The organism is Streptomyces sp. NPDC056527 (assembly GCF_042794475.1).
In the GTDB taxonomy this organism is placed as follows: Bacteria; Actinomycetota; Actinomycetes; order Streptomycetales; family Streptomycetaceae; genus Streptomyces.
Genome location: NZ_JBHTTQ010000006.1, coordinates 1 through 53,461, shown reverse-complemented (window position 1 = coordinate 53,461; position 53,461 = coordinate 1). Strand labels below are relative to the sequence as shown.

The following is a 53,461-nucleotide window of genomic DNA, read 5'->3' as shown; positions in this document are numbered from 1 at the left end:
GCTGCCGGTGGTGCGGCGGGCGTCGGTCCGGAGAATCGGCCCGGTGCTTCGGCCGTCCCGGGCGCGTCGTCCGGTGCTTCGGTGGCCTCGTCGGTCGCGTCGGCGGCGGCGGGTGGGTCGGAGGCGCGCTCTGGTGTGTCGGCTGCTCCCGGTGGCGCGGCAACGGTCGGTCCCGCCGCCTCGGCGACCCCGTCGGTCGCGTCGGCGGCGGCCGGTGGCCGGGACGCGCGCTCCGGCGTGGCGGGTGTCGCCGGTGGTGCGGCAACGGTCGGTTCGGGCGTGCGGTCCGGTTCTCCCGTCGGCTCGGATGGGCTCGGTGGGTCGGGGGCCGGGCCTGACGTGCCTGCCGATTGGCCTGGTTCGCCGTGGGCTTCGGCGGGTTCGGTGACTCCGTCGGGCGGTCCGCAGGCGCCCTCCGGTGCTGTCGGGACCGGTCAGGATGCCCGGGCCGGATCGCCCGGCGCACCCGCCGTGGCAGGTGGATCGGACGGGCGGCCCGCCGCCCCGGCACTCCCCGGTGCAACGGCCGGGTCCGGCCAGGACAAGCGGGCCGGTTCGCCCGGCGCGTCGCCGACCGCGGCCGGTGGCTCGGGCCCGCGCCCCGGCGTGTCGGCGGGCAACGGGCCCGGTTTCCCCGCCGCTTCGGGTTCGGTGAACCCGTCCGGTACGCCGGTCGCGGCGAAGGGCCCGGGCGCCCGGCCTGCCGAGGCGGCGGCCCGCTCGGACAACCGGCCCGGTTCGTCCACCGCGCCCGGCAAGCACCCCGGCGCAGCCGGGCACGTGGACGAGATGCGGCGGATCATCGGGGCGGCCGAAGTCGGTGTGATCGCCGTGCCCGTCGCCGCCGAGGCGCCCGCCGCGGTCGCGGCCGCGGCGCCCCGGATCGGCGGGCGGCGCAAGACCGTGATCGGGGCCGAGACCACCGGGTCGATCCCCGTGCACCTGCTCTTCCGGGACGAGCCCGAGCCGGACGACGACGGCGGGCCCGCCACCATCGCCATGGCACCTCCCGTCGTGGCCAAGGCCGTCATCCCCGCCCCCGCCCGCCCCGAGCCCGCCCGCCCCGCCCCCACCGCCGACCCCAAGCTCGTCGAGCGCGACGGCGCCGTCCTTCCCGGGTGGCTGGGGGTCGTCGGCGGCCTCCTCGCACTCGCCGGGTGCGCGGCCGTCCTGTGGTGGGCCGGGGCCGTGCCCGGGGAGCTGGCCCGGATGCTCCGGGTGACCCCGCGTCCGTACCACGGCATCCACCTCGGACAGTGGGCCCTGCTCGCCCTCGGCGTGCTGGCCGTCCTCTTCACCCTCGGCGGTCTCGGCCGCGGCCGCGTCGGCTACGCCTGGGTCCTCACCCTCTTCGGCGACTACCGCGGCAGCGTCCGCCGTACCGGTCTCGTCTGGGTCAGCCCTCTGCTCCTCCGCCGCCGCGTCGACGTCCGCCTCCGCCACTGGCGCAGCGAGCCGCTCTCCGCGGTGGACGCCAAGGGCACGGCGCTCCGCGTCGTCGTCCTCGTCGTCTGGCGCATCCGCGACACCGTCCGCGCCGCCCTCGGGGTCGACGGCCACGAGGAGTACCTGCGCGAGCAGGTCGAGGCCGCGATGGCACGGGTCCTGTCCCAGCTCCCGGCGGACGCCTTCCACGAGGACGCCCCGACCCTGCGCGACGCGGAGGCCGTCGGCGAGGCCCTGACCCGGATGCTCTCCGCGGAGTGCGCCCCGGTGGGCATCGACGTGTTCTCGGCGCAGCCGACCCGCATCGAGTACGCCCCCGAGGTCGCCGCCGCGATGCAGCGCCGGCGGATCGCCGCGATCGACGCCAAGCACCGGGACAGCGTGCTGACCTCCGTCGTGGACGCGGTGGACGACGTGGTCCACCGGCTGACCACGCGTGGTCTGGTCGAGCTGGACGACTACGAGCGCAAGGCGCTGGTCAAGGACCTGACGGTGGCGTTCTACACCGGCCGTACCGGTCCGGTGGAAGGCGCGTGATTGGTATGGACATGTTCAAGTTCCGTCAATACCTTGGTACTTGGTCTAGACCGGAATAGGTTCTACCGCACGCGTGCACCACGGGTCACCGAACTCCCCCACGTTCACCTGGAGTGACACATGCGCAAAAAGATAGGCGTGGCGGCGGTGGCGCTCGGCGTCGCCGGCGCCTCCCTCTTCGCCACGAGCAGCGCCAGCAGCCACGGCTACACCGACTCCCCGATCAGCCGCCAGAAGCTCTGCGCCAACGGCACCGTGACGAACTGCGGAAACATCCAGTGGGAGCCGCAGTCCGTCGAGGGCCCCAAGGGCTTCCCCGCCGCCGGTCCCGCCGACGGAAAGATCTGTTCCGCCGGTCTCACGCAGTTCGCCCAGCTCGACGACCCGCGTGGTGGCGCCTGGCCCACCACGAGGGTCACGGCGGGTCAGAGCTACAGCTTCCGCTGGCAGTTCACCGCCCGTCACAGCACCACCGACTTCAAGTACTACATCACCAAGAACGGCTGGAACGGCACCCAGAGGCTCACGCGGGCCGCGCTCGACCCGCAGCCCTTCCTCACCGTCCCGTACAACAACCAGCAGCCGCCGGCCACGCTCTCGCACTCCGGGACCATCCCGGCGGGCAAGACCGGCAGGCATGTGATCCTGGCGGTGTGGACGATCGCGGACACCGCGAACGCCTTCTACGCCTGCTCGGATGTTCAGTTCTGACGGTTAGTCAGTTATCGTCCGGCGTATGACCGTGGCGGAGCTCGTACAGCGTCAATGGGGCGATCACAGGGTCGGACTGAGGAGCCACGAGACGGTCCTCACCCATCACCAGGTCGCCGCCGGCGCCGCCGCACGGGCCGCACTGCTCGTCGATCTGCTGCCCCGAGGTGCTGAGCCGCACCTCGGGGTGCTCCTCGACAACACGCCGGAATTCCCGCTCTGGCTGAGCGCGGCGGCCCTCGCCGGGGCCGCCGTCGCCGGCATCAACCCCACCCGCCGGGGGGCCGAACTGGCCCGCGACATCGCCCACACCGACTGCCGTGTCCTGGTCACCCAGCGCGCGTACCTTCCCCTGCTCGACGGGCTCCCCCTGCCGGGCGTACGGGTGCTGGTGACCGACACCGACGCGTACCGCGCACTCCTCACGCCCTTCGAGGGCGCGAAGCCGGGCGAGGCCGTGGCCCGCCCGGTGCGCCCCGACAGCCGGCTGCTCCTCTACTTCACCTCCGGCTCGACCGGCGCTCCCAAGGCGGCGATCTGCAGCCAGGGCCGCCTCGCCGCCGCGGGTGCCTCGCTCGTCTCCCAGTTCCGGCTTCGGCCCGAGGACGTGCACTACATCTGCATGCCGATGTTCCACGGCAACGCGGTCATCGCGGACTGGGCCCCGGCGCTCGCCACCGGCGCGGGCGTGGCACTGCGCGACCGGTTCTCGGCCTCCCGCTTCCTGCCGGACGTCCAGGAGTTCGGCGCGACGTACTTCACCTATGTGGGACGGGCGGTGCAGTACCTGCTCGCCACACCGCCGCGCCCCGACGACCGCGAGCACCGGCTGCGCCTCGGCTTCGGTACGGAGGCGGGGGCGGTGGACGCGGCCCGCTTCCAGGAGCGGTTCGGGGTCGGACTCGTGGAGGGGTACGGCTCCTCCGAGGGCGGCGCGGCGATCCAGCGCACCCCGGACACCCCGACCGGGGCCATCGGCAGGGCGGCGCCGGGGGACGACCTGGTGGTGGTGGATCCGGCGACCGGTGAGGAGTGCGAGACCGCCGCCCTCTCGCCCGAAGGCCGGCTCCTCAACGCCTCCGCGGCCATCGGCGAACTGGTCAACCGCGGCCGGAACCCCTTCGAGGGCTACTGGCGCAACCCCGAGGCGGAGTCGGCGCGGCTGCGCGGAGGCTGGTACTGGACCGGCGACCTCTTCTACCGGGACACCGACGGCTTCCTCTACTTCGCGGGGCGGACCGACGACCGGCTGCGCGTCGACAGCGAGAACCTCGCCGCGGCCGTGATCGAGCGGATCCTCTCCCGCTGGGACCGCGCCGCCGGCGTCGCCGTCTACGCGATACCCGACCCGGTCGCGGGGGACCAGGTGATGACCGCGATCGCCCTGCGCGAGGACACCGCCTTCGACCCGGCCGCCTTCCAGGAGTTCCTCGCCGCCCAGCCGGACCTGGGCACCAAGATGCCGCCGCGGTTCGTACGCCTGGTCCCCGAGCTGCCCCTGACGGCCACGAACAAGATCCACCGCGTGGCGCTGCGCCGGGACGCCTTCCTCTGCGAGGACCCGGTCTGGTGGCGCCCGGAGGCGGGGAGCCCGTACGAGCCGCTGACGCCGGAGGCGGTCACCGCCCTCCACACCGCGTACGCCCGCCACGGCCGTTCACCCCGAGGCCCCGGCGTCCCGGGGTAGGGCCAGGCATACCCCCGTACACCCGCCAGACCGATGGTCCCGCGCGCCGACCGGCCCCTACCGTGGGGGCCATGGAGCCCCGAACCCCCTGGCAGGCCCTCACCCGGCCCCGATTCCCGCGCGGCGACTGGCCCTGGCGGTCCGCCGGCTACCTCGCCACCGGGGTGATCACCGGCGCGGCCGCCCTGCTGGTCCTGCTCGTCCTCGTCCTCTTCTCCTTCGTGCTCGTCGGGCTCCCGCTCCTCCTCCTGACCGGGGTCGCCCTCGGCGGCATCGAGCGCCGCCGGCTGCGGCTCGTCGACCTCGACCCGACCGTCGATCCGCACCGGGTCCCCGACAGCCCCGGCCTCGCCGCCTGGCTCCGCGTACGGGTCAGGGAACAGGCCACCTGGCGGGAGCTCGCGTACGCCGTCCTGCACGCCACCGTCCTGTGGCCGCTCGACCTGATCGTCCTCGCCGTCGCCCTCGGCCTGCCCGCCGCACTGATCAGCGCACCCCTCCAGTTCGCCGCCGACGGAGAGGAGGCCAAGGTCGTCAAGGCGTACCTGGTCACCTCCTATCCGCAGGCGTTCGCCGCCGCGCTCCTCGGAGCGGTACTCCTCGTCGCCCTCCTCTATCCGCTCGCCGCCCTCGCCGGAGCCCGTGCCGCCCTGAGCCGCGCCCTGCTCGCCCCCCGCGAGGCCGAGCTGAGGGACCGGATCGGCGAGGTCACCGCCTCCCGGGCCCGGCTCGTCGACGCCTTCGAGGCCGAGCGGCGCCGGATCGAGCGCGATCTCCACGACGGCGCGCAGCAACGCCTGGTCGCCCTCACGATGACGCTGGGCCTCGCCCGTCTCGACGCTCCGCCGGGACCGCTCGCCGACCAGCTCACCCAGGCCCACGCGGAGGCCGGCCGGGTCCTGACCGAGCTGCGCGAACTCATCCACGGCATCCACCCGCAGGTGCTCGCCGACTACGGCCTCGGCGCGGCCCTCACCGATGCCGCCGACCGCTCCGCCGTCCCCGTCGACACCGACGTCGACCTGCCCCGGCTGCCCACCGCCGTGGAGAGCGCCGGCTACTTCGCCGTCTGCGAGGCCCTCGCCAACATCGGCAAGCACAGCGGCGCCACCGCGGCCCGGATCACCGCGCGCCACGCCTCCCGGCACCTCCGGATCGACATCGAGGACGACGGACGGGGAGGCGCGGACCCGGATCGGGGAAGCGGCCTCACCGGTCTCGCCGACCGGCTCGCCGTCCTCGATGGCACACTGACGATCATCAGCCCGGCCGGCGGCCCGACCCTCCTGCGAGTGGAGATCCCTTGTCCCGCACAGCCCGATCGCTCCGCGTCGTCCTCGCCGAGGACAGCGTCCTCCTCCGCGAAGGGCTGATCGGGCTGCTCGCCCGCTTCGGCCACGAGGTCGTCGCCGCGGTCGGTGACGCCGACGGACTGCACGCGGCCGTCACCGAGCACGACCCGGACATCGTGGTCACGGACGTCCGGATGCCGCCCGGCTTCCAGGACGAGGGGCTGCGCGCCGCGGTCGCCCTGCGGGTCGACCGCCCCGGTCTGCCCGTCCTCGTCCTGAGCCAGTACGTGCAGCGGACCTACGCCGCCGACCTCCTGGACGCGGGCGACGGCACCGGTGTCGGCTACCTCCTCAAGGACAGGGTCGGCCAGGTCGAGGAGTTCCTGGACGCCCTCACCCGGGTCGCGGAGGGCGGCACGGTCGTGGACCCCGAGGTCGTACGGCAGCTGCTGCGCCGCCATCGCGATCCGCTGGCGGCGCTGACCCCGCGCGAGCGGGAGGTCCTGGCGCTGGTCGCCGAGGGGCACTCGAACGGGGAGATCGCCCGCCGGCTCGTCGTCACGGAGGCGGCCGTCGGCAAACACATCGGCAACATCCTGGGGAAGCTGGACCTGCCGCCCGCCGAGGACACCCACCGCCGGGTCCTCGCCGTCCTCACCTATCTGCGGGCCTGACCGGTCCCGGGCACACGAAGAAGCCCCCCGCTTGCGCGAGGGGCTTCTTCCGTCTGTGCGCCGCCAGGGACTCGAACCCCGGACCCGCTGATTAAGAGTCAGCTGCTCTAACCAACTGAGCTAGCGGCGCCTGCTGACAGAGAAAATACTACCTGGTCCTCAGGGGTGGTTCCGACCACCACCTCCGAGGACCGGGTCGCGTGTCTCAGATCGCCAGCGAGAGCACCACGGGAGCCGCCCTGCGGTTCAGGGTGTCCGCCGCCGAGCGCAGTCGGTGGGCGTGCTCGATGGGAAGGGAGAGCGCCAGGCAGCCCACGGCCGCACCGGCCGTCAGCGGAACCGCCGCGCAGACCGTGCCCACGGCGTACTCCTGGAGGTCGAGCACCGGGACCGTCGGCGGCTGGCTGTCCAGCTTGGAGAAGAGCACCTTCTCGTTGGTGATCGTCCGGGAGGTGAGCCGGGCGATCTTGTGGCGCGAGAGGTGGTCCCGGCGGCCGTTCTGGTCCAGCTGGGTCAGCAGGCACTTGCCGACCGCGCTGGCGTGGGCGGCCGAGCGGAAGTCCACCCACTCGTTGACCGCGGGCGTGCGCGGGCCGGCGGCGAACTGGGTGATCTTCACCTCGCCGTCGATGTACCGGCTGATGTAGACCGCGGCGCCGACGGAGTCGCGCAGCTCGGTCAGCGTCTCCTGGAGCTTGCCCTCCAGCGCCTCGCGGCGGGTGAGACCGGAGCCCAGGAGGACCAGCGAATCGCCGATCACATAGGCGCCGTCGGCGACCTGCTCGACATACCCCTCACGGCGGAGCATCAGCAGCAGGGAGGACAGATGGGCGACGGGCAGACCGGTCTCACGAGCGATCTGGACGTCCGTCACCCCGCCACCGTGCCGTGAGACCGTCTCAAGGACGCGCAGGGCGTATTGCACCGAGTGGAACGGCGCGGTGGGCTCGGGCTTCAGCGCCACGGTTTCCCCCTACCAGGTTGTGACCGCAAGCTTCCGTACCACGATAGCCGCCAAGGCCCCTTTTCGGGGCGGCTGTTGGCGAGAATAGTGCGGCGCCCCAGCGTCATACGCTGGGGCGCACCACCCTGGCATATGCCAGAGTCAAAGCTGTACCGCAGAGTCTGAGGTCAGAGCACCGCGCCGAGAAACTCGCGAGTACGCGGATGCTCGGGATCCGAGAAGATTTTTTCTGGCGAACCGGACTCGATCACCCTTCCCGCGTCGAACATCAGGACTTCGTCCGAGATGTCCCGGGCGAAGTTCATCTCGTGCGTCACACAGATCATGGTGATGTCCGTCGACTCGGCGATCTCCCGGAGCAGATCCAGCACTCCCGCCACGAGCTCCGGGTCGAGGGCCGAGGTCACCTCGTCCAGCAGCAGCACCTTCGGCTCCATCGCCAACGCCCGTGCGATGGCGACCCGCTGCTGCTGGCCACCGGACAGCTGCGCGGGCCTGGCCTCGCACTTGTCGGCCAGGCCGACCATGTCGAGCAGTTCGCGCCCGCGCGCCTCCGCCTCCTCGCGGCTCTTCCCGAGGACCCGGACGGGAGCCTCGGTGATGTTGCGCAGAACGTCCATGTGAGGGAAGAGGTTGAAGTGCTGGAAGACCATTCCGATCTTCTTCCGCGCCTCGCGCCGGTGCTTCTCGTCGGCCGGATGCAGCGTTCCGCCGTTGACCCGAATGGTGCCCTTGTCGGGTTTCTCCAGGGTCATCAGGAGCCGCAGGATCGTCGTCTTTCCGGAACCGGAGGGTCCGATCAGCGTGACGTGCTTGCCGGGGCGGACGGAGAAATCGAGTTCGTCGAGAACCGTCTGGTCGCCGAAGCGCTTGGTGACGTTCTCGAAGCGAATGAGGGCATTCTCGGAATCAGTGGACAAGGCGGCGCTCCAGAGTGCGGACGAGAAGAGAAGCGGGATACGCGATCAGGACAAAGGCCACACCGATCACCGTGAGCGGCTCGGTGTACTGGAAGGTGGCCGCCGATTCCAGCCGGGACTGCTGGAGCAGCTCCAGCACGCTGATACCGGCCAGCAGCGGGGTGTCCTTCAGCATCGCGATGACGTAGTTGCCGAGCGCGGGCGCGATCCGGCGCAGGGCCTGCGGAAGGATCACCGTCAGCCAGGTCCGGTGGCGCGGCAGGCTGAGCGCCTTCGCCGCCTCCCACTGCCCCACGGGCACGGCGTCGATACCGGCCCGGTAGACCTGCGCGGTGTACGTCGAGTAGTGCAGCCCGATCGCGAGCGTGCCGGTGGTCAGGGCGGAGAACTGGACGCCCCACTCCGGCAGTACGAAGAAGAGGAAGAAGAGCTGCACGAGCAGCGGTGTGGTGCGGACGAACTCGGTGACGGCGTGCACCGGCCAGCGCACGAGCCGGCTGCGGGCCCGGAAGCCAAGCGCCCACACCAGACCCAGCGAGAACGAGATCAGCGAGCCGAGCACCAGCACCTGGAGCGTGACGAGCAGGCCGTCCCAGAAACGCGGCATGAAGTCCGCCACCGCGGACCAGTCCCAGTTCACTTGGCCACCACCCCCAGGTTCGCCTTGCCGCGTCGCTCCAGCGCCTTCATGGAGCGGGTGATCACCAGCGCGATCACGAAGTAGACGACCAGCGTCACGGTGTAGATCCCACCGCTCTCCTGGGTCGCGAGCCGCACGAGGTACGCGGCGAAGGAGACGTCCCCGACACCGAGCAGCGAGACCAGGGCGGTGCCCTTGAGCAGCTCGACCAGCAGATTGCAGAAGGACGGGATCATCTCGGGCACGGCCTGCGGCAGGACCACGTGCCGCAGCCGCTGCCAGGGCGTGAAGCTGAGCGCGATACCCGCCTCGCGCTGCGTCTTCGGTACGGAGTTCAGGGCGCCGCGCACGATCTCGGCGCCGTAGGCACCGTAGGAGAGGCCCAGCGCGAGGATCGCCGCCCACATCGGGACGAGCTGCCAGCCGACCAGCGGCGGCAGCACGAAGAACAGCCAGAACATCAGGATCAGCGCGGAGGTGCCGCGGAAGACCTCGGTGTAGAACCCGGCCAGGAAGCGGACGGCGCGGGAGCGGTGGGTACGGGCGGTGCCGACGGTGAACGCGACCACGGCGGCGAGCGCGGTGGAGGCGAACAGCAGCTGGAGCGTGATCCAGATGCCGGGCAGGACCCAGGTCTGCCAGAGTCCGGCGGTCATCGGCACAGCTCCTCGGCGGTCATGGTGGTCATCTCGGCCTCGGTGAAGCCGAAGCGCCGCAGGATCCGGAAGAGCTCGCCGCTCTTCTTCATCCGGTGCAGCTCGGTGTTGAAGGCGTCGCGCAGCGCGGTGTCGGTGGGGCGGAAGGCGAAGCCGCCGCCGTCGATCTTCTTCTCGCCGTCGACGACGGCGGCGAAGGGCTCGGTGGCCTCGGCCTTGGAGGACTTGCGGACGACCGAGCGGGTGGTCAGCGCGGTGCCGGCGAAGACGTCGACTCGACCGGACTCGACCGCGTTCAACCCGGCGACCTGGTCCTGGAGGATCACGATGTCCTTCTCCGGGTAACCGGCGGCGACGGCGTACGCGATCTCGGCGTAGCCGCTGCCGGTCGCGAAGCGCGCCTTGGTGCGCACCACGTCCTCGTACGAGCGGAGGTTCTTCGGGTTGCCCTTGCGGACGATGAAGGAATCGAGCATCTGGTACTCGGGGTCGGCGAAGAGCACCTGCGCGCAGCGGTCCTTGTTGATGTACATCCCTGCCGAGACGACGTCGAACTGCTGGGAGTTGAGCCCGGGTATGAGCGAGGCGAAGTCGGTGGCCACCGGCTGGACGCGGGTGATGCCGAGCCTGCCGAAGATCACCCGGGCGAGCTCGGGCGCCTCGCCGGTGAAGGCGCCCTGTTCGTCGACGTAGCCGTACGGCACCTCGCCCGCGATGCCGAGGCGGACCGTGTCCTGGGATCTGAGCCGGCCGAGTGCGTCCCCGGAGGCGACGCGGGCGCAGCCGGCCGCGCCGGCCGCCGCGGCGGCCGCCGTTCCCCACAGCATCGTCCGCCGCCGTATCTGTTGCGTTGTTCGAGGCATGGGCGCGCGGCTACCCGAAGGTGAACAGGTCATTCCTGCCGGCCCGTGGAATAACCGGAGACACCCTCCTGTTCTCTCTCCCGTACGTACTACTGGCAGAAGGGTCGTCAACGGTGAGCGACGCGATTCGGGGCACGGCGCACGGGGACTCTCCCGTACCGCTGTCCGTACTGGACCTGGTGACCGTCGGCAGCGGCCGGACCGCGAGCCAGGCGCTGGCCACCAGCGTCGAGATCAGCAAGCTCGCCGAGCGGCGCGGCTACCACCGCCACTGGGTCGCCGAGCACCACTCCATGCCCGGCGTCGCCTCCTCCTCGCCGGCCGTGATCCTGGCCCATCTGGCCGCCCATACGCGCCGCATCCGGCTCGGTTCGGGCGGTGTCATGCTCCCCAACCACGCCCCGCTGGTGATCGCCGAGCAGTTCGGCACGCTGGAGGCGTTCGCCCCCGGCCGGGTCGACCTCGGGCTCGGCCGCGCGCCCGGCACGGACGGTGCCACGGCCGCGGCCCTGTGCCGGACCCGGACCCTGAACGAGGGCGCGGAAGATTTCCCCCAGCAGCTGGCGGAGTTGACGCGGTTCCTGGACGACGACTTCCCGGACGGTCATCCGTACGCCCGGATCCACGCCGTGCCCGGTCCGGTCCAGGGCCCCTCCGGGCGGCCGCCGATCTGGCTGCTCGGCTCCTCCGGCTTCAGCGCCCGCCTCGCCGGGATGCTCGGCCTGCCGTTCGCCTTCGCCCACCACTTCTCGGCCCAGAACACGATCCCCGCGCTCGATCTCTACCGGGACTCCTTCCGGCCCTCGGAGGTCCTCGACGCGCCGTACGCGGTCATCGGTGTCGCGGCCCTCGCCCACGAGGACCCGAAGGAGGCCCGTCGACAGGTCATGACGGGCGCGCTGTCGATGCTGCGGCTGCGCACCGGGCGGCCGGGTCTGATCCCGACCCCGGAGGAGGCAGAGGCGTACCCCTTCGGTCCGACGGAACGGGACTTCGTGGACAACTGGCTCGCGAACATCGTCTTCGGCACACCGGACGAGGTGCGGACAGGTCTGGACGATCTGCGGAAGCGGACCGGCGCCGACGAGCTGATGATCACGGCCAACGCGCACGGCGGCGATGTCAGGCTGCGGAGCTACGAGTTGATCGCCGACGCCTACGGGATGCCGGAACTCGGCTGAGAATCGCGGAGGTTGGTTCGGTCCGGAAGGACCGGCTCCGATACCCATAAGTGAACCTTAAACCGCTCGTCACCTGTGGTGGCGGGCGGTTCTTTTATGTGCTGCACCGCTCTGACAAGGCCTTTCTCCCGCCAATTGGTCTAGTCCTCAATCTGGTTCAGACCATTGACGTGCTGTTCACGCAGGGGCTATCACTTCACCAACTCCCGTCTCGCGTCACCCCTCGGAGGCCGAACGTGCACCCCCGTAAGCCATTGATCGCCGCGCTCGTGAGCACGGCCCTCGCCGCAGGCGCGCTCGCCGCGACCGTCGGCCTCGGCTCCGCCTCGGCAGCCGGCACCGCCACCACCGCGGCCGCCGACGGAAACGTCCGTATCGCGTACTACGACCAGTGGAGCGTGTACGGGAACGCCTTCTACCCCAAGCACCTCGACACCCGGGGCATCGCCAGCAAACTGGACATCATCAACTACTCGTTCGGCAACATCCACCCCACCGAACTCACCTGCTTCGAGGCCAACAAGGCCGCGGGTGACGACAACAACCCCAACGCGGGTGACGGTGCGGGCGACTCCTACGCCGACTACCAGAAGTCCTTCGGCGCGGCCGACAGCGTCGACGGCGTGGCCGACACCTGGAACCAGCCGATCGTGGGCGTCTTCAACCAGTTCAAGGAGCTGAAGGCGAAGTATCCCCACCTGAAGATCAACATCTCGCTCGGCGGCTGGACCTACTCCAAGTTCTTCCACGACGCGGCGAAGACCGACGCGAGCCGCAAGAAGCTGGTCTCGTCCTGCATCGACCAGTACCTCAAGGGCAACCTCCCGGTCGAGGGCGGATTCGGCGGCCCCGGCACCGCCGCCGGCATCTTCGACGGCATCGACATCGACTGGGAGTACCCCGGCTCCTCCGGCGGCCACCTCGGCAACCACTACGGCCCCGAGGACAAGCAGAACTTCACCCTGCTCCTCGCCGAGTTCCGCAAGCAGCTCGACGCGTACGGCACGGCCAACGGCGGCAAGAAGTACCTGCTGACCGCGGCCCTCCCGGCCGGCCAGGACAAGATCAAGTACATCGAGACGGACAAGATCGGCGCGTACCTCGACTACGCGAACATCATGACGTACGACATGCACGGCGCCTGGGACGGCGACGGGCCGACGTACCACCAGTCCCCGCTGTACTCCGGCTCGAACGACCCGACCGACCCCATCGCGCCGGGCACCGAGAAGTACTCGATCGACAACGCGATCGACTCCTGGATCGACGGCAAGCCGGCCTACGGCATCGCCGGCGGCTTCCCGGCCAACAAGCTGACGCTCGGCTACGAGTTCTACTACCGCGGCTGGAAGGGCGTCCCGGCGGGCTCCGCCGGCGGCCTCGCCCAGTCCGCGACCGGCGGCTCGAACGCCCGCCCGCTCAGCCAGCAGGCCGGCATCGCCCACTACAAGGAGCTCGGCGGCATCGTCGACAACACGGCGACCACCTTCTGGGACGACCAGGCCAAGTCCTCGTACTTCTGCAAGGACGGCGAGTTCTTCACCGGCCTGAACCAGAAGTCCATCCAGGCCCGGGTGGACTACGGCAAGCAGCGCGGCCTGGCCGGGGCGATGATGTACTCGCTCCTCGGTCTGGACAACAACATCACCCTGCTGAACCAGATCAGCGACGCGCTCGGCGGCACCACCACCCCGCCGACCACCCCGCCCACGACCCCGCCGACGACGCCTCCGACCACGCCCCCCACCACCCCGCCGACGACGCCTCCGACCGGCTGCGGCTCCGTCCCGGCGTACGTGGCAGGCACCGTCTACACCGGCGGCAGCGTGGTCTCCCACAACGGCCGCAAGTGGCTGGCCCAGTGGTGGACCCAGAACGAGACGCCGGGCACGACCGGCGAGTGGGGCGTCTGGAAGGACCAGGGCGCCTGCTAGCTCCCCGCTGAGCATCACATGACCACTGCCCCCGCCCGGAATGTCCCTCCGGCCGGGGGCAGTTCCATGCCCGTGCCCGGACGGCCCGGACCGGCGGCCGGCGGTTCACGCCGGCGGCGGTCCGCTCAGACCGACAGTGCCGTGGACCCGATCAGCTCCGCGATACGGTCCGGGGCCACCGCGCGCGAATAGAGCCAGCCCTGCCCCGTGTCACAGCCGATGCGCCGCAGCCGGGTCGCCTGCCCCGAGGTCTCCACGCACTCGGCGGTGACCGTGAGCCCCAGCCGGTGGGCGAGTTGCACCAGAGCCTCCACGATCAGCTCGTCCGCCGGATTGGCATGCGCCTCGTCCTGGAAGCCGCGGACGAACGAGCCGTCCAGCTTGAGCACCGAGACGGGCAGCCGGCTCAGATACGCCAGGTTCGAATAGCCGGTGCCGAAGTCGTCGATCGCGATCCGCACCCCCATGTCGCTCAGCGCCTGCAGCGCCTGGAGCGGCCGGCCCGCCGAACCCATCACCGCGGACTCGGTCAGCTCCAGCTGGAGCAGATGCGGGGCGAGCCCGGTCTCCGCCAGGATCCCCGCCACGTCCGCCACCAGGTCCGAGTCCCAGACCTGCCGTACGGCCACGTTGACGCTCACGAACAGCGGCCGCTCGCGCGGATGGTCCTTCTGCCACTGCCGGGCCTGCGTGCATGCCGTGCGCAGCACCCACCGCCCCAGCTCCACGATCGAGCCGTCCTCCTCGGCGATCCCGACGAACCGATTCGGCGGAAGCGTGCCGAACTGCGGGTGGTTCCAGCGCACCAGCGCCTCCACCCCGTGCACCGCGCCGTCGGCCAGACCCACCAGCGGCTGGTACTCCAGCGCGAACTCCCCGCGCTCCACGGCCGGTCGGAGCGTGGAGGAGAGCGCCTGCCGTGTCATCCGGTGCGCGTTGCGCTCGGGGTCGAAGAGGGTCCAGCGGGCCTTGCCGTCGGCCTTCGCCCAGTACAGCGTGGTGTCCGCGGCCTGCATCAGCCCCGTCGCGGTCGTCCCGCGGGCGCCCCGCTCCACCACCCCGATCGAGGCCGAGACCGAGAGCCGCTGGCCGGCCAGGTCGAAGGGCTGCTGGAGCGCGCAGAGCACGGACTGCGCCAGATCCGCGAGCTGTTCGGTCCCCGCGGAGTCCTCGACGAGGATCGCGAACTCGTCGCCGCCGAGCCGCGCCACCAGGTGTCCGCCGCTCCTGGTGTATCCGTCGTTGTCCGCGCACTCCGTCAGGCGCGCGGCCACGGCGGCGAGCAGCCGGTCGCCGATCCGGTGTCCCATGGTGTCGTTCACGGCCTTGAAGCCGTCGAGATCCAGGTAACAGAGACCGATCCGCCCTGTTCCGCCATGCCCGTACGACGAGTACGACCCGTGCGACAGGTCCGACGATCCGATGTTCGGGAGTTCGTCCTCCTGCGAGGCCGTCTCCAGGGCGGCCGAGAGCCGCTCGAAGAACAGCGTGCGGTTGGGCAGCCGCGTCACCGGGTCGTGCATCTGGAGGTGGCGCAGCCGGGCCTGGAGCTCGCGCCGGTCGCTGATGTCCGCGATCGAGAGGAGGACGCGGCGGCTGTCGGGCACGGGGGAGACGGTGACCTCGGCCCAGAGCGAGCGTCCGTCGGGGTGCTTGAGCCGACGCGTGCAGCGGAAGCGGGAACGGCGGCCCCGCAGCACCTCGCGGTACGCATGCCAGGTGCGGCCGTCGGCGGCGAGGTCGACGAGGTCGGCGGCGGTCTGCTCGGTGAGCGCGTCGGCCTCGGTGCCGAGGAGGGTGCCGAGCGCGTCGTTGGCGGCGACGACGAGGCCGTTCTGGTCGACCACGGCCATGGCGAGCTGGGCCGCCCGGAAGGCGGCGCGGTAGTCGTGGAGTTCGGCGTCGATCGGGAGCGCGTCATGACGCTCCGTGATCGGGGGCGCGGGCTCCCGTGCGGGCGAGAGCTGGGTGTGCACCGGTCCTTCGGGGGTTCCGCTCACCGCTCGCTCCCGTAGTGCAGTTGGGCCGTACAGGCGTGGTCGGGATGGGGTCGGCCAAGGAAAGTGTGCCGATCATAGGGGCAGCCCCGGGGGCTATTCCAGCTCCGTGGACCGCCTCCCGCCCGACCGGGGGGTGAGTCTCTCCGCCGCGCACCCCTGCCCGATCGTTTCTGCGCGGGTCTGACGCGGGACGTCGGGGGCCTGACCGATTGTGACGTTCCGTGAGCCGTTGAGGGCGCGTGTCGCGTCGACGCCATGTCGTGCGCTCACCCGACTGGGGCAGCGGAAAAGTGCGAAACGGGTCAAACCGTCACAAGGTGGTTGAGGTATCCCCGATTCAGGATCCGGAGGTCCACGTGAGGGGTCAGCAGACACCCGAGGGAGTGGAACGGCCGCGCCTGCGTGCCTCCGCGGCGGCCTTCACCTCCCTCGTGGCGCTCGCCGCGACCGGACTCGTGGCGGGCCCCGCCGTGGGCGCGCCCACGGCCGGTCCCTGTGCCCTGCCGCGCACCGCCGCCCATCACTCCCTGGGCCTCGACACCTGGAACGGCTCCTACCCTCAGCCCGCCCGCTCCCTGGACGCGGTCATGATCTTCCTGTCCTTCCCCGACTCCACCCCGCTGACCAGCACCGACGAGCTGGCGGCCGACCACTTCCCGAGCACGAGCGAGTTCTTCCGGCGCGCCTCGTACGGCCGCTTCGCGCTGCGCCCCGACACGCGGCGCGAGTGGACCCCGATGCCGCAGGCCTCCACGGCCTACGCCATACAGCGCGACTGGGAGGCGGGGAAGCGCGCGGCCTACCTGAAGGACGCGGTCGCGGCGGTGGACGACCAGGTCGACTTCTCGCGGTACGACATCGTCTATCTGGTCGCCGACCCTGACGCGCCGGGCGTGGACTCCGACGCCACCAAGGTCGTCAACCTGGAGTCCCCGCTGACCGCGGACGGCACAGAGATCAAGCGGGTCGTCACCGTCTTCGAGCGGCACCCCCCGGACCGCAATGTGCTGGCCCACGAGACGGGCCACGTCTTCGACCTGCCCGATCTCTACCACCGGCCCATGGACGGCAAGGGCGACTGGGACACCCATGTGGGGGACTGGGACGTCATGGGCAGCCAGTTCGGTCTCGCCCCGGACCTCTTCGGCTGGCACAAGTGGAAGCTGGGCTGGCTGGACCGGAGCAACGTGATCTGCGTACAGGAGCCGGGCACCCGGCTGCTCAGCCTGGAGACGATGGCGGCGGCTCCGGTGGCGGGCGGCACGGTCGGCAAGCGGCTCGCGGTCGTACGGACGGGGACGGGCACCGCGCTCGCGATCGAGGCGCGCGGCTCGACCGGCAACGACCAGGACACCTGCACGGAGGGTGTGCTGATCTACCGCGTACGGAACGAGGCGGCGTCCGGTGACGGCCCGGTCGAGGTCGTGGACACCCATCCGAAGACCGAGGCCTGCTGGGACCGCTCGGTGTACCCGCCGCTGGCGGACGCGCCGCTCGGGGTCGGGGAGTCGTTCACGGTGCCGGGGGAGGGGGCCCGGGTGGAGGTGGTGGACCGGACGCCGGCGGGTGCGTGGACGGTGAAGGTGACGCTGCCGGAGGACACCTGAAGGCGCCTGTCCGGGAACACGAAGAAGCCCCTCGCTTTCGCGAGGGGCTTCTTCCGTCTGTGCGCCGCCAGGGACTCGAACCCCGGACCCGCTGATTAAGAGTCAGCTGCTCTAACCAACTGAGCTAGCGGCGCCTGCTGACGTCGTAGACCTTAGCATCCTGATCGGCGGGAGGAAAAATCGATATCCGCACGTCGGCGGCGGACGCGGCCCGGACCGCCCGGACACAGGCCCAGAGCATGACCTCGGGCCCCGGAAGCCAGGGGTGCCGGGTGTCGGGTGCGACGAGCCAGCGGGGGCCGGCGGGCTCCAGCGGCGTCAGCGGAGGGATGGTCACGGCGTCTCCGGTGCCGTGGCAGAGCGGCGGCGGAACGGCGTCGCCCCACTCCTCCCAGTGGAGCAGGGACGGTAACCGCTGCGCGGTTCCGGGCGCGGCGAACAGCAGCATCCGGCCCCGGTACACGGCGACGGGCCCGGTGCCCGGCCCCTCCGACCAGAGCCGGTCGAGCATCCGGCGCCCGAAGAGCATGTCCACGTTCACGACGTCGAAGACCGTGCCGCAGGGCAGGACGGTGGGGGCGGTGGGCCGGGCCTCCCAGAGTGCGAGCGTGGAGCGCGGCGACGCGGCGGCGGAGGCGAGCCAGTCGGCACCCGCGCAGGTGACGTGCGCGGTGTGATGCCGCCCCTCGTCCCCCTGCCTGAGGAACCGGAAGACATCGGGGCGGTCCGTGCGGCGCTCGTCGGTGTCGCTCTGGGCCGGGCTCAGGGGGGTCTCGTCTCGCAGCCATGCACTCATGGAGCAAGATCTACCGGGAGTGACCGCTCGGTTTCCGAGGGTTGCCGGAAACCGGGACAGGGCGGGTGTGAGGGGAGTATCTTTCGCCCCGGCATATGCCAGATGGTGATGGCCGGGGGCCGAAGGGGTGAGCGCGGCCCGTCTCCGGGCCGGGGCTCGTCGGTTTCGGCCGGCGTTCGGCGCTCTCGGGGCTCAGTCGTCCTGGGGTGTGCCGCCCGTACGGATCAGGTCGCGACCGAACTCGATCATCCGGCGGGCGTAGTCCTCGGTCCACTCCGCACGCTCGGCGACGTCCGCCGGCGTCAGCCGGTCGAACCGGCGGGGATCGGCGAGCTGGGCCGCCGCGATCGCCTGGAACTCGATCGCCCGGTCCGTCGCCGCGCGGAAGGCCAGCGTCAGCTCGGTCGCGCGGGCCAGCAGCTCACGGGGGTCCTCGATCGACTCCAGGTCGAAGAAGTGCTCCGGGTCGGCGGTCGCCTCGGCAGGCTCGAAGATCAGCGGCGCGGGTCGGAGTCGCCGCTGCCCGTTCCGCTCCGCGGATTCCGCCATCGTTCTTCTCCTCCTCGCACGCACACGGCCCGGACACCCGGGCCGCCGTCTTCCATTGTCCCGCCTTGCGCAAGGGGGCGGGGTGCCGGGCCGGAGCCCTCAGTCGCCGAGGCCGCGCAGATACACCGCGAGCCCGCCGAAGAACTCCCGTTCCGCGTCGATGCCGGGGGCGTGTCGGGCCGCCTCCGTCATGTACGGGAAGTTCTCCTCCGGCAGCTCGGCGATGGTGGCCGTGCCCGCGCCGGCGAGGGACCCGAGGTGTTCGAGCTGGATCGCCCCGACGACGTAACCGATGAGGCCGCGCAGGGCGACGACCCGCTGCTCGCCCTCGATGCCCGCCTCGGCCAGGATCCCGAGCACCGACTCGGACCAGCGCAGCAGTCCGGGCAGGCGGTGCCGATGGGTGACGGTCAGCGGGACGGCGGCGGGATGCTCGCCCACGCTGTCGCGGAGGCGGCGGACCATGGCCTCGATCCGGTTCCGCCAGGGTGTGTCGGCGGCGGGCGGGGTGGGATCGACGGTGCTCAGGACGCGCTCGACGACCAGCCCCTCCAGCTCGTCGCGGTCGGCCACGTAGCGGTAGAGCCCCATGGTGCTCATGCCGAGTTCCTTGGCGACGGTGCGCATCGACAGCCCGTCGAGTCCGTCGCGGTCGATGACGGCGAGGGCGGCGGCGGCCAGTTGGTCCTGGGTGAGGGAGCGGGGGCGCGGCATGGGTTGACAGCGTACGCCATACGCCTACCCTCAATAGGAGTACACCGTACGCCTACATGGAGGTGTTCCATGGCCCTGCCCGGAAACCGGCTTCAGCCAGGCTCGACGGCCCCCGTCCGCACACTCGACCCGCTCCTCGGGCCTCCGGTCGCGGTCCCGGACCCAGCCCGCCTCGTCCATCTGCAGTTCCGGCGCTTCGCCGGCTGCCCCGTCTGCCATCTGCACCTGCGGTCCGTGGTGCGGCGGCACGAGGAGATCGAGGCGGCGGGCGTCCGCGAGGTCGTCGTCTTCCACTCGCCGGCCGAGGAGTTGACCCCGCACCTGGACGGCCTGCCGTTCCCGGTCGTCGCCGACCCGGACAAACGGCTCTACACCGCGTTCGGCGTCGAGTCCTCACCCAAGGCGCTGCTCAGCCCCCGGGCGTGGGGGCCGGTGGTCCGTGCCGTGACCGTCGGCACCTGGGAGATGCTCCGCGGCCGCGCCCGCCCGCCGGTACGCAGCCCGCGGGGCGGGCGGCTCGGCCTGCCGGGTGACTTCCTGATCGGTACCGACGGCCGCATCGTCGCCGCGAAGTACGGCGAGCACCTCGACGACCAATGGCCGGTCGACGAGCTGCTCGCCCACGCGTCCCGGGTGAACGCGTAGCTCCCCCGGGGCGTGGTGGCCGTCAGGGGAGGAATTCGTAGAACGGCCCGTCGGGAGCGCGGTTGCGAGAACACAACGTCACGTCCCTGCCCTTGAGATACGCCAGCAGCCAGTCGCTGAACGTCATCTCGTAGAGGGTCCAGGCCGGACTGTCGAACTCCTGGACCACCACGCGCCAGGGGGACGAGGGCTCGTCGGGAACGCGGAGGAAGACCGCTTCCCCCGTCACGGCCGACGCCACCGGGATCAACTCACCGGGGTCCGCCCCGACCGGACTCGGCAGGAACTCGACCATGTCCTCGTCGCGCCAGAGCTCGAAGTCCCCCTGGATGCTCCTTCCCAGGCTGTGCAGAAGATGGGCGGCGGGATGCTCCAGGTACAACTGATTGTTGACCATGACCGAACCGTAGGCATCGACGATCTCGCGGAAGTCCGCGGGGAACGCGGTGCCGAGTTCCCGTTCCAGTTCGATCCATGGAGCGGGGTCCGACCAGTTGAACCGGGGTTCGCCCAACAGGGCCGTTATCTCTGGAAGCGCTGCCACTGGCGGGCTCCTTGTGTCGGTGAATCCATGAGGACGTGCTGCCCTACGGCCGCCACGGGACACGATGGTCGGACCAGAAGTCCCACGTGCTCATCATCGCCTCCCAGCCGTCCGGGAACTTGACCGTCACTCCCAGCTGGACCGGTTCCGTCGACGGGTGGTCGTCCAGGAGGTCCGACACACCGGCGCGGCAGACCACGATGCAGGCGTGGCGGTGACGGGAGGTCAGCACGCACAGGCGACCCGTCTCCAGGTGGAAGGCCGTGGCGTCCGGACGTCCCGAGAGGGGGTGGAGGACGACCGTCACGTCGTACTCGCGGCCCTGGAGGCGGTTCGCGGTGTCCACCGTCACGCCCGAGACGCCCAGTTCCGCGAGCGCCGCGCGGACCGCCGCCGCCTGGTCGCGATGGGCCGTTCCGACCGCGATCCGGTCGGGCGTCAGCGGGACCGGGTCGGGCGAGCGCTCCGAGACGGCCGCACCGCCCCGGTCCAGGAGCCGCCGCACCACCAGCGCCACCGCCCGGACCGCCTCGGGGTCCGTGCGCGGGGTGTGCCGGGCGGGGAGTTCCAGCAGGCCCCAGCCGGACTCCGCGGCCTCGTCCAGGACGCGGTCCGGGCCCGAGCCGTCCGACGGCACCCCGAACGCCAGCCGCCGGTCGCCGTGGTCGGTACCGCTGCGGAAGCGGGTGTACGGGTAGAACGCGTCGGACACCAGCGGCGCGGCCGAGGCCGGCAGCCGCCAGGAGACGGGCAGCCGGTGCTGCGGAAGGTCCGGATTGTGGGCGAGCAGCGTCGAGACCGCGCTCGCCGACGGGTCGTACGTGAGCCCCGCCCACTGCTCGGCGCCGACCACCGAGAACGGGTCCAACTGCCCCGGGTCGCCCACGAACAGTGCCCGCTCGAAGAGCCCGGCCACGGCGAGCAGCGCGTCCGATCGCATCTGGTACGCCTCGTCCACGATCGCGTGCGCCCACGGTTCGACGTTCTTCACGTGTGCCCACTTCGCGGCCGTCGAGATCGTCACCGGCAGCCCCGCCAGATCCCCCGCCTTCGAGGACTTCCGTACGTTCTCCAGATCGTCGAGCGCCTTGTCGTACGGATCGCTGTCGTTGGAGTGCAGCCGGCCCACCGGAAGGTCCGGCTGCTTCTCCGCGAGTCGCAGCACCAGGTCGTCGACCTGCGCGTTCGTCTGTGCGACGACCATCAAGGGGCGTCCCGCCGAGGCCAGTTCGAGCGCCGCCCGGACGACGAGCGTCGACTTGCCCGCGCCCGGCGGGGAGTCGACGACGACGCCCCGGGCGTCCCCGCGCAGGGTGTCCCGCAGGATGTCGTCCGTCGCCCGGGCGGCGGCTGCCGAGGGGTCGAAGTCGTCGGCGGTCACAGCAGGTCCTCCGTGGTGACGGCATCGGGCAGTTCGGCGACGTCGGAGCGCGGAGGTCCGCCGTGCGTCCAGGGGGTCTCCTCCGGGTCCGGCAGCTTGGCGCCCACACGCTGGTCGTGCTCGAAGAGCGTCCAGGCGATCCGCTCGCCCTTCTCCGGCACCGAGCCCTCGGCGGGCTCCTTGGAGCGGCCCATCCGGTCGGTGACCCGCAGCACGAGCGAGCCGTCGTCCTCGTACCGTACGAACTCGGCCGTCTGCGGCTTGCCTTCGAGGGAGCGGTACACCTTCACCCGCTCGGACAGGTGTGGCCGGTCGTCCGTGCGGACCGTGAGCAGCGGGCGCGGCGAGGGCCGCTTCGACTCCGACCAGGCCATCGTCACGTCCACCACCTCCGTCTCGAACGCCTCTCCCGCAAGCCGTCGTCCCGCGAGCACCAGCGGATCGTCGAGGGCCTCCTGCGCGTCGAGCTGGCCCTGCGCGGACTCGCGCGCCGCCAGCTTCTGGGCGGCCGTCACCGCGTCGTCGCGGCGCGGCTGCGGCGGTTCGCCGGCCACGACCCGGTCGCGGTGGCCGGTGAACGACCAGCGGTCGCGGGTCCAGCGGTCCGCCACCCTGGCCCCCTCGGGCAGCTCCCGCAGCAGGTCGAGGGAGCGCCACACCGCGTACCAGGTCGGCTTGAGCTGGGAGACGATCAGCCGGCGGATCTCCCGCTCGGCGCGGTGCAGTTCACCGAGCCGCTCGTCGGCGCTCTCGCCGTCCTCGGCCGCGGCCAGTGCCTGCCGGGCCCGGTCGAAGCGCTCGATCGCGGGGGCGAGCAGCCGGTTGTCGAAGGCCGGGTCGGTCGCGGGACCGGCGGGCGGACAGAGCAGCTGTCCGTCACGGTCCCGGCCGAGCTCGGCCCGCAGCGCCGCCTCGGCCCCCGAATCGCCGTCGTGTGGGTCGATCCAGGCGAGCAGGGCGCCGAGATGCTGGTCCTCCAGGGAGGACTGGCCCGTCGCCCAGTGCCGGTTCATCAGGTCGGTCGCCGCGAGCAGCAGGGAGGAACCCGGCACGCGGGCCCGCTCGCCGAAGTGCGTCAGCCAGCGGCCGAGCAGCGGCACGCGTGGCGGCGCCGGGAACGGCGTCTCCGGGTCCTGCTCCGCAGTCCGCCGGAACCGCATCGACCGCCCGAGGAGCCGTACGTACTCGATGCCCGCCCGGCTCGGCACGATCAACTGCGGCGCGTCCGCACACAGTTCGACCTCGACCTTGACCTTCTTGCCGGTCTCCGGGTCCATCTTGTTCTTCTCCGCCGCCTCGACCACGTCCGTGAACGAGTCGATGTACGGCAGGACCTCCTCGGCCAGGTCGGCGAGGAACGCGAACCGCAGGTCCCGGTCGCGCGGCTGCGCGACGACCAGGAGCCGCGGCTCCTCGGGATCGGTCCCGACCAGCGCACCGAGCGGCGCGCCGGCCTCGCCGGCCGTCGTCAGGGGCACCAGGACGAGCGGCCGGTCCGACAGATGCCGGTGCCGCACCGTGGCCAGCGGCTGGGCCCGCCCGGACTCGACGGCCTCCAGCCGGGCGAGGGTGGAGATCAGCGACATGAACGGGCCTTTCCGGTCGCGCCGTGCGTGCGTGTGCTCAGCGGGGACATGCGGCACCCTCCTGCGCCGAACGGGCGGGCGGGACCGCCAGCGCCTCGGCCCGGAGCTTCCGCGCCCGGCGCAGGGCGTCGACCGTCGGGTCCTCCGCGTCGCCCTCCTCGCCGCGCGCCGCCGCCAGGACGGCGCCGATCGTGGTGAGTCCGCCCAGCTCGCCCCGTACCGAACGGCCGAGCGCCTCCACCGCGCCCGCGAGCCGCGCCCGCTCCCGGCAGTGGAAGGCCAGCTCGCAGGCGGACAGGCACTCCGGCGCGTACGCGTACGGAACCGACTCCACCGCCGACGCCAACTCCTCCGCGGAGCAGGTCTCCACGTCGAACGTGACGCCGTCGGGCAGCGCGTCGGCGATGTCCTCGATCCGGGTGAGCCGGGTCAGCTGCCGCCGCGTCACGGACAGCTGCTTGCGCACGTCGACGACGGAGGCGGTCGGCAGGTTGGAGAAGTCCTTCGGGCAGACGAGGAGCACCGAGTGCGCCACCTCCGCGCCCTCCGTCATGGTCGCGAGCCGCTCCAGGGCCAGGACGTACACCGCCGCCTGGCGGGCCGCGGCACCGACCTTGGAGGCGTCCGCCGAACCGTCGACCATCGGGAAGGACTTGATCTCCACGACCGTCCACCGGCCGTCGGGGTGCACGAGCACCACGTCGGGCTCCAGATAGGCGGGAGAGCCCGCCACGTCCAGGGCCAGCATCGGATGGTCGAGCAGCGCCCATTCCCCGGCGGCGGTCGCCTCGCGCAGCGCGAGGGCCGTGCGGGCCGAGCGCCCCTCCGGTCCGACCGCGGCCAGATCGGGGAGCCGTACCGCACCGGGTTCCTCGATGCCGAGCAGGCGCAGCAGCTCGCGCCCGCCGTCGGCCTTGACCTTCGCCTCGAAGGCATTGCCCCGCATGAACGCGAACTGGGACTGTCCGAACGGCGCGGGCGAGCCCAGCTTCGAGGCGAGCGCGGCCTTGTCCACCCCGGCGCCGTCGAGCAGCGCACGTCGCCTACAGCCGGGATTGGCGGCCAGCGCCGCCAGTGCCCGCGCGTCCAGCGGATGCGGCGCCACGGCGGGGCCGCGCAGCTCAGCGAGCCTTCCCCACACTCTCGGCTTCGCTCGAGCAGGGGAGACCCCGATCCGGAGTGTCGTCTGCGGAGGTAGAGGAGCTCCGCTGCCCAGGGATTCGCTCACCCGCGGAAGTCTCCCATCCGCCACTGACAATCGGACGGTCCTCCCGTCCGGCAGCGCTCCCGAACATGCCGCGGACCCGGTCCGCGAGGCGCAGCGCGGGCGCGGTGAGCAGGAGTCCGAACCCCATCACGGCCGCCCCCGCGACCGCGTCGAGGAAGTAGTGGTTCGCCGTGCCCATGACGATCACCGTGGTGAGCAGCGGATAGGCGACGCCGAGCGCCTTCAGCAGCGGCGCGCGCCCGTACCGCCACAGCATCACCCCGCACCACAGCGCCCAGCCGACGTGCAGGCTCGGCATCGCCGCGTACTGGTTCGTCATCGCGCCCATCCCGCGCGGCGCGCTGGCCTCGGCGCCCCACCAGCCGTACGAACTGAACTGGGCCATCGTGTCGACGAAGCCGTGGCCGGCGTCGAGGAGCCGGGGCGGGCAGGTGGGCAGCAGGGTGAAGCCGATCAGGCCGAGGAGGGTGGAGACCATCAGCCAGGTGCGGGCGGCCCGGTAGCGCCCGGGACGGCGGCGGAAGAGCCAGATCAGGACGGCCGGGGTGACGACGTAGTGCAGCGAGGCGTACGCGAAGTCGGCGGGGATCGCCAGGGCGGGCGTCTCGGTGAAGAGCCGGTTCAGCGGGTGCTCGGCGTTCAGGTGGAGGGCCTTCTCCAGGTCGAGGATGGCCAGGCCGTGGTCGACGGCGCTCCGCGCGTCGCCGCGGGCGACCAGCCGTCCGCACGAGTACGCGGCGTAGACGACGCCGATGAGTATCAGTTCCGCCCACCAGCGTGGCTTGCGCATACCCCGGATCCCCCTTGTTCGGCCGAGGGGAGGGACGTCGGCGCAGGGGCGGGGGTTGCCCGGGCGTCGCCGCGAATTCACGTGAGCGATGATGGAAGTGCACTGCGAAACGTCGCCCCGTTGAAGAAACAGGGAGCCCACATGCCACCGCGCATCCTGCTCGCCCGGCACGGTCAGACCGAATGGTCGCTGCTCGGCCGCCACACCGGCAGGACGGACATCCCGCTGCTCGACGAGGGTCGACGCGGCGCCAAGCTGCTCGGCGAGCGGCTGCACCGGGCGCCGTGGAACGGGCTGCCCGACCTGGAGATCCGCACCAGCCCGCTGGTACGCGCGCGTGAGACCTGCGAACTCGCCGGCTTCGGCGAGCGGGCGCAGGAGTGGGACGCGCTGATGGAGTGGGACTACGGGGCGTACGAGGGGCTGACCCCGCCCGAGATCCAGGCGCTCCAGCCCGGCTGGCTGCTGTGGCGCGACGCCGTGCCGGAGGGCGAGAGCCTGGCGCAGGTCGCCGCCCGGGCCGACCAGGTCGTGGAGTGGGCGCGGTCGGCGGACCGGGACGTGCTGGTCTTCGCGCACGGCCACATCCTGCGGACGATCGCGGCGCGTTGGATGGGCGAGGAGGTCTCCTTCGGAGCCCGCGTCCGCCTCGACCCGACGAGCCTGTCGGTGCTGGGCTGGATGTACGGCGAGCCCGCTCTCGAACGCTGGAACGACACGGGGCACCTGGAGTAGGCGCCCCCGCCCCGGGGCTCGCCCTCGCCACCGCCTCGGCCAATCTCAGCGGGCCGCCGCCAGGACCCGGCCGGTCTCCGTCAGGATGGCGCGGACACGGGAGGACTGGACGCCGTCAAGCGAGTCCACCACCCGGCGGGCCTCCGCCGCCGCCTCGTCCTGGCGCCCCGCGTGAGCCAGATTGCTCGCCAGCTGGGCGCGGTAGAGGGCGAGGTTGCGGGCGAAGTGCGGGTTCTGGAGCACCGTCGCGCGGTGGGCGTGGCGGGCCGCGCGACTCCAGTCGCCCAGCGCCGACCAGCAGTGCGCCTCCAGGGCCTCCAGCTCGGGCTCACCGAAGAAGGACATCCACTCCGGGTCGCCGTCGGCCTGGCCCCGGGCGAAGTGGGTGTGCGCGCGGCCGAGGGACTGCTCGCAGGCGGCCCGGTCGCCGAGCCCGGCCCAGGCCCCCGCCTCCCTGAGGGAGAGGAGGGAGAGCAGCCGGGCCGAGGAGAGCGGCTGCGCCGCCCGCAGGCCCGCCTGGGCCGCCCGGACCGCCTCCCGGTACCGCCCCGCGTCCCTGGCCAGGAACGACGTGTTGCAGAAGGCGTGTGCCTCCAGGGCGGCGTCGCCGGACACGCGCGCGGTGGCGAGGGCCTCCGCGTAGTGCGAGCGGGCGTCGTCGAAGCGGCCGGAGTCATGGGCCAGCCAGCCGACGGAGATGGCCAGCTCGCCCGCGCCGGCGTGCAGCCGGTCCTCCGTGGAACGGCGGGCCGCGGTGCCCGCGTCGAGCAGCGCGTACGCCGCCCGCAGCGGCTGGGCGGCCACCTTGTAGAGACCGTCGGCGCCGTGCCGGTCGTCGAGCAGCCGGATCTGTCGTACGGCTTCCTCGACGGCCCGGACCTCGGCCTCGCCGATCCTGTGGGCTCCCCGAGGGGACGGGATCGCTGCGGCGGTGCCGCCGAGTCCCAGCGAGGCGGCCGCCACCGTGGCGGTGCCGCTCGTCATGAATGCGCGACGCAGCACGTCGCTCTCCTCATCGTTCCGGGTCGTGACGGCGGGTGGGGGCGGAGCCCCGACCGAGACGGCAGGCCGTCGGCCGCGCACCGTCTCCCGCGCCGAGAAGCCCAGGTCCGCCAGACCGAGACCGGGGAACATGTGCAGGAACACCCGCTCGTACGCGTAGTTGGGACAGCGGATCTCGCCCGCCTCCACGCGTCCGATGTAGCGGGCGTCGCAGGCGACCTGCTCGCCGATCTCCCGCGCCGCCCGGCGGACCGCCGCGGCGAACTCCGCCGGCGAGTGCTGTCCGCGGAGCCGGCGGAAGGCGAGATTGGGAACTGCCCGTGACATCGCCATGGCCGAGCCCTCTCCTGGTGCTGCCGGTGTTCCGGCGGGGCAAGAACGTACCTGCTGTGACCGGCCACGTACGCAGGGTTTGGCTACAAATCGGATATCTCGCGCTCGATCTGCCATGAACTGCCATCCTTTGCGGCGGCGTGCCGCCGTAGCCGTTGACGCGCACGGGCGTTGAACCATGCGGAGAGACGGAACGTGTCTTCTCAAGAGCGAGGAGGGGTCCCTTGTTGGAGATCGGATCGCAGTCGACCGCACGCCACGTACCCACCCCGGACGCCAGTGCCCCGCACGAGACCCCTTGCGACCTGGTGACCGTGCCGGTCCGGCAGGGCCTGGAGGCCGTGGACATCCTGCGCCGCGGAGGGGCCCCCGCCGTCGGCCCCGTACTGCACGACGGAGCCTGCGACACCCTCGGCTTCCTGGTCCCGCCCGGCACGGCCGAGGGCTGGGACATGCCGGGCAGCGCCTGTACGCAGACCCTGGGCCGCGGCCTGCGCATCCCGGAACTGCCGGAGCTCCCCGAGCCGGCCGGTGACGCGCCCCGCCCCGCCGGCTGGCTCCTGCCGCCCGGGGACACCGGCCAGGTCACCGACCCCGCGGTGCTGCGCGAGGCCCTCGGCCAGGCGGCCCGGCTGATCGAGGCGGCCGACGGCTGCCGCTGAGCGGGCGGGGCACCGCCGCGAGCGCCGATAATGGGGCTCGTGGCCAGGAACAGAACGCGTGAGAGGGCGGCGGCGGCCGTCGCCGTCGTCGAGACCGTCGACGGCGGACTCGCGGAGCTCATACCCGACCGGGAGCGGCCCCGCGGCTGGACGCTGCTCATCGACGGCGCCCCGCAGTCCCACGTGGACCTCGACGACCCGGCCCATCTCTCCTTCGAGTACCAGCGACGCCTCGGTCACATCGCCGACCTCGTCGCCCCGCCGAACCGGCCCCTCCAGGTCGTCCATCTCGGCGGCGGAGCCTTCACGCTCGCCCGCTACATCGCCGCCACCCGGCCCCGCTCCACCCAGCAGATCGTGGAACTCGACGGGTCCCTGGTCCAGCTCGTCCGCCGCGAGCTCCCCCTCGACTCGGCCGCCCGCATCCGCGTCCGGTCCACCGACGCCCGCGCCGGGCTCTCCAAGGTCCAGGACGGCTGGGCGGACCTGATCATCGCCGATGTGTTCAGCGGGGCCCGTACACCCGCGCACCTCACCAGCACCGAGTTCCTCGCCGAGGTCCGCCGGGTGCTGAAGCCCGGTGGTTTCTACGCCGCCAACCTGGCCGACGGCCCGCCGCTGACCCATCTGCGGGGCCAGATCGCGACCGCCGCCACCGTCTTCCCCGAGCTGGCGCTGACGGCCGACCCGACCGTGCTGCGCGGCCGCCGCTTCGGCAACGCCGTGCTGCTCGCCTCCGACCGGGAGCTGCCCGTCGCCGAGCTGACCCGCCGGGTCGCGACGGACCCGCACGCCGGGCGGGTGGAACACGGCCGCGCGCTCGCCGACTTCACCGGGGGAGCGGCCCCGGTCACCGATGCCAGCGCCAAGCCCTCGCCCGTACCGCCGGCGTCCGTGTTCCGCTGACGGCGCGGTGCGCGCCGGTCAGCGGTCGTCGATCTCGACCCGGGGCGCCGTGTCGTGCCAGACGCAGAAGACCGACAGCTCGCGGCCGTCCTTGGTGAACGTGACCCGGATCCACGTCGGCTGCTTCCAGACCTGCATCTGCCAGCCCGAGGACGGCGTCGCCGAGACCAGCTCCGCCGACGTCGTGCCGATGTCGAACACGACCCGGCCGCCGTCCACGGCATAGCTCTTGACGTTGCCCCCGGTCCGCGGAGGCCCCGTGGTCGCGGACGCGGAGTCCGAGGGCTTGCGCGAGGGGGTCGTCGAGGGCGATGCCGTCGGGGCGCCGCTCGCGCCGGTCCCGGCGGACGGCGTGGACGAGGGATCCTTCGGCCGCTGCGTGGACGAGGACAGCGGATCGCCGATCTCGCCGGCCGGCCCGTCGCTGGTGCCGGCCGGGATGGGCAGTGCGCGCGGCGGGTCGTAGACCGTGCCGGCCAGCACCGTGTGCACACCCCACCACGAGAGCGTGACCGCCGCGCCCGTGGCGAGCGACCACGCCATGGCGTGAACAAGTCCTCTACGCATCCGGGCCATCCTGCACCACGGCACCCCCGGGCGTCCCGCAGGGTGGACCTTCCCTCGTCGTCCCCCGTATGGCGTACGGTGCGGCCCATGGCAAGTGTGCTCGTGGTCGAGGACGACCAGTTCGTGCGCTCGGCCCTCATCCGGCATCTGACCGAGGCCTCCCACACCGTACGGAGCGTCGGCACGGCCCTCGAGGCGCTGCGCGAGGTCGCCCATTTCCGTTTCGACGTGGTCATCCTGGACCTCGGACTGCCCGATCTGGACGGGTCCGAGGCGCTGAAGATGCTGCGCGGCATCACCGACGTACCCGTGATCATCGCGACCGCGCGGGACGACGAGACGGAGATCGTCCGGCTCCTCAACGACGGTGCGGACGACTACCTCACCAAGCCCTTCTCCGTGGAACACCTGTCGGCGCGGATGGCCGCCGTGCTGCGCCGCTCGCGGGCCGCGGCGGGCGAGGCGCCGCCGTCGCGGGTGATCCAGGTCGGCGGTCTGTCGATCGACCCCCTGCGACGGCAGGCGGAGCTCGACGGGACCGGTCTCGACCTGACCCGCCGCGAGTTCGACCTGCTGGCCTTCCTCGCGGGCCGGCCGGGGGTGGTCGTGCCGCGCAAGGAGCTGCTGGCCGAGGTCTGGCAGCAGTCCTACGGGGACGATCAGACCATCGACGTACATTTGTCATGGCTACGGCGGAAGTTGGGTGAAACAGCCGCCCGTCCCCGCTATCTGCACACCCTGCGCGGGGTGGGCGTGAAGCTGGAGCCGCCTCGGGAGCCGCAGCCGTGAGATGGGCTCTCGTCAAGGTCTCACTGGCCGTCACCGCCATGGTCGTCGTCGCCTTCGCCGTACCGCTCGGCCTCGTCGTCAAGGAGATGGCGAGCGACCGGGCCTTCTCCAACGCCGAGCGGCGCGCCGCCGGACTGGCGCCCGTGCTCGCGATCACCACCGACCGCGAGGAGCTCGACCGGGCGGTCGCCACCACCGAGGACGGGGCCGCCGGGCGGATGGCCGTCCATGTCCCCGCCGCCGACGAGGCGGGCGGGAAGGCCCTGGAGATCGGCACCCGCCGGGCCGACGAGAACGATCTGCGGACCACCCGGCAACTGGGGCGGGCCACCATCGCCGAGGTCGAGGGCGGCTCCGTCCTCCTCCAGCCCACGGCGCTCAGCTCCGGACAGGTCGCCGTCGTCGAACTCTTCGTCCCCGAGGGCGAGGTCACCAACGGGGTCGCCACCGCCTGGCTGGTCCTGGCCGGCGTCGGCATCGCCCTGATCATCGGCTCCGTCGCCGTCGCGGACCGGCTCGGCGTCCGGATGGTCCGGCCCGCCCAGCGGCTCGCCGGCGCCGCCCACGACCTGGGCGAGGGCAGGCTCGGCGCGCGCGTCCCCGAAGAGGGCCCGCCCGAGCTCAAGTCGGCGGCGATCGCCTTCAACTCGATGGCCGACCAGGTCGTCCAGCTCCTCGCCAACGAGCGCGAGCTGGCCGCGGACCTCTCCCACCGGCTCCGTACCCCGCTGACCGTGCTGCGGCTCAACACGGCCTCGCTCGGCTCCGGTCCGGCGGCCGAGCAGACCCGGGCCGCGGTGGAGCAGCTGGAGCGCGAGGTGGACACGATCATCCGCACGGCGCGGGAGGCCAAGCCGCAGACCCAGGCCACCGGCCCGGGCGCGGGCTGCGACGCCTCCGAGGTCGTCCGGGAGCGGATGGACTTCTGGTCCGCGCTCGCCGAGGACGAGGGTCGCAAGGTGCGGGTGGCGGGCATCGACCGCCCGGTGCGGATCCCGGTCGCCCGGCCCGAACTCGTCGCCGCGCTCGACGCGCTGCTCGGCAACGTCTTCCGCCACACCTCCGAGGGGACGGCCTTCTCCGTCGACGTCCACAACGGCGACGACGCGGTCATCGTCCTGGTCTCCGACGCAGGCCCCGGCATCGCCGACCCGGCCGCCGCACTGACCCGGGGCAACAGCGGCCATCGCGCCGGCTCCACCGGCCTCGGCCTCGACATCGTGCGCCAGATGGCCGAGTCCACGGGCGGTGACGTCCGCATCGGGCATTCGGTGCTCGGCGGCACCGAGGTCCGCATCTGGATCGGCCTGGACGGCCGTCGCTCCGGCAGTGAGGCCGGCCGCCGTGCCAACCGGGTGGGCCGCCGCAAGCGGGGCGGCCAGGGCTCCCGGCGGGCCGGGGACGTCTGAACCTTTCGTCGTTCCGATGGCTTCCTTAAGCGGAGCCTAAGAATCCTCAACCCGAGCCTCCTCGTACGTATTTGTCCGTTTCCCGCTCGCTAGCGTGCTGCCCGCACCCCACCCCCACTCCCGGCACACAGAGGCAGGCACGCGATGGGCACCAGTTCGCACCGGCGCAGGGCGAGCGGCAGGACCAAGGTCATCGGCGCGGTCGTCGCGTCGGCGGTGATCGGGGGCGCCGCGTTCGCGCTCACGGGCACCGCCCAGGCCGCGGCCGTCGGCGCCGCGTACACCAGGACCAGCACCTGGACCGGCGGCTACACCGGCCAGTACGTCGTGACCAACCAGACCTCCAGCGTCCAGTCGGGGGGCTGGACGCTGGAGTTCGACCTGCCGGCCGGGACGACGATCGGCTCCCTGTGGAACGGTGAGCACACCGTCTCGGGGCAGCACGTCACCGTGAAGCCCGCGAGCTGGAACAAGGAGCTCGCCCCCGGCCAGTCCGTCACCGTCGGCTTCGTGACCTCGGCCTCCGGCGAGGCCGGAGACCCCGCCAACTGCCTGATCAACAAGGCCACCTGCTCCGTCGGCGGAGCCACCCCGACGCCCAGCGGCCGGCCCACCGAGCAGCCCACGGCCACCGTGGCCCCGACCTCCTCGGCCACCCCCACCGCCACCGCGACGCCCACGCCGAGCCAGACCGCCACGACGGCCCCGACGCCCACCCCGACGGCGACCTCCACCGGCACCCCGGGCGCCGTCGCGAAGTACGCGCCCTACATCGACACCTCCCTCTACCCGTCGTACGACATGCTCGCGACCGCCGACGCCACCGGTGTGAAGGAGTTCAACCTCGCCTTCATCACCTCCGGCGGCTCCTGTGCCCCGCTGTGGGGCGGAGTCACCGACCTCGCAAACGACAAGGTGGCCTCCCAGATAGGCGCCCTGCGGGCCAAGGGCGGAGACGTCCGCGTCTCCTTCGGCGGCGCCGCCGGCCACGAACTGGCCCTCAATTGCTCCAGCTCCGCCGATCTCGCGGCGGCCTACGGCAAGGTCGTCGACCAGTACAAGCTCACCAAGGTCGACTTCGACATCGAGGGCGCGGCCCTGCCGGACACCGCGGCGAACACCCGCCGTTCGCAGGCGATCGCCCAGCTCCAGAAGTCCCACCCCGGCCTGAACGTCTCCTTCACCCTGCCGGTCATGCCCGAGGGCCTGACCCAGCCCGGCGTGGACCTCCTCGCCGACGCCAAGAGGAACGGCGTCCGCGTCGACGCGGTCAACATCATGGCGATGGACTACGGACCGGCCTACAGCGGGGACATGGGCCAGTACGCGATCCAGGCCGCGACCGCGACCCAGGCCCAGATCAAGGGTGTCCTCGGGCTGAGCGACGCGGCCGCCTGGAAGGCCGTCGCCGTCACCCCGATGATCGGTGTCAACGACGTCACCACCGAGATCTTCAAGGTCGACGACGCCACCCAGCTGGTGGACTTCGCGAAGTCCAAGGGCATCGGCTGGCTGTCGATGTGGTCCTCGACCCGCGACAAGCAGTGCGCGGCCGGCGCGGTCAACCACGCGGACGCCACCTGCTCCTCGATCCTCCAGCAGCCGCTGGCCTTCACGAAGGCGTTCGCCGCCTACAAGTGAGCCACTGAGCCCCCCCACACCGCGCGCTCCGGCCGGGCCACCCCCACCCCCGGCCGGAGCGCGCTCCCTTGCGCTCCCGCCCGGATCAGGCCCGCTCCACCTCGCTCAGGAACTCGGTGATCAGCTTCCCCCACACCGCCGGGTTCTCGGCGAAGGGAGCGTGGCCCGTGGCCAGTTCGGCGAGCCGCGCGCCGGGGATGCCGGCCGCGACGGCCCGATGCAGCGCGGGCGCCACCAGCCGGTCCTCGGTCGACGATATGACCAGTGTCGGCACGCCCACCCGGGGCAGGTCCTCCCGGACGTCGGCCCGCGCCACCAGGTCCGCGTGACGAGGGGTCGCTGTGCGGTGCGTCACATCGGCTCCTCGCGCCGGTCGCCGAGGATGTCACCGGAGGGCGCCGGAGGGTGTCGGAGTCGCCCGGAAGGGAGGCGTCGCGCACCTCACAGTCGGCGCCGCGCGGGGATCGGTTGCCCGGGAACGACCGAGGCCCCGGTTCGCATGAACCGGGGCCTCGACCTTCAGGGTGAGTAACGGGACTCGAACCCGCGACATCCTGGACCACAACCAGGTGCTCTACCAGCTGAGCTATACCCACCACGACCGGCGGTTTTCCCGAAGGTCTCCCCGACCGGCCGAGAAGAAGTCTACAGGGTCCGAGCGGGTGCTCGCGCCCGCATTCCGCCGGGGTGGCGTCAGGGCCACGTCAGGGGATGTCGGGGCGCGAGCAGGGGCTACGTGGTGCGGGGACTCACTCGCCGGGCACGACGTGGCGTGCGGCGATCTGCTTCGCCGTGTCCGAGTCCGGTCCGGGCTGCGGGACGAAGATCGCCTCGCGGTAGTAGCGCAGCTCGGCGATGGACTCGCGGATGTCGGCCAGCGCGCGGTGGTTGCCGCTCTTCTCCGGACTGTTGAAGTACGCCCTCGGGTACCAGCGGCGGGCCAGCTCCTTGACCGAGGAGACATCGACGATCCGGTAGTGCAGGTGGTTCTCCAGCGCAGGCATGTCGCGCGACAGGAAGCCGCGGTCGGTGGAGACCGAGTTCCCGCACAGGGGCGCCTTGCCCGGCTCCTTGACGTGCTCGCGTACGTAGGCGAGGACCTGCGCCTCCGCGTCGGCGAGGGTGGTGCCACCGGGCAGGGCGTCGAGGAGGCCGGAGGACGTGTGCATCTGGCGCACGATCTCGGGCATGGTCTCCAGCGCCGTGTCCGGCGGGCGGATCACGATGTCCACCCCTTCGCCGAGCACGTTCAGTTCCGAGTCGGTGACCAGTGCGGCCACCTCGATGAGTGCGTCGTCCGTCAACGAGAGCCCGGTCATCTCGCAGTCGATCCACACCATGCGATCGTTCATGCGTCCTACCTTAGGGGGTGCCCAGGGGATCGGGCCCTGCTTGCGCCGCGGCATCCCTGCTGCGCCGCGCACCCTCCGCCTGCCGCGTCCTACGACGACGGGCGCCGCGGGGAGGTGTCCCCGGGGCGCCCGTCGGTTCGCGTGCGCGCTTCGCCCTCTACGGGGCGCTGCGCTGGCCCGGCAGGGCCGGGCGGCCCGCCGCGTACAGGTCGGGCTGCGGCTTGCCCGGCTCCAGCGGCCCGCCGGGACGCCGGGTGACCGGCGACACCTGCGAGGGCACCATCGGGTCGAGCACGGTGGTCGCCGTCTCGGCCTGGGGGCGCCGGGCCCGGTAGGCCGCGCGGTACGCGGCCGGCGAGGAGCCGAGCTGGCGGCGGAAGTGGCCGCGCAGCGCCACCGGGGAGCGGAAGCCGCAGCGGCCCGCGACCTCGTCGACCGAGTAGTCGGAGGTCTCGAGCAGGCGCTGGGCCTGCAGCACCCGCTGGGTGATCAGCCACTGCAGGGGAGCGCTGCCGGTGAGCGAGCGGAACCTGCGGTCGAACGTCCGCCGTGACATGTACGCACGGGCCGCCAGGGTCTCCACGTCGAACTGCTCGTGGAGGTGCTCCAGGGCCCAGGCGACGACCTCCGCGAGCGGGTCGGCGCCGATCTCCTCTGGTAAAGACCTGTCGAGGTAGCGCTCCTGGCCGCCGCTGCGCCGCGGCGGGACGACCAGGCGGCGCGCCAGGGCGCCCGCGGCCTCCGTGCCGTGGTCGGTCCGCACGATGTGCAGACACAGGTCGATTCCGGCCGCGGTGCCGGCCGATGTCAGTACGTCCCCGTCGTCGACGAAGAGCTCCCGCGGATCCACGTGGACCGACGGATAGCGCTTGGCGAGCGTCGGCGCGTACATCCAGTGCGTGGTGGCCGGGCGGCCGTCGAGCAGTCCGGCCGCGGCGAGCACGAACGCGCCGGTGCACAGCCCGACGATCCGCGCGCCCTCTTCGTGTGCCCGGCGCAGCGCTTCGAGCGCCTCCGGCGGTGGCGGCGAGGTGATCGACCGCCAGGCCGGTACGACGACGGTGCCGGCGCGGCTGATCGCTTCCAGGCCGTACGGCGCGGTCAGTTCGAGGCCCCCTGTGGTCCGCAGCGGGCCTTCCTCGCCGGCGCACACCAGCAGCCGGTAGCGCGGCACTCCGGCGTCCTGCCGGTCGATTCCGAACACGGAGAGCGGGATGGAGCTCTCGAAGATGGGGCCGCCGCTGAACAGCAGCACCGCGACGACTTCGCGACGGCGGCGCCCGGAAAGCTTCCGTGCGGCCTCCGGTACGGCGGAGTCCTGGCTCATGACGCTAAGCCCCCCTCGGTGTTCGCGTCTCCCTGGTCCTGTCGCTCCTGCACGTTTCCCCTCGGTTTTGCACGAGACCCCAGTCTTCGATACCCATGATCGAATCTACTGTGTTCCGTGGCGCCGGCGTGACAAGTTCTCCATCCGGCACATTGTCGACAAGGCAACTTGGCGCGAAGCATTCGATCACGAAGCGTTCCACTCGTGGGCCGCGCAGGGAAGTGCGTCTTGCGCGCATGGCCCGTCCCCGTAGGGTGTGCGCGCCACCGGCGGGGCTTTCATGCCTGGTGGCCAGGGGGTTGAGGGGGCATTCCACCAAGGACTCGCCCGCAACTGGAAGTTGGCTGAAAACATACGGGTGTGGGTGTACGAACCTGTCAGCTCTACGGGGGGTTCGTCAGCTCCGACGGGCGTTCCGGCCGCCCTGGGAGCGCCGTGATCGAGGCCGCGCGGCCTCGGCGCGCAGACCCCGCTCCGCGCGGCGCAGCAGGACCCGGCAGGCCGCCGTCACCGCGGCCAGCCCGAGCGCCGTCCCGGCCGCCCCGCCCAGTGAGGTGCCGTAGCCGACGAGGACGACCGGGACCAGGACGCAGCAGAAGACCGCCCAGCGGACGACGTCCTCCGCCGACTCCCCGGCCGCGCTCCCCGCGCCCCCCGCCGCGCTCCGTGTGCTCCCGGCGCCTCCCGCGCTCCCACTCCTCCCCGAGGGCTCCGGGAGGCGGCGTCGGCCGGGCGCCGGCGATGGGGGCGGGACGGGGGAGGGCGTGGCGGTGGAGGTGGCGGCGGCCGGTGGTGCGGGCACGGGCGGGACTCCCTGCGACGGTGACTGGACCTGTGGCAACGAGGAGCGGAACGTTCCGGTCACTGCGAGTGGCGGCCGTTCGTGCCCCGTACGGACGCCTGTAGGACACAACCGGCATTGCCATATCGGGAGGGGCTCGTGCATGCTCCCTGGGACGCCGTGCGATCGCTGTGTGTGGTCGCGACGGCTCTGGGCAGGAGAGGAGTGTCGCCGTACCCTTGGGGGTATGGGCTTGGGAAGATGATTCCCGGACACAGCTCCGCCGCCAACCGTTGTTCGTACGACGTTCTCCATCGTCCCCTCCCAACAGGACTTCTTCGCCGAGACACCGATGGCCGGTCACGAATTCCCCGAACCCGCGGACCGCAAGCGCGTCGCCGACTCCACGGTCGACCCCCTCGCGGTGGAACAGCCACGTCATTCCTGTGATCCCGCCTTCCGGCACGGAGTGGTCGTCGGCTTCGACGGCTCGACCTCCAGCGAGCGGGCCCTCGCGTACGCCATCGGCATGGCCAAGCGCTCCGGCTCCGGCCTGATCATCGTCCACGTCGCCAACCGGCTGCCCACCACGGTCTGGGCGGGCTGCGAGCCGCCGGTCTTCGTCGACGTACCGGACCACCGCACCGAGGTGCTCGGTCTCGAGCTCGCCTGCGCCGACTACCTCGCCGAGGTCCCCTGGATCCTCGTCGAGCGCGGTGGCGACATCTGCCACGAGTTGGAGGAGGTCGGCCGTGAGTACTCGGCCGACGCGATCGTGGTCGGCTCCACGCACGGCATCGTCGGCCGGATCTTCGGCTCGGTGGCCGGACGCCTCGCGAAGCGCGCGCAGCGTCCCGTGATCGTCATTCCCTGAGCCGTACGGACCGGCCGCGCCGGCTCGATCCCTACGGCTTCATCTTCTCGACACTTCGTCAACTCCCTTGCTACGGCGATAATTTTCGCCTCCGACAGGTGATTTGTGCGCTTGTGAAGGGTAGTTAAAGGTCACCGGAACAAGCAGCTCACGCAGCACAACTGCCCACTTGAAGGGAGCCCGCCGTGGACAACGAAGTCGCCGCGGGAAACACCACCTCCACTCTCGGCCACCTCGCGCTCGGACTGACCTTGCTGGCCTTCGGCATCGGCAGCACGGGCGTCATAGACAACGTCGCGGCGTCCGACGCCGCAGCCCTCGCCACCTGGGTCGGCGGCGTGGCGCTCTTCCTCGTCGGTCTGCTCGCCCTGCGCGCCGGCGACGGCGGGACGGGCACGGCCTATTCGGCGCTCGGCGCCTTCTGGTTCACCTGGGGGACCGGAGTGGGCGGCGACGCCTCGGCCGAGGCGACAGGTCTCTTCCTGCTGCTGTGGGCGCTGCTCGCGCTCACGCTGACGGTGGCGGCCGGGGGCAGCGGACTGTTCGGGCAGGGCGTGTACGGGCTGCTGTTCGTCGCGCTGCTGCTGCTCGGCATCGGCGCACTCGCCGACAACGGCGGGCTGGGCAAGGCGGGCGGCTGGGTCGCCGCGGTCGCCGGTCTCGCGGCCTGGTACGGCGCGACGGCGGCGGTGGCCAACTGGCCGACCTCGCTGAAGAGCGCCGCGGGCCGGGGTGTGACGGCCACCGGCTGACGCGGGCCCGCGCGGGCCCCGGGGCGGGGCCGTGGGGCCCGCGCGCATGAAAGCGGTCCCTGTGCACAGGTGGCGTGCACAGGGACCGCTGTGTGTCCGGCCGGGCGTCCGGCCCTCCGGGGACAGGTCCGGAATGCGGGCGGACGGGCTTTCCCGGCCGTGGTCGAGTCTCCGGGGGACAGGCCCGGATGCTGCTACTCGACCGTGACGGACTTGGCCAGGTTGCGCGGCTTGTCGATGTCGCGGCCCATGGCGAGCGCCGTGTGGTACGCGAGGAGCTGGAGCGGGATGCCCATCAGGATCGGGTCCAGCTCGTCCTCGTTCTTCGGGACGACGATGGTGTGGTCGGCCTTCGCCTGCGGCTGGTGCGCGACCGCGAGGATGCGGCCGCTGCGGGCCTTGATCTCCTCCAGGGCGGCGCGGTTCTTCTCCAGCAGGTCGTCGTCGGGGACGATCGCGACCGTCGGCAGGGCCGGCTCGATCAGGGCGAGCGGGCCGTGCTTCAGCTCGGAGGCCGGGTAGGCCTCGGCGTGGATGTAGGAGATCTCCTTGAGCTTCAGGGAGGCCTCCAGGGCGACCGGGTAGCCCCGCACGCGGCCGATGAACATCATCGACTGGGCGCCCGCGTACTCCGCGGCGATCTTCTTGATCTCGTCCTCGGTCTCGAGGATCTCGCTGATCTGCCCGGGCAGCTTGCGCAGGCCCTCGATGATCCGCTTGCCGTCGGTCACCGAGAGGTCGCGGATGCGGCCGAGGTGGAGAGCGATGAGCGCGAAGGCGGTGACCGTGTTGGTGAAGCACTTGGTGGAGACGACGCAGACCTCGGGGCCGGCGTGCACGTACACGCCGCCGTCGGCCTCGCGGGCGATGGCCGAGCCGACGACGTTGACGACGCCGATGACCCGGGCGCCCTTGCGCTTCAGCTCCTGGACGGCGGCCAGCACGTCGTACGTCTCACCGGACTGCGAGACGGCGATGTAGAGGGTGTCGGGGTCCACGACCGGGTTGCGGTAGCGGAACTCCGAGGCCGGCTCGGCGTCGGCGGGGATACGGGCCATGGACTCGATGAGCCCGGCGCCGATGAGGCCGGCGTGGTACGAGGTGCCGCAGCCGAGGATCTTGATGCGGCGGATGGAGCGGGCCTCGCGGGCGTCGAGGTTCAGGCCGCCCAGGTGGACCGTGGAGAAGCGGTCGTCGATCCGGCCGCGCAGCACGCGGTCGACCGCGTCGGGCTGCTCGGAGATCTCCTTGTGCATGTACGTGTCGTGGCCGCCCATGTCGTAGGAGGCGGCCTCCCACTCCACGGTCTCCGGGGTGGCCGTCGTCGAGGCGCCCGAGGTCGTGTACGTACGGAAGTCGTCGGCCTTCAGGGTGGCCATCTCGCCGTCGTCGAGGGTGACGACCTGGCGGGTGTGGGCGATCAGGGCGGCGACGTCGGAGGCGACGAACATCTCCTTCTCGCCGATGCCGAGGACGACCGGGGAGCCGTTGCGGGCCACCACGATGCGGTCGTTGAAGTCGGCGTGCATGACGGCGATGCCGTAGGTGCCCTCGATGACCTTGAGCGCCTCGCGGACCTTCTCCTCCAGGCTGGTGGCCTGGGAGCGGGCGATCAGGTGGGTGATGACCTCGGTGTCGGTCTCGGAGGCGAAGACGACGCCGTCCGCCTCGAGCTTGGCGCGCAGCTCCTGCGCGTTGTCGACGATGCCGTTGTGGACGACCGCGACCTTGTTCTCGGGGTCCAGGTGCGGGTGCGAGTTGATGTCGCTCGGCGCGCCGTGGGTGGCCCAGCGGGTGTGGGCGATGCCGGTGGTGCCGGTGAAGCGCTTGGGGACGCGGGCCTCGAGGTCACGGACCCGGCCCTTGGCCTTCACCATCTTCAGGCCGGAGGCCTTCGGGCTGGTGATCACGATGCCGGCGGAGTCGTACCCCCGGTACTCCAGCCGCTGCAGACCTTCCAGCAGCAGCGGGGCCACGTCGCGCTTTCCGATGTAACCGACAATTCCGCACATAAAGGTGTAACCCCTCCAAGGTAGTGGGCGTGCTCAGCCGTAGACGATGCGGCGCAGTTGCCGGAGCGAGAGCTCCGGCGGCGCCACGGCGCGGTGCGGCAACTCGGCCGCGATGCGCTCGAAGATCTCGGCGTTCACGGCGCCACCGGACTGCAGTTCGCGGTGGCGACGGCGGACGAAGTCCTCGGTCGACTCGTCGAAGTACGCCAGCACGTCGAGAACCACCCGGGCGGCCTCACCGCGCTGCAGCGCGGTGCTGCGCACCAGGTGGTCGATGAGGTCGTCATGCGACGGGCGGCGTTCGAGCACCCGTGAATACTGAGGGGTACCCGGGCGACTTCGCAAGAATCCTGCCCGAAATCGGGCAGACGCTTCCATGATCACCGCCCTGGACGGCCAAATTGGTCTACACCTTGACCGCGCAAGTGGTCCACGGTACGCATGGTGACTGTTCGGATACGCATATCCACAGCCGCGAAGTCCATCGAAAGGGACCATGTCTGTGAGACAGCGCAGAACGCTTCCCCGTGTGCTCGGCGCCCTGCTGCTCCTTGCGGCGGCCGGCATCTCCTGCGTCGGAGCCGCCCCCAGCGCCCATTCCGCCGCCGAACCCGCGCTCCGTCCGCTCGGCCGGGTCGTCCCGGCCCCCGCCTCCGTGACGCCCGGCGGGCAGCCGTACACGGTCGACGCCGCCACCCGTATCCGCGTCGACGAGGACTCCCGGGAGTCCCGTGCCGTCGCCGACTACCTCGCCGGGGTCCTCCGCCCCTCGACCGGCCACGCGCTGCCCGTCGTCGACGAGTACGCGGCGGCCGGCGGCATCCGGCTCCGCCTCACCCGGGACGCCGCGCTCGGCGACGAGGGCTACCGGCTGCAGTCGACACGCGGCGGCATCACCCTCACGGCCCACCGCCCCACGGGTCTTTTCCGGGGTGTCCAGACCCTGCGCCAGCAGCTCCCGGCGGCCGTCGAGAAGCGCACGGTGCAGCCCGGCCCCTGGCAGGTCGCGGGCGGCACCATCACCGACACCCCGCGCTACGCCTACCGGGGGGCGATGCTCGACGTCTCCCGCCACTTCTTCACGGTCGAGCAGGTCAAGCGCTACATCGACCAGCTCGCCCTCTACAAGATCAACAAGCTGCATCTGCATCTCTCCGACGACCAGGGCTGGCGCATCGCCATCGACTCCTGGCCCCGGCTCGCCACCCACGGCGGCTCCACCCAGGTCGGCGGCGGCCCCGGCGGCTACTACACCAAGGACGACTACAAGGAGATCGTCCGCTACGCCGCCTCCCGCCATCAGGAGGTCGTCCCCGAGATCGACGTGCCCGGACACACCAACGCCGCACTCGCCTCGTACGCCGAGCTGAACTGCAACGGCGTCGCCCCGCCGCTCTACACGGGCACCAACGTGGGCTTCAGCTCCCTGTGCGTGCCGAAGGAGGTCACGTACGACTTCGTGGACGACGTGATCCGCGAGCTCGCCGCGCTGACCCCGGGGAAGTACCTCCACATCGGCGGCGACGAGGCGCACTCCACGCCCCACGCGGACTACGTCGCCTTCATGGACAAGGTCCAGCCGGTCGTCGCCAAGTACGGCAAGACCGTGATCGGCTGGCACCAGCTGACCGGCGCCACGCCGGCCGAGGGCGCGCTCGCGCAGTACTGGGGCCTCGACCGCACCAGCGCCGCGGAGAAGGAGCAGGTCGCGGCGGCGGCGCGGAACGGCACCGGGCTGATCCTCTCGCCCGCCGACCGGGTCTACCTCGACATGAAGTACACGAAGGACACCAAGCTGGGTCTCGCCTGGGCCGGCTACGTCGAGGTGCAGCGGTCCTACGACTGGAACCCGGCGGCCTATCTGCCGGGCGCGCCTGAGTCGGCCGTGAAGGGCGTCGAGGCACCGCTGTGGACGGAGACCATCTCCACGAACGCCCACGTCGACCAGATGGCCTTCCCGCGCCTGCCGGGCGTGGCGGAGCTGGGCTGGTCCCCGGCGGCGACGCACGACTGGGAGCAGTACAAGGCGCGGCTCGCGGAGCAGGGTCCGCGGTTCGAGGCGCTCGGCATCGACTACTACCGCTCGCCGCAGGTTCCCTGGACCGCGGCCGAGTAGTACGAAGCGCGGGCCCGGCGGAGGACCGTACTCCGCCGGGCCCGCGCCGGTCTCAACGGGTGAACCGCGCGATCGGGTTCACCAGGTCGCCGACGAGCTGGAGCGCCGCCGACGGGTCCGCCAGGTCCACCATCTGCTTGTTGTTGCGCAGCTGGAGGCGGTTGAGGGCGGAGAGCGCGAAGGTCTCCGCGAACATGTCGTACTGCGCGAACTTCTCCGCCAGCTCCGGCTTCGACTCCTGGTAGCCGCGCACGCACTCCGCGACCGTCCGCCAGAACGCGTCCTCGTCGAGCACGCCCTCCGCCGCCAGCGTCGACGCGAGGAAGCGGAAGAAGCAGTCGAAGACGTCCGTGAAGATCGACAGCAGCTTCATGTCCTCGGGGACCTCGGCGCGGACCCGCTCCACCGCCGGCGGCAGGACCGCGGCCGGGTCCATCACGCAGATCTCCTCGGCGATGTCCTTGAAGATCGCGCGGGAGACCGCGCCGCGCTCGTCGAGGGCCAGGATCACGTTCTCGCCGTGCGGCATGTAGACCAGGTCGTAGGCGTAGAAGCTGTGCAGCACCGGCAGCAGGTACGCGTCCAGGTAGCCACGCAGCCACTCCGTCGGCGCGAGGCCCGAGTCCTTGATGAGGGCTCCGGCGAACGACGCGCCCGCGTGGTCGACGTGGAGCAGCGAGGCCATCGTCGCGAGCCGCTCGCCCGGGGCCAGCGAGGCCACCGGCGACTCGCGCCAGAGCGCGGCGAGCATCTTGCGGTACGGCGAGTAGCGGTCGGTGGCGGCCTCGTACTCCAGGTGCCGGTAGCCGACGGCCGCCCGCTCGCGGATGATCGAGAACCGGGCCGCCTGGAGGACGGAGTCGGCCTCGATCAGCCCCGCCAGCCAGTCGTTGATCGCCGGGGTCGCCTCCATGTACGCGGCCGAGAGCCCGCGCATGAAGCCCATGTTGAGGACCGACAGCGCCGTCTTGACGTAGTGCTTGGCCGGGTCGGAGGAGTTGAAGAAGGTACGGATGGACTGCTGGGCCAGATAGCCGTCGTCGCCCTCGCCCAGATAGACCAGACGCTCCTGGGCGACCTCGGCGGCGAAGGTGACCGACAGCTTGTTCCACCACTGCCACGGGTGGGCCGGCATCAGCAGGTAGTCCGCCAGGTCCAGGCCGCGCTCGGCGAGGATCTCGGCGAACCCGTCGACGGTCTTGTCGCCCAGCTCGGCGCGGATGAAGGCGTCGTAGTCGATGCCCACGCCGGCCGTGAAGGTGGCGCGGTCGCGGCGGGCGGCCAGCCAGATCAGGTGGATCTCGCCGGCGGCCTCGGGGGCGTACGCGCGGTACTCGTCCACACCGAAGCCGAGCCGGCCGTTGTTGGCGACGAAGCAGGGGTGACCCTCGGTCATCCCGGTCTCGATCGCCTGGAAGTCCGCGCGCGCCAGCTCGGCGGCGGTGACCTGCGGCTTGGTCGACTTGAACGCCGTACCGGCCAGGGTGGAGGAGATCTCCTCCAGGTAGACCGGCAGGATCTCGTCGCTCAGGCCCAGCGAGCCGCGCAGCTCGGTGATGAACATCAGGGCGTCGAGGGGGAGGCGCTCCTCGCCGCGGTGGCGGCTGATGGACTCCGGGTGGACGTGCCAGTGGTCGAGCGCGAAGCGGTCGGCGGTGAAGCGGTACTCGGTCGTGCCGTCGTCGCCGAGGACCTTGTAGCGGCTCTCCCCCAGCTCCTGCGGGTTGAGGAGACGCTCGTGGGCGAACTCGGCGAGGCCCTTGCGGATCAGCGCGCGGTTGGCGTCCGCCCAGCGCGCCGGGGTGAGGTGGGCGACGGGGTTCACGCGGCGACTCCCACGGCGGTCTCGAACTGCGCGCGGGTGCAGAAGCTCAGCAGGGCCTGCTTCTCCGGCTTCCGGATCTCCCGTTCCGGCACGAAGCCGACGGCCTCGTTGAGCGCGTGGACGGCGGTGTTGCGGACGTCGGGCTCGACGACGACCCGCGCGGTCGCCGGGTCGGCGAAGAGCTCGGCCATCACGGCGGTGATGACCGTCCGGGTGAAGCCGCGTACGGGGGTGTCGGTGGGCGCGACGAGGAAGTGCATCCCGACGTCGCCCGGGAGCGGCTCGTACAGGCCGACCAGTTCGACGTACCGGGGGTCGTACCGCTCCATGAGGAAGACGGGCTTCTCGTCCACGAGGCCGATGAAGGCGTCGTGGTGCGGGTGCGCGGCGATCGCCATGTACTCGCGCTCGACGTCCTCGAGCTTCGCGTCCTGCATCATCCAGAAGGCGGCTTTGGGGTGAGTGACCCACGGGTGGATCAGCTCGGCGTCCCGGAGAGGATCGTAGGGACGTATGCGAACGGTCATACCGCGAACTCCTGGAAAGCGATGGTCTTCTCGACGGGGTAGTAGTCGGAGCCCAGCATGGCGCCGATGATGTACGCGTTGCGGTACGCCCCCATGCCCAGGTCGGGCGAGGTGATGGAGTGCGTGTGCACGGCGGCGTTCTGCAGGAAGACGCCGCGCCCCGTCGTGTCGATCGAGTAGTTGCGGGCCACGTCGAAGCGGCCCTGTCCGTCCCACTTGAGGCGGTCCTTGACCGGCTCGAGGAAGGCGGGGACGGCGTACTTGTAGCCGGTCGCGAGGATCAGGCCCTCGGTCTCGACGGTGAAGTCCTTCTCCTGCTCCTCCTGATGGAAGCCGAGCGTGTACGTGCCGCTGGTGTCGTCGTACGCGGCGGAGTGCAGCGCCGAGTTGGTGAGCAGGCGCGTGGGGACCGGACCGGCCAGGTTCTTCTGGTAGAGCAGGTCGAAGATCGCGTCGATCAGCTCGCCGTCGATGCCCTTGAACAGGTTCTTCTGCTGGGTCTCCAGGCGGTACCGGGTCTGCTCGGGCAGCGCGTGGAAGTAGTCCACGTACTCCGGCGAGGTCATCTCCAGCGTGAGCTTGGTGTACTCCAGCGGGAAGAAGCGCGGCGAGCGCGTCACCCAGTTGAGCCGGTAGCCGTGGACGTCGATCTCGGACAGGAGGTCGTAGTAGATCTCCGCCGCGCTCTGGCCGCTGCCGACCAGGGTGATCGACTTCTTCTTCTGCAGCTCCTCCTTGTTCTGGAGGTAGCGCGAGTTGTGGATCAGGTCGCCGCCGAGGCCCTGGCAGGAGTCGGGGACGTACGGCGGGGTGCCGGTGCCGAGCACGATCCGGCGGGCCCGGAAGGCCTCTCCGGCCTCGGTCGTCACCACGTACTCCTCGCCGGCCTCGTCGTACGAGACGGAGGCGACGGTGGTGGAGAAGCGGATGGAGGAGAGCTTCGCGGCGGCCCAGCGGCAGTAGTCGTTGTACTCGGTGCGCAGCGGGTAGAAGTTCTCGCGGATGTAGAAGGAGTAGAGCCGTCCCTTCTCCTTCAGATAGCTGAGGAAGGAGTACGGGGAGGTCGGGTCGGCGAGCGTGACCAGGTCCGACATGAACGGGGTCTGGAGGTGGGCGCCTTCGAGGAACATCCCCGAGTGCCACTCGAAGTCCGGCTTGGACTCCAGGAAGAGGCCGTTCAACTCGTCGATGGGCTCGGTCAGGCAGGCGAGGCCGAGGTTGAACGGACCGAGCCCGATGCCGATGAAGTCGTACGTGGCGGGGATATCAGGCGTGGACAAGGGTCTCTCCCAGGTACTGCTCGGCGTGGCCGGCTATCAGATCGAGGACGGCGGCGATGTCCGCCAGAGTCGTCTCGGGGTTGAGCAGGGTGAATTTCAGGTACTGGCGGCCGTCGACCTTGGTCCCGGCGACGACGGCCTCGCCGGAGGCGAAGAGCGCCTTGCGCGCGTAGAGGTTGGCGCGGTCGATGTCCGCGGGCGAGGTGACGGCCTCGGGGATGTAGCGGTAGACGAGGGTGGACAGCTGCGGCTGGACGACCACGTCGTAGCGCGGGTCGGCGGCGAGCAGCTCGAAGCCGGCCGCGGCCAGGTCGCAGACCTCGTCGAAGAGCTCTCCGACACCGTCGGCGCCCATCACGCGCAGGGTCATCCACAGCTTGAGCGCGTCGAAGCGGCGGGTGGTCTGGAGGGACTTGTCGACCTGGTTCGGGATCTGCTCCGCGATCGTGGTGGGGGTCCCCCCTGCTCGAGCGGAGCCGAGAGCTTGGGGGAGCGGGTTCAGGTAGTCCGCGTGGTACGTGGCGTGGCGCAGCGTCGCCCCGTCCCTGACCAGGACGGCGGAGGAACTCACCGGCTGGAAGAAGGACTTGTGGTAGTCGACGGTGACGGAGTCGGCGTGCTCGATGCCGTCCAGGAGGTGGCGGCGGTCGCGCGAGGCCAGGAGTCCGCAGCCGTAGGCGGCGTCGACGTGCATCCAGGCGCCGTACTCGTCCGCCAGGGCGGCGATCTCGGGCAGCGGGTCGATGGAGCCGAAGTCGGTGGTGCCGGCGGTGGCGACGATCGCCATCGGGGTCAGCCCCTCGGCGCGGCAGGCCTCCAGCTCGGCGGCGAGGACGACGGACTGCATCCGCTTGTTGCGGTCGACCGGGATGGAGATGACGGCGTCGGCGCCGAGGCCGAGGAGGGTGGCCGACTTCTGGACGCTGAAGTGGCTGCACTCGGAGGAGAAGATCCGGAGTTTCGCCAGGTCCTTCGTCTTGGCCTCCTCGCGGGCGAGCAGGAGCGCCTGGAGGTTGGACTGCGTACCACCGCTGGTGAACACGCCGTCGGCGGCCGGGCCGAGGCCGATGCGGCCGCAGGTCCAGTCGATGAGCTTGCGCTCGATGAGGGTGCCGCCCGCGCTCTGGTCCCAGGTGTCGAGCGAGGAGTTGACCGCCGAGAGGACGGCCTCGCCGAGGACGGCGGGGATCACGACCGGGCAGTTGAGGTGGCCCAGGTAGCGCGGGTGGTGGAAGTACACGGCGTCGCGGAGGTAGACGCTCTCCAGCTCGTCCAGAGCGGCGGAAGAGTCGCCGAGCGGCTTGTCGAGGTCGACGGCGTCGACGGTGGGAGCCAGCTCGGCGGGGGTCACGCCGGTGAACGGGCGACGCGTCGTGGCGAGTTTGGCCGCCACCCGCTCGACTCCTTCGGTGACGGAGAGCCGGTAGCTCTCCGCCGTGGCGTCATTGAGCAGGTGCGAGCGCATGTGCGGGGCCCTCCCGGGGACGGGGACTCGATCAGTATGAAGTGAGGTTAGCCTAACCTAAGTTTGGCGCAAAATGACCCCCCACCCGCAACGGGTGGGGGGTCATTCGGTGAACGATCTGGGCGGCGGCCACGCGCCGCCCCGCCGTGCCGCTACGCGTCGTCCTGCGTCTCGTCCGGCACCTCGCGCAGGGCGTCCTCGGACAGTCCCTTGCGCCAGTAGCCGACGAACGTCACACGTCGGCGGTCCAGTTCACGCTCCCGCACGAAGTGACGGCGCAGCTCCTTCACCGCACCGGACTCGCCCGCGATCCAGACGTACGGCGCCCGGCCCGGCAGCTCGGCGGCGCGCACCGCGTCCACACCGGAGGGTGCGCCCTCCTCGCGAATCAGCCATGTGACGGTGGCGTCGGCCTGCGTCGCCAGCTCCAGGCGGTCGCCGGAGTAGGGGACTTCGAGATAGACGTGGGCGCGGGTCTCGGCCGGCAGCCACTCCAGGATCGCCGCGGCGGCCGGCAGGGCCGTCTCGTCCGCCCAGATGAGTACGGAGTCGGCGTCGTCCGGCAGTTGGAAGCGGACGGCGGTGTTGGCCGGAATCGCGGGACCGAGAACGACCACCCGGTCACCCGGCTCGGCGCGCTGCGCCCAGCGGCAGGCGGGGCCGCCGTCCTCGTGCAGCGCGAAGTCGATGTCGACCTCGTTCCGCGGCTCCGTGCGCTGCTCCCGGACGGTGTACGAGCGCATCACGGCCCGCTCGTCGTCCGGCATCGCGCGCCAGGCGCCGAGGATCGCGTACATGTCGGGGTTGTCCAGCGGCGGCAGGACGGGGGCCTCCTGGCCGGGGTGCGGCAGGAAGAGGGAGAGGGACTGATCGCGTCCGCCGGCGGCGAAGGACGTGAGGTCCTCTCCCGTGAAGGTGACCCGGACCAGGGACGGGCCGAGCCGCCTCGTCCTGTCGACCTGGAGGTTGAAGAACTTGAACGGGGCGGTCTCGGCGCTCGTCATGGGGTCAGGCCACCTTCTTCGCGTTCTCCAGCGCCTTGGCCAGGTCCTCCAGGAGCGGGGCGCACTTGGCGTAGGAGTAGATGGGCTCGGTCACGCGCGGGAAGACCTGGCCGGCCTTGACGGCGGGCAGCGCGGCCCAGGTGGGCTTGGCCTTCAGGGCCTCCGGCTGCAGGGCCGAGGTGCGGTTGTCGAGCAGGATGATGTCGGCCTTGTACTTGTCGACGTTCTCCCAGCTCAGCAGCTCGAACCAGCCGCTGGGGTCCAGCTTCTCGGGGACGATGACGTTGACGCCCAGCTCCTGGAAGTAGAGCGTGTCGGTCGGCCGGACCGGGGTGGAGACGTAGAAGACGTCGGGGGAGCCGGAGCCGATCAGGACCTTGATGTCCTTCTTGCCCTTGGCGGCCTGACGGACGCGCTCGGCGGCGGCCTCGAAGCGGGCCTTGTCGTCCAGGATCTGCTTGGTCTTCACATCGGCGCCCAGCGACGCGGCGAGGTCGGCGTGGCGCTGGAGGACGGTCGGCATGGACTTGTCGGCGGCCCACAGGGCGACGCTCGGGGCGACCTTGAGGATCTTGTCCTTCTGCTCCGCCGGGATGTACCAGAGGTCGTTCTTCTCCCACATGTCCGTGATGAGGACATCGGGGTTGAGCTTGAGGTACTCCTCGATCTTGAACTCGCCCCAGACGTTGCCGATGACCTTGACCTTGGCGATGTCGAGGTCACCGGCCTGGACGTCCGGCTTCCTCTCCTTGGTCTTCGGGTCCTCGACGTACGTCGGGCCGAAGACGCCCTTGACCTCGACGCCGAAGTCCTTGAGCGCGGCGGCCATACCGGTGAAGGCGACGATGTTCTTCGGGGTGGACTTCGTCTCGACGGCGGTGCCGCGGTCGTCCGTGAACTTCCACGAGCCGGACTTCTCGCCGGCGCCGGAGGAGGCGCCGCCCTTGGTCTCGTTGCCGCAGGCGGCGAGCGCGGCGCCGAGCCCGAGGGCGCCGCCCGCGGCCAGCAGACCGCGACGGGTGAGGTGGGTGGCTCGGGCGTTGCTGGGCATGGCGATGTCGCTTTCGGTACGTGCCGGAGTCGGCGCCTGGGCAATTCGAGGGAAGGTTAGCCTAACCTCATGTCGATCAGTAGAGGTGGGGGCTGATGTCCTTGTCACATGCCAGAGGCGTAGCCCTTACTGAGGGGGTGTGAGGGGTGAGTCGCACTCGAACCACACCGTCTTGCCGTCGGCGGACGGCTCCACACCCCAGCGGTCGGTCACGGCCTCGACGAGCATGAGTCCCCGCCCGGCCTCCGCCAGCGGCTCGGCCGCCTTCGCGTAGAGAGGCGGTCCGGGGAGCGTGTCGGCGACCTCCACCCGCAGGCCGTGCGGCTCCCGCAGGATCAGAACCGTGCAGCGCCGCCCGGGAACGTGCCGTACGACATTGGCGACCAGCTCCGTGAGCGCGAGCCCGGCGGAGTCGGCGAGGTGGTCGAGCCCCCAGCGGCCGAGGGACATGCGCAGGATGCGGCGCATGTGACCGGCGGAGTGCTCACCGACGGTGAAGCCCATGCGGTAGCTGTTCCGAAGTTCCGCCGGATAGAGGTCGGTTGCCTGATTCATGCCACCAGGTTGGGGCGGTCTGGTTACGCTCGGCTACGGACCGAAACGAACGCAGCGAAGCGTGGGCTTGGGGGTGAATCTCGACGTGGCCAACATCCGCAGTCTCGATCCGAGCGCCTCACCGCTCGACTACTACGGCTCGGAACTCCGCCGGCTGAGGGAGGAGGCGGGCCTCGGCCAGCAGCAGCTGGGCGACATCGTCTACTGCACGGCGTCGCTGATCGGCCAGATCGAGACGACGAAGAAGGTCCCCACGCGGGAGTTCTCGGAACGGCTCGACGCGGCGCTGATGACGGGCGGGTTGTTCACGCGGCTGGTGGGGCTGGTGCTGAAGAGCCAGTTGCCGACGTGGTTCCAGGCGTACGCGGAGATGGAGGCGCGGGCGACGTACATCTCGACGTATCAGGCGCAGCTCGTCTATGGCCTGCTGCAGACGGAGGGGTACGCGCGGGCGGTACTGGGTGCTCGCACCGAGGACGACCTCGACACCAAGGTCGCTGCTCGCATCGAGCGCCAGCGCATCCTGGACCGGGAGACCCCGCCGTTGATCTGGGTGGTGCTGAGCGAGGCCGTCCTGCGCCAGGAGGTCGGTGGATGCGAGGTCATGCGAAACCAACTCGCCTACTTGTTGGCTATGCAGGAGCGCGAGTGGGTCAAGATCCAGATCCTGCCGTACGGGGCCGGGGCGCACGCCGGACTGATGGGCTCGTTCAACTTGCTGCGGTTCGAGGACGACCCCGACATCGTGTACACGGAGGACTTCATCCAGGGCCATATGACCGCCAATCCGGCAGCCATCAGGGAGGGTTCGCTCCGTTACGATCACGTTCAGGCGTCGGCCCTTTCCGTGGAGGACTCGGCCGCATTGATCGCCCGTGTAATGGAGGAGTGCTATGGCGACCAACCAGAACCTGACGGGCGCGAATTGGCGTAGGTCCTCGTACAGCGGTGACACCGGCGGCGACTGCATCGAATGCGCCCCCCTCGGCCCCGCCGCCTGGCGCAAGTCCTCTCACAGCGGCTCCAACGGCGGCGAGTGCGTCGAGGTCGCCGATCTCACCGCCCACGTCGCCGTCCGGGACTCCAAGGACCCCGAAGGGTCCGCCTTCCTGGCGACCCCCGCCGCGTTCACCGCCTTCGTGGCTGCCGCGGCCGGGGGCCTCCTCGACTGACACGCGGTCAGGGGCGGTGCCGCCCGAGGGTCACGTAGCCGTACCCCTCGCCCGGCTGCGGGGCGCGGGTCCAGGACCTGGTGGTGAAAGTGGGAAGCCGGCCCTGGGTCAGCGCCAAGCGGGGGAGGGAGAGCCCGAGTTCGGTGTGCAGGGCCTCCAGCACGCGCAGCTCGCCTTCCTCCTCGGAGTCCTCCGGGCCGAAGAGATTCGTGGGATCCAAGGCTTCGGGTATCGCGCCGGAGCGCTGGACCTCCTTGCCCCGCACGGTGTACGCGTACAGCTCCTCGCCCTGTTCGGCCACGGACAGGTGGAACGCGGCCGAGTGGTCGCCCGGCGAGCTCTGCTCACGCCACACCGTCACCGCCCGGCCGGTCGAGGAGGCGACCGGAGCAGGTGACCGGAACAGCCCGCTGATGCGCGCGTGGGAGTGGCCGTCGAAGGCGAAGGCCCAGCCCTCGGAGGTGCGGCCCACCGCGACCACGGCCCGGTCCTCCCACAGCTCCACGCCCTCCCGCTCATGCGGCCTGAGCGCTCGCCGGGACGCTTCGTAGAGGTCCGTGGGCGGGCTCGGTTCGGCGCCCTCCTCGCCGATCAGGTCGGGCAGGGCAGCGGGGTCCGTCCCCTCGACCCAGACGCAGCGGTATCCGTCGAACGGGCGCCGGTTCGCCGCGGGCTCGGCCAGCCACGCGAGACCGGGCGGGTCGAGATCGGGAGTCGGCTCGGGAACGGGCCCCGTCTCACCGGCCCGCGGTGTCGCGAGGATCTCCCGCCCGCGCTCGGGCGTCACCAGCGGACCGAGCACCGGGTCGGCGAGCAGCCCGACCGGGGCGATCAGCGAGGGTCCGGGGGCCTCCCAGAGCGGGAGAGCGTCCCGCAGCACCCGCCACGCCGCGTCGGTCGCGCCCCAGCGCGCCGACTCACGCGCCTCGGCGACGGCGAGGCCCCATGGGCCGGGAGGTGCGTACCGGTGGGTGCCGTCCCGCATCGCCCCCAGCACCGTCTCGGCGGTCTCCCGGGGCACCCCGCGCGCGGCCATCATCCCCAGCCAGTGGTCGTCCCCGTCCGACCGCCATGTGCCACCGGCCGACGACATTGCCTCCAGAGGCAGGATCTCGGGCAGGTAGCACGGATCGGCGGCCAGGAAGCCGTAGCTCTGGGCGCCGCGCGGAGCCAGCAGATGCCGGAGCTGGGTCAGCAGCACGCGGCTCCCCGGCCGCCCGAAGGACTGCGCCTCTTCGAGCAGCGGCAGCGCCTCCTCGTACCGGCCCCGCAGGGCCAGCCGGTGGGCCTCCTCCACACGGGCGTCCTGGGCGCGCGTGGTCCCGTTCACGAAGTCGGGCCTCTCCACCCGGTCGGAGTGGAAGTCGCGGTACATGGCTTCCATGTACGCCCGGAATGACACGTACCGGTCGGGGAACTCCCCGCTCCAGCCCTTGTAGACGTAGAGCGCCCACTCGCCGTCCCGGTCGGTGTCGCCCGGGTCGAGCAGGGCGTACGACATGTCGGAGTCCGTCTCCAGCCGCAGCGCCCTTCGCCACATCCCGGCCAGCAGGACCTCCTCCTCGCGCGAGTCGTCGCCGAGGCTCTGCTCGTACATCGGGGTCATGTCGAACGGGTCCCCGAACCAGTCGATGTCCTCGACGCCGCCGAGCTGGTAGATCGCGGCCATCTGGTCCACGTGCCAGCCGTCGGACACGCCAAGGAACGCCCGGTACGAGGGCGGCAGCCGCCGCCCCAGGCGCTTCTCGGCCGCCGCGATCGCCGACTCGTCCGCCCCCGGCCTGGCAGGGGAGGCAGCGGGCTGCTCGCCATCGTCGTCCTCGTCCTCCGCGTCGGCGCGCGGAACCCACTCGTCCCGCCAACGCCCCAGGAACTCGTGCCAGTCGAAGTCCTCGCTGCTCATGGGTGGATCGTGTCATCCGCCACTGACAGCGACTCCGGGCATGGGACGAGCCGTCGCCCCGGCGGGAACGCCGGGG

Annotated in this window: 50 protein-coding genes and 3 tRNA genes; 20 read left to right on the top strand and 33 right to left on the bottom strand. The window is 71.4% G+C overall.

Annotation, left to right across the window (positions count from 1 at the left end; translation table 11 throughout):
* Positions 1-471: 471 nt before the first annotated feature.
* The 5 genes from ACFQ7Q_RS05230 to ACFQ7Q_RS05210 all read left to right on the top strand — a co-directional run bounded on the left by ACFQ7Q_RS05230 (position 472) and on the right by ACFQ7Q_RS05210 (position 6,347).
* Complete coding sequence (locus ACFQ7Q_RS05230; RefSeq protein ID WP_383550158.1) at positions 472-1,983, top strand: SPFH domain-containing protein; 1,512 nt, start codon at positions 472-474, stop codon at positions 1,981-1,983.
* Between the two features lie 120 nt (positions 1,984-2,103).
* Positions 2,104-2,694, top strand: a complete 591-nt coding sequence (locus tag ACFQ7Q_RS05225; protein WP_383550156.1) for a lytic polysaccharide monooxygenase — start codon at positions 2,104-2,106, stop codon at positions 2,692-2,694.
* A 25-nt stretch (positions 2,695-2,719) separates the two neighbouring features.
* Entirely contained in the window at positions 2,720-4,381 is a 1,662-nt protein-coding gene (locus tag ACFQ7Q_RS05220; RefSeq protein WP_383550153.1) for an AMP-binding protein, read from the top strand.
* Positions 4,382-4,452: 71 nt separating this feature from the next.
* Entirely contained in the window at positions 4,453-5,754 is a 1,302-nt protein-coding gene (locus ACFQ7Q_RS05215; RefSeq protein ID WP_383550150.1) for a sensor histidine kinase, read from the top strand.
* The gene (locus ACFQ7Q_RS05210; protein WP_383550147.1) at positions 5,685-6,347 is read left to right on the top strand and encodes a response regulator; all 663 of its coding nucleotides are present in this window, start codon (positions 5,685-5,687) and stop codon (positions 6,345-6,347) included. The genes ACFQ7Q_RS05215 and ACFQ7Q_RS05210 overlap by 70 nt, the downstream gene beginning before the upstream one ends.
* Positions 6,348-6,403: 56 nt before the next feature.
* On the opposite strand, the gene ACFQ7Q_RS05205 is transcribed toward ACFQ7Q_RS05210, so the two are convergent.
* From ACFQ7Q_RS05205 to ehuB, 6 genes are all read right to left on the bottom strand, one after another.
* A tRNA-Lys gene (locus ACFQ7Q_RS05205) sits at positions 6,404-6,477 on the bottom strand.
* Between the two features lie 75 nt (positions 6,478-6,552).
* A complete protein-coding gene (locus tag ACFQ7Q_RS05200) occupies positions 6,553-7,311 on the bottom strand; it encodes an IclR family transcriptional regulator (protein WP_260229692.1) in 759 nt (252 codons plus the stop codon).
* Between the two features lie 167 nt (positions 7,312-7,478).
* The gene (gene ehuA, locus ACFQ7Q_RS05195) at positions 7,479-8,231 is read right to left on the bottom strand and encodes an ectoine/hydroxyectoine ABC transporter ATP-binding protein EhuA (protein ID WP_383550144.1); all 753 of its coding nucleotides are present in this window, start codon (positions 8,229-8,231) and stop codon (positions 7,479-7,481) included.
* Positions 8,221-8,871 carry an ectoine/hydroxyectoine ABC transporter permease subunit EhuD gene (gene ehuD, locus ACFQ7Q_RS05190; protein ID WP_383550141.1) on the bottom strand — a complete coding sequence of 217 codons (651 nt, stop codon included), beginning with the start codon at positions 8,869-8,871 and terminating at the stop codon, positions 8,221-8,223. Before ehuD ends, ehuA begins: the two co-directional genes overlap by 11 nt.
* On the bottom strand, positions 8,868-9,527 hold the full coding sequence (gene ehuC / locus ACFQ7Q_RS05185) for an ectoine/hydroxyectoine ABC transporter permease subunit EhuC (protein WP_383550138.1): 660 nt from the start codon (positions 9,525-9,527) through the stop codon (positions 8,868-8,870). Before ehuC ends, ehuD begins: the two co-directional genes overlap by 4 nt.
* Positions 9,524-10,354 carry an ectoine/hydroxyectoine ABC transporter substrate-binding protein EhuB gene (gene ehuB, locus ACFQ7Q_RS05180; RefSeq protein WP_383550135.1) on the bottom strand — a complete coding sequence of 277 codons (831 nt, stop codon included), beginning with the start codon at positions 10,352-10,354 and terminating at the stop codon, positions 9,524-9,526. The genes ehuC and ehuB overlap by 4 nt, the downstream gene beginning before the upstream one ends.
* A 149-nt stretch (positions 10,355-10,503) precedes the next feature.
* On the opposite strand from ehuB, the gene ACFQ7Q_RS05175 reads away from it, so the two are divergent.
* Positions 10,504-11,571: an LLM class flavin-dependent oxidoreductase gene (locus ACFQ7Q_RS05175; protein WP_383550132.1), complete on the top strand. Its 1,068-nt coding sequence runs from the start codon at positions 10,504-10,506 to the stop codon at positions 11,569-11,571.
* Positions 11,572-11,807: 236 nt separating this feature from the next.
* Positions 11,808-13,505 (top strand): glycosyl hydrolase family 18 protein, encoded by a 1,698-nt coding sequence (locus tag ACFQ7Q_RS05170; RefSeq protein WP_383550130.1) that lies wholly within the window; start codon positions 11,808-11,810, stop codon positions 13,503-13,505.
* Positions 13,506-13,630: 125 nt separating this feature from the next.
* Here the strand turns inward: ACFQ7Q_RS05170 and ACFQ7Q_RS05165 are convergent, their stop codons facing one another.
* A complete protein-coding gene (locus ACFQ7Q_RS05165) occupies positions 13,631-15,505 on the bottom strand; it encodes a putative bifunctional diguanylate cyclase/phosphodiesterase (protein ID WP_383550127.1) in 1,875 nt (624 codons plus the stop codon).
* A gap of 356 nt (positions 15,506-15,861) precedes the next feature.
* On the opposite strand from ACFQ7Q_RS05165, the gene ACFQ7Q_RS05160 reads away from it, so the two are divergent.
* Positions 15,862-17,112, top strand: a complete 1,251-nt coding sequence (locus tag ACFQ7Q_RS05160) for a M6 family metalloprotease domain-containing protein (protein WP_383550124.1) — start codon at positions 15,862-15,864, stop codon at positions 17,110-17,112.
* Between the two features lie 60 nt (positions 17,113-17,172).
* Here ACFQ7Q_RS05160 and ACFQ7Q_RS05155 read toward each other — a convergent pair.
* The 4 genes from ACFQ7Q_RS05155 to ACFQ7Q_RS05140 form a co-directional block, all read right to left on the bottom strand.
* Positions 17,173-17,246, bottom strand: a tRNA-Lys gene (locus ACFQ7Q_RS05155).
* A complete protein-coding gene (locus tag ACFQ7Q_RS05150) occupies positions 17,237-17,908 on the bottom strand; it encodes a bifunctional DNA primase/polymerase (RefSeq protein WP_383550121.1) in 672 nt (223 codons plus the stop codon). The genes ACFQ7Q_RS05155 and ACFQ7Q_RS05150 overlap by 10 nt, the downstream gene beginning before the upstream one ends.
* A gap of 192 nt (positions 17,909-18,100) precedes the next feature.
* Positions 18,101-18,457: a hypothetical protein gene (locus tag ACFQ7Q_RS05145; protein WP_383550118.1), complete on the bottom strand. Its 357-nt coding sequence runs from the start codon at positions 18,455-18,457 to the stop codon at positions 18,101-18,103.
* A 99-nt stretch (positions 18,458-18,556) separates the two neighbouring features.
* Positions 18,557-19,171 carry a TetR/AcrR family transcriptional regulator gene (locus ACFQ7Q_RS05140; RefSeq protein WP_383550115.1) on the bottom strand — a complete coding sequence of 205 codons (615 nt, stop codon included), beginning with the start codon at positions 19,169-19,171 and terminating at the stop codon, positions 18,557-18,559.
* A gap of 69 nt (positions 19,172-19,240) precedes the next feature.
* Between ACFQ7Q_RS05140 and ACFQ7Q_RS05135 the strand changes: the two genes are divergently transcribed.
* Entirely contained in the window at positions 19,241-19,816 is a 576-nt protein-coding gene (locus tag ACFQ7Q_RS05135) for a peroxiredoxin-like family protein (RefSeq protein ID WP_383550112.1), read from the top strand.
* Positions 19,817-19,838: 22 nt separating this feature from the next.
* On the opposite strand, the gene ACFQ7Q_RS05130 is transcribed toward ACFQ7Q_RS05135, so the two are convergent.
* Genes ACFQ7Q_RS05130 through ACFQ7Q_RS05110 form a run of 5 tightly spaced genes read right to left on the bottom strand, consistent with a single transcriptional unit; the run spans position 19,839 to position 25,345 of the window.
* The gene (locus tag ACFQ7Q_RS05130) at positions 19,839-20,360 is read right to left on the bottom strand and encodes an SMI1/KNR4 family protein (RefSeq protein ID WP_383550109.1); all 522 of its coding nucleotides are present in this window, start codon (positions 20,358-20,360) and stop codon (positions 19,839-19,841) included.
* A gap of 43 nt (positions 20,361-20,403) precedes the next feature.
* Positions 20,404-21,741, bottom strand: a complete 1,338-nt coding sequence (locus ACFQ7Q_RS05125) for an AAA domain-containing protein (protein ID WP_383550106.1) — start codon at positions 21,739-21,741, stop codon at positions 20,404-20,406.
* On the bottom strand, positions 21,738-23,327 hold the full coding sequence (locus tag ACFQ7Q_RS05120) for a hypothetical protein (RefSeq protein ID WP_383550104.1): 1,590 nt from the start codon (positions 23,325-23,327) through the stop codon (positions 21,738-21,740). Before ACFQ7Q_RS05120 ends, ACFQ7Q_RS05125 begins: the two co-directional genes overlap by 4 nt.
* Before the next feature lie 37 nt (positions 23,328-23,364).
* Positions 23,365-24,555: a hypothetical protein gene (locus ACFQ7Q_RS05115; protein WP_383550101.1), complete on the bottom strand. Its 1,191-nt coding sequence runs from the start codon at positions 24,553-24,555 to the stop codon at positions 23,365-23,367.
* Complete coding sequence (locus tag ACFQ7Q_RS05110) at positions 24,449-25,345, bottom strand: phosphatase PAP2 family protein (RefSeq protein WP_383550098.1); 897 nt, start codon at positions 25,343-25,345, stop codon at positions 24,449-24,451. Before ACFQ7Q_RS05110 ends, ACFQ7Q_RS05115 begins: the two co-directional genes overlap by 107 nt.
* Before the next feature lie 141 nt (positions 25,346-25,486).
* Here ACFQ7Q_RS05110 and ACFQ7Q_RS05105 point away from each other — a divergent pair, with 141 nt between their 5' ends.
* Positions 25,487-26,080: a histidine phosphatase family protein gene (locus ACFQ7Q_RS05105; protein ID WP_383550096.1), complete on the top strand. Its 594-nt coding sequence runs from the start codon at positions 25,487-25,489 to the stop codon at positions 26,078-26,080.
* Positions 26,081-26,125: 45 nt separating this feature from the next.
* Here ACFQ7Q_RS05105 and ACFQ7Q_RS05100 read toward each other — a convergent pair whose 3' ends face one another.
* Entirely contained in the window at positions 26,126-27,415 is a 1,290-nt protein-coding gene (locus ACFQ7Q_RS05100) for a tetratricopeptide repeat protein (protein ID WP_383550093.1), read from the bottom strand.
* A gap of 224 nt (positions 27,416-27,639) precedes the next feature.
* Between ACFQ7Q_RS05100 and ACFQ7Q_RS05095 the strand changes: the two genes are divergently transcribed.
* Together ACFQ7Q_RS05095 and ACFQ7Q_RS05090 are read left to right on the top strand one after the other, a co-directional pair.
* On the top strand, positions 27,640-28,077 hold the full coding sequence (locus ACFQ7Q_RS05095) for a hypothetical protein (protein ID WP_383550091.1): 438 nt from the start codon (positions 27,640-27,642) through the stop codon (positions 28,075-28,077).
* A gap of 30 nt (positions 28,078-28,107) precedes the next feature.
* A complete protein-coding gene (locus tag ACFQ7Q_RS05090) occupies positions 28,108-28,983 on the top strand; it encodes a spermidine synthase (RefSeq protein WP_383550088.1) in 876 nt (291 codons plus the stop codon).
* An 18-nt stretch (positions 28,984-29,001) separates the two neighbouring features.
* Here the strand turns inward: ACFQ7Q_RS05090 and ACFQ7Q_RS05085 are convergent, their stop codons facing one another.
* The gene (locus tag ACFQ7Q_RS05085) at positions 29,002-29,559 is read right to left on the bottom strand and encodes a hypothetical protein (RefSeq protein ID WP_383550085.1); all 558 of its coding nucleotides are present in this window, start codon (positions 29,557-29,559) and stop codon (positions 29,002-29,004) included.
* Between the two features lie 78 nt (positions 29,560-29,637).
* Between ACFQ7Q_RS05085 and ACFQ7Q_RS05080 the strand changes: the two genes are divergently transcribed.
* The 3 genes from ACFQ7Q_RS05080 to ACFQ7Q_RS05070 all read left to right on the top strand — a co-directional run bounded on the left by ACFQ7Q_RS05080 (position 29,638) and on the right by ACFQ7Q_RS05070 (position 33,389).
* Entirely contained in the window at positions 29,638-30,339 is a 702-nt protein-coding gene (locus ACFQ7Q_RS05080; RefSeq protein WP_329120252.1) for a response regulator transcription factor, read from the top strand.
* Positions 30,336-31,748 carry a sensor histidine kinase gene (locus ACFQ7Q_RS05075; protein ID WP_383550082.1) on the top strand — a complete coding sequence of 471 codons (1,413 nt, stop codon included), beginning with the start codon at positions 30,336-30,338 and terminating at the stop codon, positions 31,746-31,748. Before ACFQ7Q_RS05080 ends, ACFQ7Q_RS05075 begins: the two co-directional genes overlap by 4 nt.
* A gap of 144 nt (positions 31,749-31,892) precedes the next feature.
* Positions 31,893-33,389, top strand: a complete 1,497-nt coding sequence (locus ACFQ7Q_RS05070) for a cellulose binding domain-containing protein (RefSeq protein ID WP_383550079.1) — start codon at positions 31,893-31,895, stop codon at positions 33,387-33,389.
* 85 nt (positions 33,390-33,474) lie between these two features.
* Here ACFQ7Q_RS05070 and ACFQ7Q_RS05065 read toward each other — a convergent pair whose 3' ends face one another.
* The 5 genes from ACFQ7Q_RS05065 to ACFQ7Q_RS05045 form a co-directional block, all read right to left on the bottom strand.
* Positions 33,475-33,744, bottom strand: a complete 270-nt coding sequence (locus ACFQ7Q_RS05065; RefSeq protein ID WP_383550076.1) for an alpha/beta fold hydrolase — start codon at positions 33,742-33,744, stop codon at positions 33,475-33,477.
* A gap of 168 nt (positions 33,745-33,912) precedes the next feature.
* Positions 33,913-33,985: transfer RNA gene (locus ACFQ7Q_RS05060), tRNA-His, on the bottom strand.
* Positions 33,986-34,138: 153 nt separating this feature from the next.
* Complete coding sequence (gene orn / locus ACFQ7Q_RS05055; protein WP_383550073.1) at positions 34,139-34,741, bottom strand: oligoribonuclease; 603 nt, start codon at positions 34,739-34,741, stop codon at positions 34,139-34,141.
* A 157-nt stretch (positions 34,742-34,898) separates the two neighbouring features.
* Positions 34,899-36,068: a helix-turn-helix domain-containing protein gene (locus tag ACFQ7Q_RS05050; protein WP_383550070.1), complete on the bottom strand. Its 1,170-nt coding sequence runs from the start codon at positions 36,066-36,068 to the stop codon at positions 34,899-34,901.
* Positions 36,069-36,465: 397 nt separating this feature from the next.
* Positions 36,466-36,870, bottom strand: coding sequence for a hypothetical protein (locus ACFQ7Q_RS05045; protein WP_383550067.1), 405 nt, complete (start codon positions 36,868-36,870; stop codon positions 36,466-36,468).
* 331 nt (positions 36,871-37,201) lie between these two features.
* Here ACFQ7Q_RS05045 and ACFQ7Q_RS05040 point away from each other — a divergent pair, with 331 nt between their 5' ends.
* Positions 37,202-37,723, top strand: a complete 522-nt coding sequence (locus ACFQ7Q_RS05040) for a universal stress protein (RefSeq protein ID WP_329120266.1) — start codon at positions 37,202-37,204, stop codon at positions 37,721-37,723.
* A 185-nt stretch (positions 37,724-37,908) separates the two neighbouring features.
* The gene (locus ACFQ7Q_RS05035; RefSeq protein WP_383550063.1) at positions 37,909-38,475 is read left to right on the top strand and encodes a GPR1/FUN34/YaaH family transporter; all 567 of its coding nucleotides are present in this window, start codon (positions 37,909-37,911) and stop codon (positions 38,473-38,475) included.
* A gap of 194 nt (positions 38,476-38,669) precedes the next feature.
* Here ACFQ7Q_RS05035 and glmS read toward each other — a convergent pair whose 3' ends face one another.
* Entirely contained in the window at positions 38,670-40,487 is a 1,818-nt protein-coding gene (glmS, locus tag ACFQ7Q_RS05030; RefSeq protein WP_383550061.1) for a glutamine--fructose-6-phosphate transaminase (isomerizing), read from the bottom strand.
* Positions 40,488-40,520: 33 nt separating this feature from the next.
* A complete protein-coding gene (locus ACFQ7Q_RS05025; protein ID WP_041662420.1) occupies positions 40,521-40,796 on the bottom strand; it encodes a hypothetical protein in 276 nt (91 codons plus the stop codon).
* A gap of 187 nt (positions 40,797-40,983) precedes the next feature.
* Between ACFQ7Q_RS05025 and ACFQ7Q_RS05020 the strand changes: the two genes are divergently transcribed.
* Entirely contained in the window at positions 40,984-42,603 is a 1,620-nt protein-coding gene (locus ACFQ7Q_RS05020) for a beta-N-acetylhexosaminidase (RefSeq protein WP_383550058.1), read from the top strand.
* Between the two features lie 52 nt (positions 42,604-42,655).
* Here the strand turns inward: ACFQ7Q_RS05020 and ACFQ7Q_RS05015 are convergent, their stop codons facing one another.
* The 7 genes from ACFQ7Q_RS05015 to ACFQ7Q_RS04985 all read right to left on the bottom strand — a co-directional run bounded on the left by ACFQ7Q_RS05015 (position 42,656) and on the right by ACFQ7Q_RS04985 (position 50,310).
* Positions 42,656-44,428 (bottom strand): IucA/IucC family protein, encoded by a 1,773-nt coding sequence (locus ACFQ7Q_RS05015; RefSeq protein ID WP_383550055.1) that lies wholly within the window; start codon positions 44,426-44,428, stop codon positions 42,656-42,658.
* Positions 44,425-44,955, bottom strand: a complete 531-nt coding sequence (locus ACFQ7Q_RS05010; protein ID WP_383550052.1) for a GNAT family N-acetyltransferase — start codon at positions 44,953-44,955, stop codon at positions 44,425-44,427. Before ACFQ7Q_RS05010 ends, ACFQ7Q_RS05015 begins: the two co-directional genes overlap by 4 nt.
* Complete coding sequence (locus ACFQ7Q_RS05005; protein ID WP_383550049.1) at positions 44,952-46,235, bottom strand: lysine N(6)-hydroxylase/L-ornithine N(5)-oxygenase family protein; 1,284 nt, start codon at positions 46,233-46,235, stop codon at positions 44,952-44,954. Before ACFQ7Q_RS05005 ends, ACFQ7Q_RS05010 begins: the two co-directional genes overlap by 4 nt.
* A complete protein-coding gene (locus tag ACFQ7Q_RS05000; RefSeq protein ID WP_383550046.1) occupies positions 46,222-47,700 on the bottom strand; it encodes a pyridoxal phosphate-dependent decarboxylase family protein in 1,479 nt (492 codons plus the stop codon). The genes ACFQ7Q_RS05005 and ACFQ7Q_RS05000 overlap by 14 nt, the downstream gene beginning before the upstream one ends.
* 152 nt (positions 47,701-47,852) lie before the next feature.
* Positions 47,853-48,704: a siderophore-interacting protein gene (locus tag ACFQ7Q_RS04995; RefSeq protein ID WP_383550043.1), complete on the bottom strand. Its 852-nt coding sequence runs from the start codon at positions 48,702-48,704 to the stop codon at positions 47,853-47,855.
* A 4-nt stretch (positions 48,705-48,708) separates the two neighbouring features.
* Positions 48,709-49,755 carry an ABC transporter substrate-binding protein gene (locus ACFQ7Q_RS04990; RefSeq protein ID WP_383550040.1) on the bottom strand — a complete coding sequence of 349 codons (1,047 nt, stop codon included), beginning with the start codon at positions 49,753-49,755 and terminating at the stop codon, positions 48,709-48,711.
* A gap of 126 nt (positions 49,756-49,881) precedes the next feature.
* Entirely contained in the window at positions 49,882-50,310 is a 429-nt protein-coding gene (locus tag ACFQ7Q_RS04985; protein WP_383550037.1) for an ATP-binding protein, read from the bottom strand.
* Positions 50,311-50,395: 85 nt separating this feature from the next.
* On the opposite strand from ACFQ7Q_RS04985, the gene ACFQ7Q_RS04980 reads away from it, so the two are divergent.
* Both ACFQ7Q_RS04980 and ACFQ7Q_RS04975 read left to right on the top strand, forming a co-directional pair.
* A complete protein-coding gene (locus tag ACFQ7Q_RS04980; RefSeq protein ID WP_383550375.1) occupies positions 50,396-51,244 on the top strand; it encodes a Scr1 family TA system antitoxin-like transcriptional regulator in 849 nt (282 codons plus the stop codon).
* Positions 51,204-51,482: a DUF397 domain-containing protein gene (locus ACFQ7Q_RS04975; RefSeq protein WP_383550033.1), complete on the top strand. Its 279-nt coding sequence runs from the start codon at positions 51,204-51,206 to the stop codon at positions 51,480-51,482. Before ACFQ7Q_RS04980 ends, ACFQ7Q_RS04975 begins: the two co-directional genes overlap by 41 nt.
* A gap of 7 nt (positions 51,483-51,489) precedes the next feature.
* Here the strand turns inward: ACFQ7Q_RS04975 and ACFQ7Q_RS04970 are convergent, their stop codons facing one another.
* Positions 51,490-53,385, bottom strand: a complete 1,896-nt coding sequence (locus ACFQ7Q_RS04970; RefSeq protein WP_383550030.1) for an SMI1/KNR4 family protein — start codon at positions 53,383-53,385, stop codon at positions 51,490-51,492.
* Positions 53,386-53,461: the final 76 nt, after the last annotated feature.

Excerpts from the sequence above, each read along its gene's own strand:
- ACFQ7Q_RS05225 (WP_383550156.1), top strand. The coding sequence starts at position 2,104 with ATGCGCAAAAAGATAGGCGTGGCGGCGGTGGCGCTCGGCGTCGCCGGC.
- ACFQ7Q_RS05020 (WP_383550058.1), top strand. The coding sequence starts at position 40,984 with ATGTCTGTGAGACAGCGCAGAACGCTTCCCCGTGTGCTCGGCGCCCTG.
- ACFQ7Q_RS05040 (WP_329120266.1), top strand. The coding sequence starts at position 37,202 with ATGGCCGGTCACGAATTCCCCGAACCCGCGGACCGCAAGCGCGTCGCC.
- ACFQ7Q_RS05010 (WP_383550052.1), bottom strand. The coding sequence starts at position 44,955 with ATGACCGTTCGCATACGTCCCTACGATCCTCTCCGGGACGCCGAGCTG.
- ACFQ7Q_RS05220 (WP_383550153.1), top strand. The coding sequence starts at position 2,720 with ATGACCGTGGCGGAGCTCGTACAGCGTCAATGGGGCGATCACAGGGTC.
- ACFQ7Q_RS05110 (WP_383550098.1), bottom strand. The coding sequence starts at position 25,345 with ATGCGCAAGCCACGCTGGTGGGCGGAACTGATACTCATCGGCGTCGTC.
- ACFQ7Q_RS04975 (WP_383550033.1), top strand. The coding sequence starts at position 51,204 with ATGGCGACCAACCAGAACCTGACGGGCGCGAATTGGCGTAGGTCCTCG.
- ACFQ7Q_RS05120 (WP_383550104.1), bottom strand. The coding sequence starts at position 23,327 with ATGTCGCTGATCTCCACCCTCGCCCGGCTGGAGGCCGTCGAGTCCGGG.
- ACFQ7Q_RS05215 (WP_383550150.1), top strand. The coding sequence starts at position 4,453 with ATGGAGCCCCGAACCCCCTGGCAGGCCCTCACCCGGCCCCGATTCCCG.
- ACFQ7Q_RS05070 (WP_383550079.1), top strand. The coding sequence starts at position 31,893 with ATGGGCACCAGTTCGCACCGGCGCAGGGCGAGCGGCAGGACCAAGGTC.
- ACFQ7Q_RS05085 (WP_383550085.1), bottom strand. The coding sequence starts at position 29,559 with ATGGCCCGGATGCGTAGAGGACTTGTTCACGCCATGGCGTGGTCGCTC.
- ACFQ7Q_RS05150 (WP_383550121.1), bottom strand. The coding sequence starts at position 17,908 with ATGAGTGCATGGCTGCGAGACGAGACCCCCCTGAGCCCGGCCCAGAGC.
- ehuC (WP_383550138.1), bottom strand. The coding sequence starts at position 9,527 with ATGACCGCCGGACTCTGGCAGACCTGGGTCCTGCCCGGCATCTGGATC.
- ACFQ7Q_RS05000 (WP_383550046.1), bottom strand. The coding sequence starts at position 47,700 with ATGCGCTCGCACCTGCTCAATGACGCCACGGCGGAGAGCTACCGGCTC.
- ACFQ7Q_RS05145 (WP_383550118.1), bottom strand. The coding sequence starts at position 18,457 with ATGGCGGAATCCGCGGAGCGGAACGGGCAGCGGCGACTCCGACCCGCG.
- ACFQ7Q_RS04995 (WP_383550043.1), bottom strand. The coding sequence starts at position 48,704 with ATGACGAGCGCCGAGACCGCCCCGTTCAAGTTCTTCAACCTCCAGGTC.
- ACFQ7Q_RS05105 (WP_383550096.1), top strand. The coding sequence starts at position 25,487 with ATGCCACCGCGCATCCTGCTCGCCCGGCACGGTCAGACCGAATGGTCG.
- ACFQ7Q_RS05050 (WP_383550070.1), bottom strand. The coding sequence starts at position 36,068 with ATGAGCCAGGACTCCGCCGTACCGGAGGCCGCACGGAAGCTTTCCGGG.
- ehuB (WP_383550135.1), bottom strand. The coding sequence starts at position 10,354 with ATGCTGTGGGGAACGGCGGCCGCCGCGGCGGCCGGCGCGGCCGGCTGC.
- ACFQ7Q_RS05090 (WP_383550088.1), top strand. The coding sequence starts at position 28,108 with ATGGGGCTCGTGGCCAGGAACAGAACGCGTGAGAGGGCGGCGGCGGCC.
- glmS (WP_383550061.1), bottom strand. The coding sequence starts at position 40,487 with ATGTGCGGAATTGTCGGTTACATCGGAAAGCGCGACGTGGCCCCGCTG.
- orn (WP_383550073.1), bottom strand. The coding sequence starts at position 34,741 with ATGAACGATCGCATGGTGTGGATCGACTGCGAGATGACCGGGCTCTCG.
- ACFQ7Q_RS05100 (WP_383550093.1), bottom strand. The coding sequence starts at position 27,415 with ATGGCGATGTCACGGGCAGTTCCCAATCTCGCCTTCCGCCGGCTCCGC.
- ACFQ7Q_RS05080 (WP_329120252.1), top strand. The coding sequence starts at position 29,638 with ATGGCAAGTGTGCTCGTGGTCGAGGACGACCAGTTCGTGCGCTCGGCC.
- ACFQ7Q_RS04990 (WP_383550040.1), bottom strand. The coding sequence starts at position 49,755 with ATGCCCAGCAACGCCCGAGCCACCCACCTCACCCGTCGCGGTCTGCTG.
- ACFQ7Q_RS04970 (WP_383550030.1), bottom strand. The coding sequence starts at position 53,385 with ATGAGCAGCGAGGACTTCGACTGGCACGAGTTCCTGGGGCGTTGGCGG.
- ACFQ7Q_RS05140 (WP_383550115.1), bottom strand. The coding sequence starts at position 19,171 with ATGCCGCGCCCCCGCTCCCTCACCCAGGACCAACTGGCCGCCGCCGCC.
- ACFQ7Q_RS05135 (WP_383550112.1), top strand. The coding sequence starts at position 19,241 with ATGGCCCTGCCCGGAAACCGGCTTCAGCCAGGCTCGACGGCCCCCGTC.
- ACFQ7Q_RS04985 (WP_383550037.1), bottom strand. The coding sequence starts at position 50,310 with ATGAATCAGGCAACCGACCTCTATCCGGCGGAACTTCGGAACAGCTAC.